The 57,671-nt window shown below is 72.2% G+C and carries 49 protein-coding genes, 1 tRNA gene and 1 pseudogene (1 of these 51 running past the window's edge); 11 read left to right on the top strand and 40 right to left on the bottom strand.

Features of this window, described 5'->3' with window-relative positions; genetic code table 11:
• On the bottom strand, positions 1–98 hold the start of the coding sequence (locus tag DCW30_RS14690) for an FAD-dependent oxidoreductase (protein ID WP_076683066.1). It extends 1,339 nt beyond the left edge of the window; only the first 98 of its 1,437 coding nucleotides appear in the window; it begins with the start codon at positions 96–98; the stop codon falls past the left edge of the window.
• Positions 95–1,558, bottom strand: a complete 1,464-nt coding sequence (locus tag DCW30_RS14685; RefSeq protein ID WP_237283322.1) for an FGGY family carbohydrate kinase — start codon at positions 1,556–1,558, stop codon at positions 95–97. Before DCW30_RS14685 ends, DCW30_RS14690 begins: the two co-directional genes overlap by 4 nt.
• Before the next feature lie 257 nt (positions 1,559–1,815).
• Here DCW30_RS14685 and DCW30_RS14680 point away from each other — a divergent pair, with 257 nt between their 5' ends.
• Positions 1,816–2,808, top strand: coding sequence for a hypothetical protein (locus tag DCW30_RS14680; RefSeq protein ID WP_076683067.1), 993 nt, complete (start codon positions 1,816–1,818; stop codon positions 2,806–2,808).
• Positions 2,809–2,857: 49 nt separating this feature from the next.
• A complete protein-coding gene (locus tag DCW30_RS14675) occupies positions 2,858–4,384 on the top strand; it encodes an amino acid permease (RefSeq protein WP_076683069.1) in 1,527 nt (508 codons plus the stop codon).
• A 12-nt stretch (positions 4,385–4,396) separates the two neighbouring features.
• On the opposite strand, the gene DCW30_RS14670 is transcribed toward DCW30_RS14675, so the two are convergent.
• The 10 genes from DCW30_RS14670 to DCW30_RS14625 all read right to left on the bottom strand — a co-directional run bounded on the left by DCW30_RS14670 (position 4,397) and on the right by DCW30_RS14625 (position 15,280).
• Complete coding sequence (locus DCW30_RS14670) at positions 4,397–4,951, bottom strand: GNAT family N-acetyltransferase (RefSeq protein WP_076683071.1); 555 nt, start codon at positions 4,949–4,951, stop codon at positions 4,397–4,399.
• 31 nt (positions 4,952–4,982) lie between these two features.
• A complete protein-coding gene (locus DCW30_RS14665; protein WP_076688581.1) occupies positions 4,983–5,717 on the bottom strand; it encodes an SDR family NAD(P)-dependent oxidoreductase in 735 nt (244 codons plus the stop codon).
• Between the two features lie 338 nt (positions 5,718–6,055).
• Entirely contained in the window at positions 6,056–7,420 is a 1,365-nt protein-coding gene (locus DCW30_RS14660) for a radical SAM protein (protein ID WP_076683073.1), read from the bottom strand.
• Between the two features lie 172 nt (positions 7,421–7,592).
• Positions 7,593–8,606 carry a Gfo/Idh/MocA family protein gene (locus DCW30_RS14655; RefSeq protein WP_076683075.1) on the bottom strand — a complete coding sequence of 338 codons (1,014 nt, stop codon included), beginning with the start codon at positions 8,604–8,606 and terminating at the stop codon, positions 7,593–7,595.
• The gene (locus DCW30_RS14650) at positions 8,603–9,619 is read right to left on the bottom strand and encodes a Gfo/Idh/MocA family protein (protein ID WP_076683077.1); all 1,017 of its coding nucleotides are present in this window, start codon (positions 9,617–9,619) and stop codon (positions 8,603–8,605) included. The genes DCW30_RS14655 and DCW30_RS14650 overlap by 4 nt, the downstream gene beginning before the upstream one ends.
• A gap of 40 nt (positions 9,620–9,659) precedes the next feature.
• Positions 9,660–10,523 (bottom strand): carbohydrate ABC transporter permease, encoded by an 864-nt coding sequence (locus DCW30_RS14645; protein ID WP_076683078.1) that lies wholly within the window; start codon positions 10,521–10,523, stop codon positions 9,660–9,662.
• Positions 10,516–11,463, bottom strand: coding sequence for a carbohydrate ABC transporter permease (locus DCW30_RS14640; protein WP_076683080.1), 948 nt, complete (start codon positions 11,461–11,463; stop codon positions 10,516–10,518). Before DCW30_RS14640 ends, DCW30_RS14645 begins: the two co-directional genes overlap by 8 nt.
• Entirely contained in the window at positions 11,460–12,716 is a 1,257-nt protein-coding gene (locus DCW30_RS14635) for an ABC transporter substrate-binding protein (protein WP_076683082.1), read from the bottom strand. The genes DCW30_RS14640 and DCW30_RS14635 overlap by 4 nt, the downstream gene beginning before the upstream one ends.
• 81 nt (positions 12,717–12,797) lie before the next feature.
• Entirely contained in the window at positions 12,798–13,931 is a 1,134-nt protein-coding gene (locus DCW30_RS14630) for an ROK family protein (RefSeq protein WP_076683084.1), read from the bottom strand.
• Between the two features lie 194 nt (positions 13,932–14,125).
• Positions 14,126–15,280 carry an amidinotransferase gene (locus DCW30_RS14625; protein ID WP_232626956.1) on the bottom strand — a complete coding sequence of 385 codons (1,155 nt, stop codon included), beginning with the start codon at positions 15,278–15,280 and terminating at the stop codon, positions 14,126–14,128.
• Positions 15,281–15,738: 458 nt separating this feature from the next.
• Between DCW30_RS14625 and DCW30_RS14620 the strand changes: the two genes are divergently transcribed.
• The 6 genes and pseudogenes from DCW30_RS14620 to DCW30_RS14595 all read left to right on the top strand — a co-directional run bounded on the left by DCW30_RS14620 (position 15,739) and on the right by DCW30_RS14595 (position 23,790).
• Positions 15,739–16,830 carry a mechanosensitive ion channel family protein gene (locus DCW30_RS14620; protein ID WP_076683086.1) on the top strand — a complete coding sequence of 364 codons (1,092 nt, stop codon included), beginning with the start codon at positions 15,739–15,741 and terminating at the stop codon, positions 16,828–16,830.
• A gap of 147 nt (positions 16,831–16,977) precedes the next feature.
• A pseudogene (locus DCW30_RS14615) lies at positions 16,978–18,096 on the top strand (pectate lyase family protein); the annotation flags it as partial.
• Between the two features lie 239 nt (positions 18,097–18,335).
• Entirely contained in the window at positions 18,336–20,393 is a 2,058-nt protein-coding gene (locus DCW30_RS14610) for a M6 family metalloprotease domain-containing protein (RefSeq protein WP_076683090.1), read from the top strand.
• Positions 20,394–20,605: 212 nt separating this feature from the next.
• Positions 20,606–21,475, top strand: a complete 870-nt coding sequence (locus DCW30_RS14605) for a class I SAM-dependent methyltransferase (protein ID WP_076683092.1) — start codon at positions 20,606–20,608, stop codon at positions 21,473–21,475.
• Between the two features lie 171 nt (positions 21,476–21,646).
• A complete protein-coding gene (locus tag DCW30_RS14600; protein WP_076683094.1) occupies positions 21,647–22,225 on the top strand; it encodes a phosphoesterase in 579 nt (192 codons plus the stop codon).
• A complete protein-coding gene (locus tag DCW30_RS14595; protein ID WP_076683096.1) occupies positions 22,222–23,790 on the top strand; it encodes an alkaline phosphatase D family protein in 1,569 nt (522 codons plus the stop codon). The genes DCW30_RS14600 and DCW30_RS14595 overlap by 4 nt, the downstream gene beginning before the upstream one ends.
• Positions 23,791–24,013: 223 nt before the next feature.
• On the opposite strand, the gene DCW30_RS14590 is transcribed toward DCW30_RS14595, so the two are convergent.
• The 6 genes from DCW30_RS14590 to DCW30_RS14565 form a co-directional block, all read right to left on the bottom strand.
• On the bottom strand, positions 24,014–24,436 hold the full coding sequence (locus tag DCW30_RS14590; RefSeq protein WP_076683098.1) for an ATP-binding protein: 423 nt from the start codon (positions 24,434–24,436) through the stop codon (positions 24,014–24,016).
• 125 nt (positions 24,437–24,561) lie between these two features.
• Positions 24,562–25,776, bottom strand: coding sequence for a helix-turn-helix domain-containing protein (locus tag DCW30_RS14585; protein WP_076688585.1), 1,215 nt, complete (start codon positions 25,774–25,776; stop codon positions 24,562–24,564).
• Between the two features lie 397 nt (positions 25,777–26,173).
• A tRNA-Pro gene (locus DCW30_RS14580) sits at positions 26,174–26,247 on the bottom strand.
• Between the two features lie 117 nt (positions 26,248–26,364).
• Positions 26,365–27,735 (bottom strand): MFS transporter, encoded by a 1,371-nt coding sequence (locus DCW30_RS14575; protein WP_373568985.1) that lies wholly within the window; start codon positions 27,733–27,735, stop codon positions 26,365–26,367.
• Between the two features lie 128 nt (positions 27,736–27,863).
• The gene (locus DCW30_RS14570; RefSeq protein ID WP_062780911.1) at positions 27,864–28,253 is read right to left on the bottom strand and encodes an MmcQ/YjbR family DNA-binding protein; all 390 of its coding nucleotides are present in this window, start codon (positions 28,251–28,253) and stop codon (positions 27,864–27,866) included.
• 149 nt (positions 28,254–28,402) lie between these two features.
• Positions 28,403–29,395: an alpha/beta fold hydrolase gene (locus DCW30_RS14565; RefSeq protein WP_076683100.1), complete on the bottom strand. Its 993-nt coding sequence runs from the start codon at positions 29,393–29,395 to the stop codon at positions 28,403–28,405.
• 494 nt (positions 29,396–29,889) lie between these two features.
• Between DCW30_RS14565 and DCW30_RS14560 the strand changes: the two genes are divergently transcribed.
• Together DCW30_RS14560 and DCW30_RS14555 are read left to right on the top strand one after the other, a co-directional pair.
• Entirely contained in the window at positions 29,890–33,465 is a 3,576-nt protein-coding gene (locus DCW30_RS14560) for a ThuA domain-containing protein (RefSeq protein WP_079249898.1), read from the top strand.
• Positions 33,465–34,355 (top strand): sugar phosphate isomerase/epimerase family protein, encoded by an 891-nt coding sequence (locus DCW30_RS14555; protein ID WP_076683103.1) that lies wholly within the window; start codon positions 33,465–33,467, stop codon positions 34,353–34,355. Before DCW30_RS14560 ends, DCW30_RS14555 begins: the two co-directional genes overlap by 1 nt.
• Here the strand turns inward: DCW30_RS14555 and DCW30_RS14550 are convergent.
• The 17 genes from DCW30_RS14550 to DCW30_RS14470 form a co-directional block, all read right to left on the bottom strand.
• Complete coding sequence (locus DCW30_RS14550) at positions 34,349–34,912, bottom strand: GNAT family N-acetyltransferase (RefSeq protein ID WP_076688587.1); 564 nt, start codon at positions 34,910–34,912, stop codon at positions 34,349–34,351. The two genes, DCW30_RS14555 and DCW30_RS14550, sit on opposite strands and share 7 nt — an antisense overlap.
• 8 nt (positions 34,913–34,920) lie before the next feature.
• On the bottom strand, positions 34,921–35,499 hold the full coding sequence (locus DCW30_RS14545; RefSeq protein ID WP_062781798.1) for a helix-turn-helix domain-containing protein: 579 nt from the start codon (positions 35,497–35,499) through the stop codon (positions 34,921–34,923).
• 119 nt (positions 35,500–35,618) lie between these two features.
• Positions 35,619–36,458 carry an ABC transporter ATP-binding protein gene (locus DCW30_RS14540; protein ID WP_079249899.1) on the bottom strand — a complete coding sequence of 280 codons (840 nt, stop codon included), beginning with the start codon at positions 36,456–36,458 and terminating at the stop codon, positions 35,619–35,621.
• 2 nt (positions 36,459–36,460) lie between these two features.
• On the bottom strand, positions 36,461–37,486 hold the full coding sequence (locus tag DCW30_RS14535; RefSeq protein WP_076683105.1) for an ABC transporter substrate-binding protein: 1,026 nt from the start codon (positions 37,484–37,486) through the stop codon (positions 36,461–36,463).
• Between the two features lie 48 nt (positions 37,487–37,534).
• On the bottom strand, positions 37,535–38,395 hold the full coding sequence (locus tag DCW30_RS14530) for an ABC transporter permease (RefSeq protein WP_076683107.1): 861 nt from the start codon (positions 38,393–38,395) through the stop codon (positions 37,535–37,537).
• Between the two features lie 174 nt (positions 38,396–38,569).
• Complete coding sequence (locus DCW30_RS14525; RefSeq protein WP_076688591.1) at positions 38,570–39,469, bottom strand: LysR family transcriptional regulator; 900 nt, start codon at positions 39,467–39,469, stop codon at positions 38,570–38,572.
• A gap of 56 nt (positions 39,470–39,525) precedes the next feature.
• The gene (locus DCW30_RS14520; protein WP_076683109.1) at positions 39,526–40,734 is read right to left on the bottom strand and encodes a glycine C-acetyltransferase; all 1,209 of its coding nucleotides are present in this window, start codon (positions 40,732–40,734) and stop codon (positions 39,526–39,528) included.
• A gap of 43 nt (positions 40,735–40,777) precedes the next feature.
• Positions 40,778–41,806 carry an L-threonine 3-dehydrogenase gene (gene tdh / locus DCW30_RS14515; protein WP_076683111.1) on the bottom strand — a complete coding sequence of 343 codons (1,029 nt, stop codon included), beginning with the start codon at positions 41,804–41,806 and terminating at the stop codon, positions 40,778–40,780.
• Between the two features lie 123 nt (positions 41,807–41,929).
• Positions 41,930–43,114 (bottom strand): Gfo/Idh/MocA family protein, encoded by a 1,185-nt coding sequence (locus DCW30_RS14510; RefSeq protein WP_076683113.1) that lies wholly within the window; start codon positions 43,112–43,114, stop codon positions 41,930–41,932.
• Positions 43,115–43,249: 135 nt separating this feature from the next.
• Positions 43,250–43,789, bottom strand: coding sequence for a GAF domain-containing protein (locus DCW30_RS14505; RefSeq protein WP_062781770.1), 540 nt, complete (start codon positions 43,787–43,789; stop codon positions 43,250–43,252).
• Positions 43,786–44,379 (bottom strand): GTP-binding protein, encoded by a 594-nt coding sequence (locus DCW30_RS14500; RefSeq protein ID WP_062781767.1) that lies wholly within the window; start codon positions 44,377–44,379, stop codon positions 43,786–43,788. Before DCW30_RS14500 ends, DCW30_RS14505 begins: the two co-directional genes overlap by 4 nt.
• Entirely contained in the window at positions 44,357–44,728 is a 372-nt protein-coding gene (locus tag DCW30_RS14495; RefSeq protein WP_062781764.1) for a DUF742 domain-containing protein, read from the bottom strand. The genes DCW30_RS14500 and DCW30_RS14495 overlap by 23 nt, the downstream gene beginning before the upstream one ends.
• Positions 44,729–44,730: 2 nt before the next feature.
• Positions 44,731–45,165, bottom strand: a complete 435-nt coding sequence (locus DCW30_RS14490) for a roadblock/LC7 domain-containing protein (protein WP_062781760.1) — start codon at positions 45,163–45,165, stop codon at positions 44,731–44,733.
• A gap of 94 nt (positions 45,166–45,259) precedes the next feature.
• Entirely contained in the window at positions 45,260–47,080 is a 1,821-nt protein-coding gene (locus DCW30_RS14485) for an ATP-binding protein (RefSeq protein WP_076683115.1), read from the bottom strand.
• Between the two features lie 382 nt (positions 47,081–47,462).
• Positions 47,463–48,665 (bottom strand): MBL fold metallo-hydrolase, encoded by a 1,203-nt coding sequence (locus DCW30_RS14480; RefSeq protein ID WP_076683117.1) that lies wholly within the window; start codon positions 48,663–48,665, stop codon positions 47,463–47,465.
• Positions 48,666–48,774: 109 nt separating this feature from the next.
• Positions 48,775–49,581, bottom strand: a complete 807-nt coding sequence (locus DCW30_RS14475) for an SGNH/GDSL hydrolase family protein (RefSeq protein ID WP_232626953.1) — start codon at positions 49,579–49,581, stop codon at positions 48,775–48,777.
• A gap of 78 nt (positions 49,582–49,659) precedes the next feature.
• On the bottom strand, positions 49,660–51,786 hold the full coding sequence (locus DCW30_RS14470; RefSeq protein ID WP_076683119.1) for an alpha-galactosidase: 2,127 nt from the start codon (positions 51,784–51,786) through the stop codon (positions 49,660–49,662).
• A gap of 180 nt (positions 51,787–51,966) precedes the next feature.
• On the opposite strand from DCW30_RS14470, the gene DCW30_RS14465 reads away from it, so the two are divergent.
• Positions 51,967–52,773: a tyrosine-protein phosphatase gene (locus DCW30_RS14465; protein WP_076683121.1), complete on the top strand. Its 807-nt coding sequence runs from the start codon at positions 51,967–51,969 to the stop codon at positions 52,771–52,773.
• Positions 52,774–52,785: 12 nt separating this feature from the next.
• On the opposite strand, the gene DCW30_RS14460 is transcribed toward DCW30_RS14465, so the two are convergent.
• From DCW30_RS14460 to DCW30_RS14440, 5 genes are all read right to left on the bottom strand, one after another.
• Complete coding sequence (locus tag DCW30_RS14460) at positions 52,786–52,902, bottom strand: DUF6126 family protein (protein WP_062781807.1); 117 nt, start codon at positions 52,900–52,902, stop codon at positions 52,786–52,788.
• Positions 52,903–52,952: 50 nt separating this feature from the next.
• The gene (locus DCW30_RS14455; RefSeq protein ID WP_062781749.1) at positions 52,953–53,579 is read right to left on the bottom strand and encodes a helix-turn-helix domain-containing protein; all 627 of its coding nucleotides are present in this window, start codon (positions 53,577–53,579) and stop codon (positions 52,953–52,955) included.
• Positions 53,580–53,682: 103 nt separating this feature from the next.
• The gene (locus DCW30_RS14450; protein WP_076683123.1) at positions 53,683–55,068 is read right to left on the bottom strand and encodes an aspartate aminotransferase family protein; all 1,386 of its coding nucleotides are present in this window, start codon (positions 55,066–55,068) and stop codon (positions 53,683–53,685) included.
• Positions 55,065–57,023 (bottom strand): 1-deoxy-D-xylulose-5-phosphate synthase, encoded by a 1,959-nt coding sequence (gene dxs / locus DCW30_RS14445; RefSeq protein WP_076683125.1) that lies wholly within the window; start codon positions 57,021–57,023, stop codon positions 55,065–55,067. The genes DCW30_RS14450 and dxs overlap by 4 nt, the downstream gene beginning before the upstream one ends.
• A gap of 71 nt (positions 57,024–57,094) precedes the next feature.
• Positions 57,095–57,671 (bottom strand): flavodoxin-dependent (E)-4-hydroxy-3-methylbut-2-enyl-diphosphate synthase (locus DCW30_RS14440; RefSeq protein ID WP_164992602.1); only part of this gene is annotated, 577 nt, incomplete at its 5' end.

Below are 57,671 nucleotides of genomic sequence, written 5' to 3'. Positions count from 1 at the left end.
GAGCCGACGACTCCGGCGCCGACGACGCACACGTCGTAGGTCACGTCCGGCAGCGCGCCCCGCCGCAGCACCCGCCCGGCGGCCCGGTCCCCGGTCATGCGGGCGTACGTTCCATGAGCGCCGCCACGGCCGCGCGGAAGCCGCCGAGGCGTTCGGCCGCCTCCGCCGCGCCGACGCGGGGTTCGTAGACGGCGGAGGGCCGCCAGGCGGGGACCGCCTCGGAGACGGGGAGGGCGGGATGAAGGCCGACGCGGGCGACGGCCGCCGCGCCGAGCGCCGTGACATCGGGCAGCGCCGAGACCTCGACGGGCCGTTGCAGCAGGTCGGCCTGGGTCTGCATGAGCAGGGCCGAGCGGGTCAGGCCGCCGTCGACGCGCAGACTCGTCAGGGGCTCCCCCAGGTCGGAGGCGACCGCGTCGGCGAGCGAGGCGACCTGCGCGGCGATGCCCTCGCACAGGGCGCGCACCAGGTGCCCCGGGGTGGTGTCCAGGCCGAGGCCGGTCAGCGAACCCCGCAGGTCGCCGCGCCACCAGGGTGCGGCGAGCCCGGCCAGGGCGGGGACGAAGGTGACGCCGCCGGTGTCCGGGACCGCGGAGCCCACGGGGTCGAGGTCGGCGGCGCCCCCGATCACACCGAGGTCGGCGAGCCAGCGCACGGCGGAGGCGGCGGTGTAGACCTGCCCGTCGAGGCAGTAGCTGGTCTCACCGGCGAACCGCCAGGCCACGCAGCCGACAAGACCCGACTCGCTGCGGACGGGCCGCCCGCCGGTCTGGGCGAGCAGGAACGCCCCCGTCCCGTAGGTGCACTTGGCGCTGCCGGGCGCGGTGACGTCCTGGGCGAGCAGCGCGGCCTGCTGGTCGACGAGCAGGCCGGTGAGCGGGAGTTCGGGGCCGAACGCGGTGGTCGTGCCGACGGGTCCGGCGGCGTCGACGACGCGGGGCAGCCGCTCGTCGGCGAGGCCGTAGAGCTCCAGGGCGCGCGGCGACCACGTGACGTCGTCGAGGTCGAGGAGCTGGGTGCGGCCGGCCGTCGCGGCGTCGGTGACGAAGGCTCCGGTGAGGCGGTGGACCAGCCAGACGTCGCTGGTCGTCACCACACCCCGCCGGGTGAGGTGGCGGCGTATCCACGCCATCTTCGGCGCGGCGAAGTACGGGTCGAGGGGCAGGCCGGTGATCCGGCGCAGTTCCTCCCCGTGCGGCGCGAGCCCGGCGCACACCGACTCGGCGCGGCGGTCCTGCCAGACCAGGGCGTCGGTGAGCGGTTCACCCGTGGCGGGGTCCCAGGCCAGCACCGTCTCGCCCTGGTTGGCGAGCCCCACGGCGGCGACCGGTTCGCCCGCGTCGGCCAGCGCGCGCCTGCCCGCGTCGACGACGGAGGCGAGCAGGTCGGCGGGGTCGGCCTCCACGAGGCCGCCGGGCAGGAAACGGGGCCGCACCTCGGCGGCTCCGGAGCCGATCACCCCGCGCTCCGGGCAGACGACGAGGGCCTTCGTGCCCGAGGTGCCCTGGTCGACGGCGAGCACGGGCCGCCGCTCCGGGGACCGCTCATAGGTGATCACCGCGGCAGACTGCTACAGGCGCACGGAAGGCGTCAAGAGTCCGGCGATCACCGTCAGGACACGCCAAAAGCCGCGTCGGCGCGCCGCGTTGACAGAAGCCGGTCAGAAAAGATCCAGGAAGTGCCCTGCATCCCGAACGGCCGGATCTACACTGTCGCCCGAACAACACCATCAACTTCCGTCATCTTCCGTCAACTGCCGTCACTTAAACCCCAGTTCTCGCACGCTCTCCGCCCTCTTCCCCCAACAGAGGTCTCATGCCCATGCCGCTGAGCCGCCCGGTGTATCACCCGGCGGGCCACGACGAAGCGCTGCGCGCGGTGCTCCAGGACCTCCGGGCAGGCCGCTGGGTCTCCACACGCAACCTGCTGACCGAGACGCCCGACTGGGGGCTGTGGACACAACGCACGCAGATACTGGCGGCCGCCGTCGCCGGCTCCGACGTGGTGCGCGCCTGGCGCGCCGAGGAACCGCACAGCGCGTCGGCGGCCGTGCTGCACACCCGTGTGCTCGTGGAGCGGGCCCTGCGCGCGCACCGCGCGGGGCACCGTCAGACCAACGACCTGTGGCGGGACGCGGTCGGCGCGTGCAGCACCGCGGCCGCGCTCTCCCCCGAGGACCCGGTCCCCTGGATCTGCCTGCTCTCCCTGGCCCAGCTCGACGAGGGCCAGCGCTGGGACGAGCACCGCGTGGCGCCTCCCGAGCCGATGCTCTTCCCCGGCCCCTGGCAGCTGCTCGCCGAGGCGGACAAGCGCGACCCGGGCAACCGCGAGGCCTACCACCGGATGCTGCAGTTCGTGTACGCGCGCCGGTCCCGGGGCCCGCTCACCGAGGCGTACAACTTCGTGCAGTGGGCCTCGGCCTCCGCCCCCGCGGGCTCACCGCTGCACCTGCTGCCGCTCTACGTACGCGTCGAGCGCTACCGCAGGGAGTCCGGCAACGAGCGCGCGCTCGACCTGCACTGGATCTCCGAGGACGCCACGCGCGGCGCGCTGCGCGCCCTGGAGCTGTGGTTCGACCACACCCGGCCCGGCACGGCCTCGCTCCTCGACCTCAACCACCTGGCGCACGCGCTCTGGGGCGCCCACCAGTTCCACGACGGCCTCCGGGTGTTCAGGGCGCTCGACCCGTTCTTCACGACCGTGCCGTGGACGTACCGCACCCACTCCCCCGGCGACGCGGACGCCGCCGCCGAGGTCTTCGTCCAGGCCCGCGCCCGCTGCCTCGCGGCATCCCGCGGACCGGGGTAGGCCCGGCCCTCACGCACCCCACCACCGCTCATCCCCCGGAGGTACACCCGTGTCGCGCACCACCTGGTCGTCGAGCTCCGCCCCGGCGCCACGCCAGGACGAGGAACAGAGACTCAGAGACCTCGGCTACCAGCCCGTACTCGCCCGCCGCATGGGCGGCTTCGGCAACTTCGCCATCAGTTTCTCCGTCATCTCCATCCTGTCCGGCTGCATGACCCTGTACGGCTTCGGCCTCGGCACCGGCGGCCCCGCCGTCATGCTCTGGGGCTGGGCCGGCGTCGGCCTGATGGTTCTCTTCGTGGGCCTCGCGCTCGCCGAGGTCACCAGCGCCTACCCGACGTCGGGCGCCCTGTACTACATGGCCGACCGGCTCGGCGGACGCCGCTGGGGCTGGTACACGGGCTGGCTGAACCTGCTCGGCCTGCTCGGCGCCATCGCGGGCATCGACTACGGCGCCGCGCTCTTCACGGGGGCGTTCTTGAACCTGCGGTTCGGCTTCACGCCGACACCGGAGAAGACCTTCCTGATATTCCTGTGCATCCTGTTCCTGCACGCCGTGCTCAACCTGTTCAACGTCAAGCTGGTCAGCCTCCTCAACTCGATCAGCGTGTGGTGGCACGTCGCGGGCGTCACCGTCATCGTGGGCGTCCTCGCGATCGTGCCCGACCACCACCAGTCGCCGTCGTTCGTCTTCGGCGAGTTCGTCAACGACACCGGCTGGGACAACCCGCTCTACGTGACGGCGATCGGCCTCCTCCTCGCGCAGTACACGTTCTGCGGGTACGACGCGTCCGCGCACCTCTCCGAGGAGACCTCCAACGCCTCGGTCTCCGCGGCCCGCGGCATCGTGCGCGCCATCTGGGCGTCGTGGATCGCCGGTTTCGTGCTGCTCGCCGGGCTCACCTTCGCCATCCAGGACTACGTGGGCACGCAGGAGACCGCCACCGGGGTGCCGCCCGCGCAGATCATGATCGACGCGATCGGCGAGTCGGGGGCCACGGCCCTGCTGCTCATCGTGATCGTCGCCCAGCTCTTCTGCGGCAACGCCGAGACCGCCGCCGCGAGCCGCATGGTGTTCGCCTTCAGCCGCGACAACGCCCTGCCCGGCTCGGCGATCTGGCGCAAGGTCAGCTCCCGCACCCAGGTGCCGGTGCCCGCGGTGTGGCTCTCGGTGGGCCTGGCCGCGGTGATCGCCCTGCCCTCGCTGTACTCCACGACCGCGTACACGGCCGTGACCGCCATCAACGTCATCGGCATCACGCCCGCCTACGCCATCCCGATCTTCCTGCGGCTGCGCGCGGGCGACCGCTTCGAGCAGGGGCCCTGGAACCTGGGCCGCTGGTCCAAGCCCGTCGGCTGGATCGCGGTCGTCTGGGTCGCCTTCGTGACGGTCCTGTTCTGCCTGCCGCAGGCGTCGCCGGTCACGGTCGACTCGATGAACTACGCGTCGATCGCGCTCGCCGCGGTGCTGATCCTGGCCACCGTGTGGTGGTTCGTGGCACGGCGCTCGTACAGCACGCCGCAGGCGTACGGCTCGGACCGCGAGCAGGCCGAGGTCGCGGAGAACATCGTCTGAGCGGGCGTTCCGCTACGCGGGGCGGTCGTTGAGCGTCAGCTCGAAGAGCCGGTGGTCGCGCCAGGCGCCGTTGATGTACAGGTGCCTGCGCGCGATCCCGTACTCCTCGAAACCGCACTTCAGCAGCACGTGCTGGGACGCGGTGTTGTGCAGCATGGCGCCCGCCTCCACCCGGTGCAGATCGAGTCGGCGGTCCGCCTCGGCGCAGACGTGCCGCGTGGCGGCGGAGGCCAGGCCCCGGCCCTGGTACTCGGCGTCGATCCAGTAGCCGAGGTTCCCCCTGCGGGCCGGGCCGAGCACGATGTTCGACAGGGCGGCGTGCCCGACGACCTCGCCGCCGGAGACCAGCACCCAGTGCGCGGACCGCCCCGCCGCACCCTCCGCGAGCTGCTCCCGCACCCGCTCGGCCTGCCCCTCCTCGGTGTAGAAGGCCTCCGGGCGGTCCGGGTCCCAGGGGGCGAGGTGGGCCCGGTTGCGCCGGTAGGCACGGGCGAGGGCGGGGGCGTCGTCGAGGACGACGGGACGTATCAGCACACCCGTGGCGAGCACGGCCTCTCCGGGAACCATGCGTTCAGCGTACGAGAGCCCCGGCCGGGCGTCAGCGGCCGCCGGAGACCTTGAGGACCGTGCCCGTGGTGTACGAGGCGTCGTCCGACAGCAGCCACGAGACGGCTCCCGCGATCTCCTCGGGGCGGCCCGAGCGGCCCATGGGGATGCCGGACGCGAGCTTCGCGGGGCGCTGGGGGTCGGCGTGGAACTCCGTCCAGATGACGCCGGGCGCCACTGCGTTGACCCGGATGCCGTCGGCGGCGACCTCCTTGGAGAGGCCGACCGTCAGGGTGTCGACGGCGCCCTTGGCCGCGGCGTAGTGGACGTACTCGCCGGGGCTGCCGAGCGTGGCGGCCACCGAGGAGATGTTCACGATGGCGCCGCCGCCGTTCGCCGTCATGTCCCGTACGGCGCGGCGCGCGCAGAGCAGGTACCCGAGGACGTTGACCTCCAGGGCGCGGCGCATCCCCTCGGCGTCGGCCTCGGCGAGGGGGCCGACGGGGCCGCTCACCCCGGCGTTGTTGACGAGGCCGGTGACCGGGCCGAGCCGCTCGGCCGCGGTGTCGAAGAGGCGCTCCACGTCCGCCTCGGCGGCGGTGTCGACCTGGACGGTGACGCACCGCCGCCCGGCGGCGCGGACCGACTCCGCGGTCTTCTCGGCGGCGGCCTCGTCGGAGCGGTAGCCGATGACGACGTCGTGGCCGTCCTCGGCGAGGCGGGCGCTGATGGCGGCGCCGATGCCGCGGCTGCCGCCGGTGACGACGGTGACGGGGGTGTGCTGCACGGGGGCCTCCGGCCTGGTGTTCACTGTGTCGCGCCGCGGAGCATCCTACGGCTCCTGGCCCCTGGGCCCGGGGGGCGCTGGGCCTGGGCCTGGGGTGCCCTGGGTCTGGGCCCCGGTGGGGCCCTGTCCCTGGGCCTGGGGTGTTCCCTGTTCGCCGCTTCGCGGCGGGTCTCCCACCCACCCGCCCGTTACCCGGCGGTCAGGCCCCCCGGTCGGCAGGCGCTCGATCCGGAGTATCAGGCGGGTGGGTGGGAAAGATCGCCGCGAAGCGGCGGGGAGGGGATACTCCCGGCAGCCAGGAACGGGCCCCCCTGGGGGGGGGCAGCCGCCCCGGAGGGCTACCCCCGAGGGGAGGCGATCGCGTCCTCGGGGGCCGCCGCCTCCGCGGGGAGGCTGTCCATGAAGCTGCTCACGGAGAAGACCGCGTTGCCGGGCCCGGCAGGCCCGTACCCGGGAGGCGAGGAGAGCCCGTTGGCCTCCATCGTGGCCCGGTAGGCCTCAAGGAGCCGGACGTGGTACTCCAGCGGCGCACCCTGCGGATTCGCCTTCCCGAGCGGCGTAGTCGGCTCGGGACACCACGTGGTGAACCGCGGCGTGATGCCACGCGACATGAAGTACTGCAGCCCCTCCACCGTGGAGTCGATCGCCTCGTCGACCGTCTTGAAGCCGAACGGCTCCGCCATCTCGACGCCCGCGACGAAGTTCGGGATGACGTTGCGGGGCCCGAAGACCTCCGCGGAGTCCAGGATGCGGCGGTGCCACTCGTCGCGCCCGACGTAGCGCTCCTTGCCGGGGCAGTACCGCTCGAAGAGGTACGGGTCCCACACCTCGTAGTTGGGGTGGTAGATCCGCACGCCGTAGTCGTGGAAGCGCTGCACGTCGGCCTTGGGCAGGGCCTGGGCGACGACCTTGCCGATCCAGCGCCCGGGGAAGCGCTCCTCGATGGCCTTGGCGTACTGCCCGTAGAAGTCGGCCTCGTCCTTGCCCTGGAGCCGCGTGGTGATGGCGCCGCCGGTGAGCGTGTACGCGGTGGAGGACTTGTTCGTGTCGTACTTGTCGATGATGGCGAGGGCTTCGAGGACCTCGTCCATCGGCTTCACGCCCGTGTAGGGGCGACCCGCCGCCTTCTGCTGGCGCCAGTTGTGGTTGATGTCGCAGTACTGGCACTCCTCCTTGGCGCCGAAGTACTGGCAGACGCGGAAGACCGTCAGGTAGATGAGGTAGCCCCACTGGATGGTGGGTGCGACCTCCATCACGGACTTGCCGTTCTCCAGGGTGTGCCGGTAGTAGTCCGGCATCGGCGGCAGGCCCACGTCGGAGATCCGGGCGCCGTCGAGGTAGAGGCCGAGCACGCCGTTGTCGTCGGCGGCGACCCGGTAGGGCGAGGCGGGGTTCACGCGGACGGAGACGACGGTGCGGCGCAGCTCGTAGGGGCCGCCGGTGAGGACGATCTCCTCGGGCGGGCGGCGCAGGGCGGCGGCCCCCAGCTCGGGGAGCGTGCCGTGGTCGAAGGAGAAGATGAAGTACGACTTCGGCTTGACCTCGCCGGAAGCCTCATTGGCGGTATCACTGAGCGCCGACTCGTCGAAGGCCATGCCGCCGCGCAGCAGATCCTCCTTGATCACGGCTTCCCGCGGCACGTGCGGGAACCGCTCCATGAGTGACTCGATGAGCTCGGTACGGCTCTCGCTGCGGGTGGTCATGGACGGGGCACCTCGGATCCGGTCGGTCGGTCTGTCCCGTCCACGCTAATACCCTCGCGATCGCGCCCGGACCCGACTCCGGTCCGAGCCGCGCTCCCCCGCGGGGCTAGGCTGCGGGAGACGTGCCGTGAAACGACCGGCCCCCGCCCCCTGCCCGTCCCCGCCGGCCCCCTCAGCCGACCGCCACCGGCGCCCCGCTCTCCGCCGACGCGTACGCCGCCGCGACCACCCGCAGCGTCCGGAGGCCGCCCTCGCCGTCGGCCACGTCGATGCCGCCCTCCTCGGGCCCGTACAGGAAGGCCCGGAGCATCAGCTCGTCCAGGTCGGCGCCGAAGGGCAGCTCGGTGCCGCGCCCCCGGCGCTCGTCGAAGCCGTGCACCTTCTGGTCGAAGGCGTCCATCTCCAGGGTGGCCCGCTCCCCGACGACGGTGAGTTCCAGGCCGCCCCAGGAGTGGTGCGAGCGGGGGTGGGACCAACTGCAGTCGATCGTGGCGACGGCCCCGTCGGAGTAGGTCACGCTGACGAGCCCGGCCGTCTCGACGGCGACCTCGTCCGCGTGCAGGAGGTTGTTGGTCTGCGCGTACACCTCGACGGGCCGTGCGTCGCCGAAGAGGTCGTCGAGCAGGTCGGCGATGTGCACGGTGTGGTCCATCAGCGCCCCGCCGCCCGACAGCTCGGGTTCGGCGAACCAGCGCCGGGCCCGGTTGGGCATCGAGCCGTTGTTCGCGCCGGACACCGCGAGCACGCGGCCCGCCTCGCCCGAGGCGACGGCCGCCTTCACGGCGGCGTACGCGGGGCTGAAGCGGACCGGGAAGGCGACCGCGAGCCGCACCCCGGCGGCGCGGCAGGCCTCGACCATCGCCTCGCCGTCGGCCACCGAGGCGGCCAGCGGCTTCTCGCAGAGCACGGACACGCCGTGCAGGGCGGCGCGCTCCACGAGCGGGCGGTGGCGGGCGTTCTCGGAGCAGACGATCACCGCGTCGGGGCCCCAGGCGAAGGCCTCCTCGTACGTCGGCGCGTACGCGACCCCCACCTCGTCGGCGAGGGCCCGGCCCCGCACCTCCCCGGGGGCCGCGAGGTCCTGGTCGGGGTCGCTGCCGATGACCTCGACGCCCGGCATGCGGGAGAGCAGCCGCAGATAGCCTGCCGCGTGGACGTGGGCGAACGACAGGACGGCGACCTTCATCGCGCTGCCTCCTCGATCTCGATGACGCGGCCGGTGCGGCTGGACTCCACGGCGGCCTCGGCGATCCGCACCGCTTCGACGCCGTCGCGGGTGCTCACCCGCGGCTCGGGTCCGCCGAGCCGCCAGGAGGCGACGAAGTCGCGCAGTTCGGCGAGGAAGGGGCTCTCCGTCATGGGGCTGGTCGGTATTCCCTCGTTCGCGGCGCGCACCCCTTGCGCGGTGATGCGGAAGCCGGGCACGGCCGTGGAGTCGTGGTGCAGCAGCCCGTCGGCCCCCGCGACCCGGAACGTCGTGCGGAACCGCTGGTCGGGCAGGCCCCAGAGCCCGTTGATGTGGCTGACGGCGCCGGAGGCGTGGGTGAGGACGGCGGTGGCCGTGACGACCTCGGCGGGGGTGCGGGTGGCGTGCTCGACGCCGCGGGTGCGGGCGTGCACCCGTATGACGTCGCCGGCGAGCCAGCGGGCGATGTCGATGTCGTGGATCATCAGGTCCATGATCACTCCGCCGGACTGGGCGGGGTCTCCGAACCAGGGCGCCCACTGCGGGCGCGCCCCGCCGCGCGTGAAGCGCAGCACGGCGAGCTCGCCGAGGTCGCCCCTGGCCACGGCGGTGCGCAGCGCCGCGTAGGCGGGGAAGTAGCGCACCACGTGGGCGGGGTGCAGCCGTACACCCGAGGCGACCGCGGCGGCGGCGATCTCCTCGGCGTCGCGGGCGGTGAGGGCGAGCGGCTTCTCGCAGACGACGTGCCGGCCCGCGGCGACGGCCGCGAGGGCGAGTTCCCTGTGGGTGGGGGTGGGGGTGCAGATGTCGACCGCCGTCACCCCGGCGAGGAGGCCGCCGAGGTCGTCGGCGGCGGTCACGGCGTGGCCGCTCTCCGCGTACTCGGCGGCGAGTTTCCGCGCGGAGCCGTCGACGGTGTACACGCTGACGCGGGCGCCGAGCGCCAGCCAGCCGGGCAGGTGGGCGCGGGCGATGCCGCCCGCGCCGAGCATGCCGATGTGGAGCGGTGGCATAGAGGGTGACTGCCTTTCGTAGGGGGCGTGCGGGCGCGGGTCAGCTCTTGGAGCCGGAGAGGGCGACGCTCTGGACGAAGTGGCGCTGGAGGAAGACGTAGACGAGCAGCATGGGCAGGCTGGCGATGAGCGAACCGGCCATCATCACCGGGTAGTTGGTCTCGTACTGCCCTTCGAGGGAGGTCAGTCCGGCGCTGATCGGCATCTCCCGCGGGTCGGTGTTGACGACGAGGGGCCAGAGCAGGTCGTTCCACGACCACATCGCGGTGATGACGGCGAGGGCGGCGAGGGCGGGCCTGATCAGCGGCAGCATGACGGACCGGAAGATGCGGAAGGACCCGGCGCCGTCGATGCGGGCCGCCTCTTCCAGCTCCTTGGGCAGGGCGAGGAAGAACTGGCGCAGCATGAAGGTGCCGAACGCGCTGAACATGCCCGGCAGGAACAGCGCGGGCGTGGAGTTGAGCAGACCGAGCCGCTGGATGATGTCGTACTGCGGCAGGACGAGCAGGGAGCTGGGGACCATCAGGACGGAGAGGAACAGCGCGAAGAGGACGTCGCGTCCGCGGAACCGCATGCGCGCGAAGGCGTAGGCGGCGAGGGAGCAGAAGACGAGCTGTCCGAGGGTGCGTCCGACGGTGTTGATCGCGCTGTTGGTGAGCATCTCGCGGAACGGCAGCGCGGTGAAGACCTCTTCGAAGCTCGACCAGTTCCAGCGGTCGGGCAGGAAGGTGGGCGGCACCCGTGAGGTCTCCGCGAGGGTCTTGAGCGCGGTCAGCAGTTGCCACAGGAACGGGAAGACCATCACGAGGGCGCCGAGCGAGAGCACCGCGTGGGTGGCGACGGAGCCGGCGTCCACACGCCGGCGCGGCGCGGGCGGCGCCTGTGTCCCGGACGTCTCAGCCATAGTGCACCCACCTCTTCTGGAGCCGGAACTGCAGGAACGTCAGGGCGGCGATGAGCAGCATGAGCAGGAAGGCGAGCGCGGCGGCGGCGCCTTGCGCGTTCTCGATGAAGGCCCATTTGTAGAAGAGGCCGACGATGGACTGGGTGTCGCCGATCGCGGGGTTCTTCTCGGCCATCATGATGTAGATGAGGTCGAAGGTCTGCAGTGAATTGATCATGCAGATGATGGAGGCGAAGAAGAGGGTGGGGCTCAGCAGCGGCAGGGTGATGGTGAAGAACCTGCGCAGCGCCCCGGCCCCGTCGAGTTCGGCCGCCTCGTGGTAGTCCCGCGGTATTCCCTTGATGCCCGCCATAAAGATGATGAGGTAGTAGCCGGTGGTCGACCAGACCATCACGGCGCCGATCGCGTAGACGGCGGTGGAGGGGTCGGAGACCCAGTGGTTCCGGTCGACGCCGAGCCTGCCGAGCACTTCGTTGAGGAGGCCGTAGTCGCCGTTGTAGAGCCAGTTCCACACGAGGCCCACGGCGACGGGCAGCGTCACGAACGGCACGAAGTACAGGGCGCGGTAGAGGGCGACGCCGCGCAGTCCGCGCCGGTTGAGCAGTGACGCGACGACGATCGCGATCGGCAGTGCGGTGAGCCCGATGGCGCTGTATATCAGGGTGTTGCCGAGCGCCTGCCAGACGGTGACGTCCTTGATGACGCGGGCGTAGTTGTCGCCGCCGATGAAGGTGTGGCCGCCGAACGCCCCGAATTCCGTGAAGCTGAAGGCGAACGTCTGCAGGAGCGGCCAGAAGTAGAAGACGGCGAAGCCGATGCCGAGGGGCGCGATGAAGAGGTACGCGGCGCGCTGGTTCTTCCGGGGCCGGGGCCGCGAGCCGGCGGCGGTGGTGCCGCGTCCTTTCGCCTTGGCGGCGGCCGTCGCGGGAAAGACACTCATGAGCCGCTCTCCTCCTTCAGGGCCCGGTCCATCTGTTCGCCCAGGGTGCGGGCGGCGCTCTCGACGCCGCCCTTGCCGCTGAACGCGGCGCCGAGGAGCGGGTATTGCAGGTTCTCCCAGACCGCGGTGTTCTCGGAGCTGGGGTACGGGACGGCGTACTCCTGCATGTCGATGAAGTTCTTCAGGTCGAATTCCGGCATCGACTTCAGCCAGGCGTCCTGCGTCCCCTCGTACGAGGAGATGGTGACGCCCGCCTCCGCCTGGATCCCGGCGGCCCGGCGTCCCGCCATGAAGTGCACGAATTCCCAGGCCGCCTCCTTCTTGCGGCTCTTGGCGGAGATGACGTTGGCGAGGCCGTGGATGATGGTGGCCCGTCGGCGGCCCTTGGGCAGTACGGCGATGCCGCCGTGGTCCTTGAGCGCGGGGACGGCGTACATCTGCCCGGCCATCGCGGAGAGGTCGTAGTTCATGGCGACCTTCTCCGACCAGTAGCGCACGCGTCCGACGGACTCCGTCATCGCGCTCTGCGGCGGTGACCAGCCCCGGTCGACCATGTCGGTCAGGAAGCGCAGCCCCTCGATGGACCGCTCGTCGCCGAAGCCGGAGCGCCCGTCCCGGAGGATGTAGCCGCCGGCCCCGCAGACGGCGGGGTAGATCTTGCCCTGCCGGTCCATCTCGGCGGCGAAGCCGTGCACGCGCTCGCGGGGGTTCGTCAGCTCGGCGGCGGCGTCGCGCACGTCGTCCCAGGTCCAGCTCGCGTCGGGGTAGGCGATGCCCGCCTTGTCGAAGAGCGCCTTGTTGTACCAGAGGCCGACGGTGTCGAAGTCCTTCGGCAGGCCGTACTGCGTGCCCCGGTAGGCGTAGAGCCTCACCAGTGCCTCCGGGTGGCGGTCGACGGGCGTGGCGTCGGCCTTGATGTGCCCGGAGAGCGGTTCGAGGACGCCGCTGGACGCGTACAGCTGGAAGTTGACGGCGTTCATCCAGAAGACGTCCGGTGCGGTGCCGCCGCGCATCGACGTCTTGAGCGTGGTCCAGTAGCTCGCCCAGGGCGTGAGTTCGATCCGCACGGAGATCCGCGGGTGCTCCTTCTCGAACGCGGCGATGATCTTCTCCATGCCCGGCGCCTGCGCCGGGTCCCACATGCCGTACGAGAGCGTGGTCCTGCCCCCGCCTTCCGAACCGCCGCCCCCGCCGGAGCAGGCGGCGAGCAAGGGGGCGGCCAGCGCCCCGCCGAGCAGAGTCCTTCTGCGCATACGCGCCTTCGCCTCCCGATGTGCCGGCCGATGTGTCGTCGGACGCCCCGCGGTCACGCCCGCGTGCGCACGGGCGGGCCGCTACGACGCCGTGTCCGCGAGCAGGTCCTCCTCCACCTGGTCGAGCGCCATGCGTACGGCGCCGATGGCCACGCCCCGCTCGCCGAGCGAGCTCAGTGCGATGCGGGGGACGTGCAGGGTCACGGGACGCAGCCGCTCCTCGATGAGCGGCAGCAGGTGCGGGCCCACGGGGGTGGCGCCGCCGGTCAGGACGATCAGCTCGGGGTCGACGGCCAGGGCGAGCGCGGCGATGCCGGGGGTGAGCCGGTCGGCGAAGCCGGCGACGGCGGCCAGGGCGCGCGGGTCGGCGCCGTCGGCCGCGCGGGCGAGAGCGGCGACCTCGGACTCTCCGGAAAGCCGCTCGCCGTCCCAGGCCAGGGCCCGCTGGGCGGTGCTCAGGCCGAGCAGCGGCAGCATGCCGAGCTCCCCGGCGCCGCCGCGCCTGCCTCGGTGCAGCCGGCCCCCGATGGTGAGGCCGCAGGAGACGCGGTGCCCGGTGAGCACGCAGACGACGTCACGGGCCAGGGTGGCGGCGCCCTGCCAGCGCTCGGCGAGGAGCGCGAGGTTCACGTCGTTCTCGACGAGGACGCGGTCGGGGCCGTCCTCGGCGAGCAGCCGCCCCAGGTCGACGCCCGACCACTCGGGCACCACCACGGTGGTGACGACCCCGTCCCCGCCGACCATGCCGGGCACCCCGACACAGCGGGCGAGCACGGCGGCCCGGCTCGGGGCGTGCTCGTCGACGAAAGCGTCGATGGCGTGGCGCAGCAGGTCGAGCCGGGGGCCGCCTCCGAGGCCGGGGTCGATCTCCGTGCGGTGCGTGGCGAGGAAGGCGCCGCCGAGGTCGGCGAGGAGCAGCACCATCTTGTGCAGGCCGATGTCGACGCCGAGCACGTATCCGGCCTCGGTGCGGAAGCGGAAGCGCCGCGCGGGCCGCCCGGGTGTCCGCTCCCCCGTTTCCTCGGTGGCCTCGCCGACGAGGCTGCGGTCGGTCAGCTCCTCGACGGCGGCTTCGACGGTGGGGCGGGAGAGGCCGGTGGTGACCGCGAGTCCGGCGAGGGTCTGGGGGCTGCGGCGGTGCAGCGCGCGCAGGACGACGGTGGTGTTGAGCCGTCGCAGAGCGACCAGATCGTGCCCGCGTGCCGCATTACGCATCGCTGCTTCACCCCGAATCCGGGCCGCGACAGCCCGTATGACGGGCTCGAACGCGTGTCTGCCCGCTGAATTCGGTAGGACACTTTCATAACCGCCGCGGGCGCGGGAACCCCTCTGCATGGCCGGATCGTGACGAAGCCCGGCCCTGGGGCGGGGCCGGGCTCTCGGGCAGGGCGGATCGGGCGGGGGCGCGGTCAGTCGAAGTACGACTCCAGCGTCCCGCGCCGCCGGACGTCGAGCGTCGCGCAGTGGAAGGAGCCGCCGAACGGAGCGTAGTGCAGCAGGTCACACGGGATCGGCTCGAAACCCCAGGCCTCCAGCGCGCGCAGCATGCCGGTGTGGTGGCGCTCGGCGATCACCCGCTTCTCGTCGACCATCAGCACGTTCATGCTCAGCCACTTGCCGCACATGGACGTCACCTTGAGCAGCCGCTCGTCGATCGGGTCGGGCTCGGGGGCGATCAGCACGTCCCAGGAAGCGAGCACGTCGGGCAGCCGGTCGACGTCGATGTACTCGGGGTTGACCAGGACCTTGCCGGGGGCGAGCAGGACGAACGTCGTGTCGATGTGCATGGGGGTGCGGCAGCGGCTCTCGATCTCGTGGATGCGGTAGCCGGGGCCGAGGTGGCGGCGCAGCCACTCGATGCCCATCAGGTTGGTGACGTTGCTGCGCGTGACGAACAGGTCCCGCCCCGCGCGCACGAAGTCCGCGGCGTCGAAGACCGGTTCGTGCTCGGTGAGGATGTAGCGCATGGGCTCACCGGGGGCGGGGGGCCGGAAGCCCTCCTCGAAGAGCGCGTCGGTGAGCTGCGGCCTCGGCGCCGCCGTCCAGCGCGCGCCGCGCCGGAAGTAGTCCTTGAGCAGTGTGCGGTAGGAGTGGCTATCGAAGTACCGGCTCGGCCAGGCCATGGGGGTCTCGATGATCTCGTCGCCGATGACGAGCATGCCGTCGCGCGGGCAGGCGTTGCAGAATCCGCGCGAGGACCAGTCGGGGGTGGCGAAGCGCTGCTTGTGGTCGACGGCGTCGGGCCGCCGGACGGTGACGTCGAGGGACTCCAGGAGCTCGATGAAGCCGTCCAGTTCCCGCTGCGCGGGCTCGACAAGACCGCTCGGGTACGCGAAGCCGGCGGCGAGGCCTTGCAGGCGTGCCGCCCAGGGCGGGATGTTGCAGGTCACGACGGGGTGGCTGGAGGGGATGGTGGCGCCGTCGAGCCGCCCGACGACGATCTCCTCAAGGGGGTCCCACTCGTTGTGCGAGCTCACCGGTGAGACGAGTGGCCCCGCTGATTCCACGGGGCTGTTTCGGCCGGGTCCGACCGCCGGGCACACGGACTCGTCCACTGTCGCCATGCTGAACCGCTCCCGATCGCAGGAAAACCGTCGACTACGACAATGAACGCATGACAGCAGGCGGCGCGCCCGTCGTCGACCCCCGTGCGCGTGGGACGCGTGGCGAAGAAGCGTCACCCGAACGGCCCCGTACGCCTGTGCGGCACCGGTGTGACCCGGTCCGGGCGCTTTTCCGCAGCTCACCGGGGTGACCGTCACCGCGTCCGCGCTCCATGGCCGCGGTCCGGAGTCATGGCCGATTCGTGGAGATCCGAAGAGGGGTCCGCGCACCCGCCGTCCCCGCATGCGGCAGGATGACGACCGCGCCGGGCCCTCCGCTCCGGCGCCGCGATCGAACTCCAGGAACCGAGCAGGTAACACAAGGTGACGACACATCACATACCCCGGGCACGCGTGCCCTTCGCCGGCACCCCGGCGCTGGACCGAGCACACTCCGCCCATACGCCGGAGGTGAACCGATGACCCGTGCCCTGACACTGCACGACTGGATCATGGCCGGAGTCGCCGTGGCCGCCGGAGTCGCGGCGGGGCTGCTGCTGCGCGCGCTGCTGCGCTGGCTGGGCGAGCGGGCGAGCCGCACCCGCTGGAACGGCGACGACATCATCGTCGACGCCCTGCGCACCCTCGTGCCCTGCGCCGCCATCACGGCGGGTCTCGCCGCGGCGGCGGGCGCGCTGCCCCTCTCCTCGCGCACCGGCCGCAACGTCACCATGACGCTGACCGCGCTGCTCATCCTCGCGGCGACGCTGACCGCGGCGCGGATCGTCACGGGCCTGGTCAGATCGGTGGCGCAGTCGCGCTCCGGGGTGGCGGGGTCGGCGACCATCTTCGTGAACATCACGCGGGTCGTGGTGCTCGCGATGGGCTTCCTCGTCGTCCTGCAGACCCTCGGCATCTCCATCGCGCCGCTGCTCACCGCCCTCGGCGTCGGTGGCCTCGCGGTGGCCCTCGCGCTCCAGGACACCCTGGCCAACCTCTTCGCGGGCGTGCACATCCTCGCCGCGAAGACCGTGCAGCCCGGTGACTACATCCAGCTCAGCAGCGGCGAGGAGGGCTACGTCGTCGACATCAACTGGCGCAACACCGTGGTGCGCGACCTCTCCAACAACCTGGTGATCATCCCCAACGCCAAGCTGGCGAGCACCAACATGACCAACTTCAGCCGCCCCGAGCAGCAGCTGTCGATCACGGTGCAGGTCGGGGTGAGCTACGACAGCGACCTGGAGCAGGTCGAGCGGGTCACCATCGAGGTGGTCGACGAGGTGATGAAGGAGATCACGGGCGCGGTCCCCGACCACGAGGCGGCGATCCGCTTCCACACCTTCGGGGACTCGCGGATCAGCTTCACGGTGATCCTCGGCGTCGGCGAGTTCAGCGACCAGTACCGCGTCAAGCACGAGTTCATCAAGCGCCTCCACCAGCGCTACCGCGTCGAGGGCATCAGGGTCCCGGCCCCCGCCCGCACGGTCACCGTCCAGCAGGGCGAATTGCCGCCCCCGCTCGGCATCCCCCACCAGCGCGACGTCTCGCTGCCGCCTCGGGTGCACTGATCCCTGGTCCCCGGCAGCACAGCAGAAGACCGTGACATGACAAAACCACGGCGGTGAGGCGGCAACCTCGCGCCTCACCGCGACGACTACGGCACACGGGAGAGCCATACCCGGAACGCGACGAGGACGATGAACAGGGAGCCGACCATGAGCCGAGCACGTTCACGCAGAGTGCACGCCACACTGGCCGCGCTGGCCGTCACAGCCGCGACCGGTGCGGCGGTGACGCTGCCGGAAGCAGCCGCGCAGCCGCGGGCCTCGGCCGTGGCCGGCGGCGCCGACGGCTACGCCACGCAGAACGGCGGGACCACCGGCGGCGCGGGCGGGAAGACGGTGCGGGCCACGACCGGCACCGCGATCCACGCGGCCCTGTGCGACCGCGCCGCCGCCGACACCCCGGTCACCATCGAGGTGGAGGGCACGATCAACCACGCCAACACCAAGAAGGTCTCGGGCGAGAGCTGCAACACCGCCGCCGGCGTCATCGAGCTCAAGCAGATCAGCAACGTCACGCTCGTGGGCGTCGGCAGCGGCGCGGTCTTCGACCAGCTGGGCATCCACATACGGGACTCCCACAACATCATCATCCAGAACGTGACCGTCAGGAACGTCAAGAAGTCCGGCTCCCCCACGTCCAACGGCGGCGACGCCATCGGCATGGAGAGCGACGTCCGCAACGTCTGGGTGGACCACACGACCCTGGAGGCGTCGGGCGGGGAGTCGGAGGGCTACGACGGCCTCTTCGACATGAAGGACAACACCCGGTACGTCACCCTGTCGTACAGCGTCCTGCGCGACTCCGGGCGCGGCGGCCTCGTGGGCTCCAGCGAGAGCGACGTCTCGAACGGCTTCATCACGTACCACCACAACAAGTACGAGAACATCGACTCCCGTACGCCGCTGCTCCGCGGCGGCACGTCCCACATCTACAACAACTACTACGTGAGGCTGAACGAGTCCGGCATCAACTCCCGCGCCGGGGCCAAGGCCAAGGTGGACCACAACTACTTCAAGGACTCCAAGGACGTCCTGGGCACGTTCTACACCGACGCGGCCGGCTACTGGCAGGTCAGCGGCAACACCTTCGACAGGGTGACCTGGTCCCCCGCCGACGACGAGTACGACCCGGCGGGCCCGAACCCGACGTCCAACACCACGGTGAGCATCCCCTACCCGTACACCCTCGACAGCGCCGGCTGCGTGCCGGACGTCGTGGGCAGGACGGCGGGAGCGGGCACCGGCCTGAAGGTGTCGGACGGGCGCTGCTGAGGGCCTCACCTACCCCGGCGGGCCCGGTCACGCATCCGGCTGCCCCGGCCCGCCGGTTCCAGCGGCCGCAGGTCCGCGCGACGTCCAAAAAGCGCGGTCGCACGTCCCGCGCACCGTCGGCCGCACGTCCCGCGGACGTCCCGAAAGGCTGTTGACTCCCGGGAGGCACGAGGCGGAGGGTACGGCTGAACTGCATGTCATGTTCTTGTCCACACTCTCCAGGCAAGAGGTGACCCTTGTTCCTCCGACCCCCGTACAGACCGCGCAGAGTCCCCGCCCGCCGCGCCGCTCTCCTCGCGGCACTCCTGGGCCTGACCGCGTCCGTCCTCGCCGCCGGCCCCGCGCAGGCGAGCCCGGGGCCCGACGGCCGCCCGCCCCTCGTCCGGCCGATCGACCCGCAGCGCTGGCAGAACCCCGACGACATGACCTGGGCCGACCACCGGCCCGTGCCCGGCGCCGACTGGGCGGACCCGGATCTCCAGCCCACGCAGCGCACCTTCAAGGGCGCCCTGGTGCTCCTCGACTACCCCGACGAGGAGTTCACCGTCAGCAAACCGGCCGGTTCCAGCCTCTTCGGCAATCCGCAGGCGAGCGCGTCCGGCATCCCGCGTGACCGGCTCCCGTCCTTCTACCGGGACTTCCTGAACAAGCCCGGGAAGCTGAACCGCGGCCACACCATCAACGAGTACTGGATGGAGGACTCCGGCGGCCGCATCGGCGTCGACCTGACCGCCTTCGGCGTCTACCGCATGCCGCACAAGTCCTTCCAGTACGGCATCGAACCCCGGATGAACCCGGGCGCGTGCCCGAGCGGGAGCAGTTGCGGCAAGGACATCCGCGCCGACGGCAAGGCCGCCTGGACCGCGGACGTGGGCAGCGGCAAGACCGGCGAGTACGACTTCGTCTTCTTCCTGACCGCCGGGCAGGACGAGTCGTCGGTGTGGCAGGAGTTCGGGCAGATGAAGTTCGCCTCGCCGGGAGCCGTGCCGCCGGCGTGGGGCCCGCCCGCGCCCATCGCCACCGGGGGCAACGCGGCGGAGACCCGGTACGTGCCGTGGACGTCGTGGGCGGCGGCCGCCCGCATCTGGCCCAACGCGGCGGCCGGCTCCTCCACCCAGGCCGAGAGCTCCGGCATGGGCGTGTACGCACACGAGCTGAGCCACATCCTGGGGATCGCCGACAACTACAACAACCCCTACGACGAGCCGATGCGCCGCGCCTACACCGGCATCTGGAGCATGCTCTCGCGCGGCTCCTTCAACGGCCCGGGCGGACCGCACACCCGCTGGCACATCCCGGCGACCAACGGCGCCGCCATGGGCGCCCAGCACATCCTGCGGGACAAGCTCAAGCTCGGCATCGTCGACGAGAAGAACGTGCTGCGCCTGGACCGTGACGCGCTCAAGGACTCCGGCACGGTCGTGGCCCGCGTCACGGCGCGCTCGGCGCCGCCCGGCTCGAAGGGGCTCAGCGGCGTGAACATCGCCATGGACCGCGACCGGTCCCCCGCCTGCGACCCGGACACGAACCCCCTGTGCGACGGCGGCGGTTACGAGAACTACACCGTCGAGGTCGTCGACCGCATGGGCATGGACTCCTTCACGCCCGACCACGGCGTGCTGCTCGCCAAGACGAAGAACCAGGACAAGGCGCCGTTCGCGTGGGTGGTCGACGCCCACCCCGAGGACATCGGCATGGTGGACTTCGAGCGGCCCGACGGGACCCTCCAGAACATCACCATGGGCGACTACCGGCAGCTCAGCGACGCGCTGCTGCACGCGGGCGCCGACTCGGGCAGCATCTACGAGTACGTCGACGAGGCCAACCGGCTGCACTTCTACGTCCTCGACCTGGAGCGGCGGCGGAACGGCGTCCTGTCGTACACCCTCGCCGTCCGGTCGCTCGACGGCGCGGGGCCGCAGCGCCGGGGCGTGCGGCTCGACCGGGGGCACGCCGAGGGCAACGCCGAGCGCCGCGCCGTGTGCTCCTTCGACCTGGCCAACACCGGGCGCGGGACGCCGCCGGATTCCGGGCACCCCGAGGACGTCGAGCGCTATCTGCGGTCCGACGTCTACCGCCTCTCCGCCGAGGCGTCCGGCGACGGCTGGTCCGCCTGGCTGCCCAACCGGCTCGCCACGGCGCGGTCCGGCGACTCCGTCGAGGTCGACGTCGCGGTGCACGCGCGGCACGACGCCGACCGGCACGGCAGGGTCACGCTGACCGCCCGCTCGGAGAGCGACCCGGGCAAGTCCGCGCGGGCCGTCTGCAAGCCGACGAAACGCGGCCGGCCCTAGGAGCGGCCCGCATCGCCGCCGTACGGACGGGCGGCGGGCGACAGCGGCCTCGGGACCTCTGAGGCGGCTGTCGCCGTACGGGACGCGTGTGCCTCCTGTGCGGCTCGACCACTGTGGCTCGACTACGTCGTCACGGGAGCCCAGTGGGGCAGGTGCAATGGTCTCGTTCGCGCGGGGGAACCGGCCTCCGCGTGCCAGGGAGGAGACGCACCATGGCAGTGGACGCGCACGGCGGCACGGCTCCCACCCCCGAGGAAGTGGGGGCCATGTACGACCGGTACGGCGACCTGCTGGCGATGACGCTCGGTTCGAGTGCCCTGCACATCGGCATGTTCGTGCCGCACGGCACACGTGCCCCCGTGCCCGACCTGGTCGGTCTCGCCGACCTCGCGCAGGACCGGCAGACGGAGTTCCTGATCGACACGCTCGACCCGGCGGCGGGCTCGCGGGTGCTCGACATCGGCTGCGGGACCGGCGGCCCCGCGCTGCGGCTCGCGGAACGCACCGGGTGCCACGTCACCGGCGTCACGGTGAGCCGGAGCCAGCTCGCGCGCTGTCAGGAGCGGCGCGCGGACCACCCCGCCGGGGAGCGGGCCGCGTTCGCGTACGGCGACGCCATGGCCCTCGATCACCCGGACGCGTCGTTCGACGCCGCCTGGTCGATCGACTGCGTCCCGCATCTGTCCGACCGCGCCCAGGGCCTGCGGGAGGCGTGGCGCGTCCTGAAGCCGGGCGGGCACTTCCTGCTGACCGAGTTCACGGTGCGCGGCAGGCCCACGGAGGAGGAGGTGGCCGCGTACACGACGCTGTGGACGTCTCCGCCGCTCAGGCCGCTGGCCGCGCTGTTCGCCGAGGTCGAGGAGGCGGGCTTCCAGGTGCGGCAGGTGCAGGACATGACCGCCAACGCGGTGGTGTGCGGCGAGCTGATGTCCGTCCTGTACGAGGACCGGCGCGAGGAGATGGAGCAGCGATACGGCAAGGAGGCCCTCGCCCACGTCGACCCGCTGATGGGCCCCTACCGCTCCTTCACCCGCGACCACGTGGAGTACCACCTGCTGGTGCTGCGCAAGACCGTGGACTGACGGCGCGGCGGGAGCGCCTGGTCCGGCCGTGGCCGCGAGCGCCCCGGCCACGGCGGCAGGGGGCGCCTCCCGGACACACACGGGGTGGGGAATTCGCCGTACGGCTTCTCCTGGTTCACACGCGGCTGGTGGGCTGACCGCGCTCAACCCGAACGATCACAGGAGGCGTGCGTGAATCTGGTCGTCAACGGCGACGCGGAGAGCGGGGCGGGCGGCACCGCCGAACCCGTCGCGGAGGTCAGCGGCTGGCGGGTCGCCCAGGGAGCCCCGGCGCTCATCGCCTACAGCCTCGGCGGTGGCTACCCGACCGCGTCGGACCCCGGCCCCGCCCGGCGCGGCAGCCGCTTCTTCTCGGGTGGCGACAGCGCCCGTACCGCCCTGGTGCAGGACATCCCGCTGCCCAGGACCGGACGGACCGGGCGCCGGGCCGTCGACGCGGGGCGGGTGCGCTACACCCTGTCCGCCTGGCTCGGGGGCTACGCCGGGCAGGAGGACGGCGCCCGGCTCTCCGTGGAGTTCCGTGACGCCAAGGGCACGCCCGTCGCGCTCAGCGTGCTCGGCCCCGTCGGCGCCGGGGACCGGGAGGGCCGCACGGGCCTGGTGGAACGCACCGCCGAGGCCGCGGTGCCGCCCACCGCCCGCTCGGCGCGGCTCCTCCTCGTCTTCACCCGCAGCGGCGGCGGCACCTCCAACGACGGTTACGCGGACGCCCTCTCCCTCACCCTCAGCGCCGACGGAGGCCACCGATGAGCGTCAACCGCCGTGATCTGCTGAAGGCCGCCGCGGCGGCCGGTGCGCTGAACCTCGCCTGGCCGCTGGCCGCGGGACTCACCCCCGCACAGGCCCGCGAGGCCGCCGAGCGCCTGGGCGCCGAGTACGACCGGGCGCCGTTCACGCTCGGTGTGGCCTCCGGCGATCCGCAGCCGCACTCGGTGCTCCTGTGGACCAGACTCGCGCCCGAACCCCTCGCCGCCGAGCAGAGACTCCCCGAGGTCGTGGAGGTCGACTGGGTGGTCGCCAGGGACTCCCGGCTGCGGCACGTCGTCGCCCGCGGCACCGCGCCGGCGTCCGCGACGCTCGGCCACAGCGTGCACGTGCCGGTCGGCGGTCTCGCGCCCGGCCGCCACTACTGGTACGCGTTCAAGGCGCTCGGCAGGACCAGCCGCGTCGGCCGCACGAAGACCGCGCCGCGCGGCCGGGTCTCCCGGGTCACCTTCGCCGCCGCCAACTGCCAGGCGTTCCACGACGGCTTCTACGCCGCGCACCGCGGCATCGCCCGCGAGAACGTGGACTTCGTCGTCCACCTCGGCGACTACATCTACGAGCACGGCCAGGTCGGCGGCGTGCCGGAGAAGCACGTACGCGACCACGACGGCCCGGAGATCCTCACCCTCGCCGACTACCGCAAGCGGCACGCCCTGTACAAGGGCGACAAGTCGCTGCGCGAGGCGCACGCGGCCCACCCGTGGTTCCTCACCTGGGACGACCACGAGGTGGTCAACGACTACAGCGGCACCGGGGGCGGCGCCCCGTTCATGCGCCGCCGCGCGGCCGCCTACCAGGCGTGGTTCGAGCACATGCCGCACCGCGACTCCTTCGGCGGCATGGCCCTGCCCGACCCCGAGATCCACCGCGTGCGCCGCTGGGGCGATCTGATCGAACTGAGCATCCTCGACCTGCGCTCGTACCGCTCGGCGCAGAACCTGCCCGACGGCACGATCCTCGGCGCCGAGCAGAAGGCGTGGCTCAAGCGCACCGTCGACCGCGCCCCGGACTCCTGGCACGTGTGGGCCAACTCGATCATGCTGAGCCAACTGCGGGGCAGGCCGGGCGGCTCGTACATGTTCACCGACCAGTGGGACGGCTTCCTCGCCGAGCGCAAGGAGGTCCTCGGGCACGTGCACAAGAGCGGCCTGGAGGATCTGGTCGTCATCACCGGCGACTGGCACTCGGCGTTCGTCGACGATGTCCGCACCGACTTCGACCAGCCCGAGTCGCCGCTGGTGGGCACCGAGTTCACCGCCCACTCGGTGACTTCGGGCGCCTACTCGGCCGAGTGGAACACCGCCAACGGCCCCCTCATGGGCAAGGCCAACCCGCACCTGAAGTACTTCGAGGGCAACCGGTACGGCTACGACGTGTACGAGGTGACGCCCCGGCGCTTCACCGCCCACATGCGCGTCATCGGCGACCGCCGCGACCCGCACTCCCCCGTGACCACGCTGACGAAGTTCCACGTGGACCGCGGCAGGGCCGGCTCGTACGAGGACAAGGCGACCAAGGGGTCGCCCGCGCAGTACCGCAGGGACCACTGACCCACCCGGTCCCGCGGGCCGTGCCCGCGGGACCGGGGCAGCTCTGCCGTGACTCCGGCACGGTCAGCCGCTCGGGGTGCTCCGAGGTCCACGACCCCGGTCCTGCCTCCGGCCGCAGCACCCACACCGTGCCGCCGCGCACGTCGGTGACGCCCCCGCGCCGGTCGGCGTCCTCGCCATGGATCGGGACCGCCGACCCACACGCCCTGTCCCCGCTCGCCGCTCATCCCTCTTCCTTCCCCCGCAACTCCGCCCAGACCCGTTTGCCCCACGGCAGCGGATCGGTTCCCCAGGTCTCGGCCAGCCCGTCCACGAGCGCCAGGACGCGCCCGCCCTCGTCCTCGGGGCCCGGCGTCTTGCGGACGGGCCGCGTCTTGGAGAAGTCCACGACGCCGACGCGCACGCGCCCCGCCTCGGTGCGGTCGATGACAACCCGGATGGACTCCCGCCGGGCGTGCTGGACGGCGTTGGCCACCAGCTCGGACACGATCAGCGCCCCATCCTCGGCCCATGCGTCCAGCCCCCAGACGGCACAGGCGGCACGCAGCAGACGCCGTGCGGTGGCTGCGCTCTCCGGCTCTCTCGGCAGGGTCTCGCTGTACCCGGGATGCCCGGTCGGCCGGGCCCGCGTCGGAGGTTGCGGCATGTCGGTCTGCTCTCTCGGAACGGCCAAGTCCCGGGGCCGCTCGCGCGGTCACCGGGACGCTGTCCGTTCATGTAAGCGACATGCCAGGAACGCTGACAGGGGCGCAACGTCCCACTTTCACCCCGCTATTCGGCGACCCCCAGGAACTCCGCCAACGGCCGTAGCCCCGGCGGGTGGTTGGGCAGCGTCCACAAGTCACGCACGATGGCCACGGCCAAGGTGTGGTGCTGCATCCACGTCGGTGCCACCCGGCGCAGGGACTCCAGCGCTTTCACCGCTCCGGCAGCGTCCCCGGTGTCCGTGTGCGCTCGGGCCACATCCAGCAGCAGCCACGTCCGCCAGGACGGCGGAGTGTCTTTGCTCAGTCGCATTCCCTTGGCAAGTGCCAGCGCGTCGTGCGGGCGCCCGTACTGGACCGCGAGCCGGACGCGTTCGATCCGGACCGATGACGGGCTGAAGACGCTGACCATACGGTTGTCACTGCCCGCAGGGAGCTTGGAGACGCGGGCGGCTTCCTTTTCTGCTCCCGCCATCAACTCTGCTGCACGCGCGTAGTCGCCGCTGCGCGCGGCGGACGTGGCGGCACTCATAGTGAGGGCTCCCCACACCTTCAGTCCGTCGGCGGTGTCCGTGTGCCCGCCGCTCTTGATTGCTTCAGCCGAGCGAAGGGCGATACCCAGGGCGTCTTCCAGGCGGCCCTGTCGCTGATAGGTCCAGGCGACCGAATTCACGATCATGGGGACCAGGAGCGGATCCGCGGACTGCTCCGCCGCGCTTATGGCCCGCTCCAGGCTCGTCAAGGCGAGGTCGGTCTTGCCCATGCGCACGGCGACGTGTCCGGCGAGCTGGAGTACTTTACCCAGGGCCGCGAAACCGGCCCTGCGGTCGTCGTCGCTCCCTGACACCGTGGCAGAACGCGCGTCGTTGATCAGGTCGGGCAGGCTCTTCATCACAGGTTCGAACTCGGCTGCGTGGTACTGCGACCACCCGTCCGCGATCTGCTCGCGCAGCCGGTCGATGGAGAAGTCCGGTCCCGTCAGTACCGCTTGTGGCCCCCACAGCGCGGGCATGACGGCGCGGCGCACGGCGACGAAGCGCGGGCCGTCGCTCTCTCCACCTGCCGTGACCGCCGGAGGATCGCCCAGCAGCGTCGTCAGTTCCACGCCCAGGCCGTTGGCGAGAGCGTGGAGCGTGGGGAGGCGTGCCGAATGCTTCCGTCGCTGTTCGAGTTGACGGATCACATCGACGGACACGTCGGAGCGCTCGGCCAGCTCTTCTTGCGTCAGGGAGGCAAGCCGACGCAGACGGCGCAGGGTCTTCCCCAGGTCTTCGTTCGCCACGCTGCCACGGTACGCCGCCGACGCGGCGCCCCGCTGGAGCCCGACGTGAACCTGCCGGCCGAGACGATCACCGGCCACGCCAACACGCGGACGAGCGCCTATCGACCGCGCGCGGAAGGCGCGGCTGTACGACGCGAGGCGTGTCTGTCGGTCGTGGACGGCGCACGATGGGGTGCCGTCCACGGTTGTCTCCGCCTGGGCCGGCCATCCGGACCTCGGATGCACGGAGCAGACCTATTTGCACCCCGACCCGCAGTCGCTCAGGGCGGGTACAGAGAAGCCAGCCGAATTCCTCGATCGAGCTTGATCAACAGCACTTGCGAGAAATTAAGGGACGGCGCCTCTGGAAACGATCGATAGGGGCCCCGAAGGGCCCCTCTGACCTTGTACTTCACCGTCGGGACGACAGGATTTGAACCTGCGACCCCTTGACCCCCAGTCAAGTGCGCTACCAAGCTGCGCCACGTCCCGGTGCCCGTGTGACCTGGGGTTTCCCCCTGGCCGAACGTGCACGGAAACAATACCGCACTCCGGCAGGTGATCGCTCGCCCCTTTCGGGGGCGCGGGACCGGCGCGGGGTCGGTGATCTCAGTCGCGCTTGAGGTCGCTCGTCCGCGTGTGGGCGCGCGGGCGCGCGACGGGACCTCGCTCCGACCCGTGACCGGAGGCCGGCCCGGGGCCCGGGGCCTTTCCCTGGCCGGAGGTCGCCGGTGGACCGGTGTGGGCGTCGGCCCTGACCAGGCCGCGTATCGCCGGCACCGAGAGCAGGGCGAGGACGACCACGACCGTCATCGCGCCGCCCGTGATCAGTACCGCCTCGGCCCCGAAGGCGCTCGCCGCGGGGCCCGCGAGCGCCTGGCCCACCGGGAGCATCGCGAGGGAACCCGCGACGTCGTACGCGTGGATGCGGTTCAGGACGTCCGGGGGCACCTGGGTCTGGACGCTCGTCGCCCACATCACACCCCAGAACGAGGCCCCCGCGCCCGCGACCGCCGCGCCCGCCGCCATCAGCGGGACGTCGAGCCCGGCGCCGACGGATACCGGGAACGCGCAGTTCGCCACGAGGGCGAAGCTGCCGGCCCGGAGCATGCGGCGGGGACGCAGCCGCAGGGCGATCAGGCCCCCGATGACGGTTCCGGCGCCGAGGGCGGAGTTCACCAGGCCGTAGGCGCCCGAGCCGTGGTCCTGTACGACCAGGGTCGCCACCAGCGGCACGGTCGGGCCGATGGTGGTGATCATCAGCACGCTGTAGACGGCGATGACGCCCCACAGCCAGGTGCGGGCCCGGAACTCCCGCCACCCCTGCACCAGGTCGGCGCGGAAGCCCTCGCTGTGCGGCTGCGAGCCCGCGCGCGGGGGCGGGAGGCGGAGCAGGAGGAGACACAGGGCGCTCACTCCGTACGTGGCCGCGTGCGCGGCGAACACCGCGCCGGGTGAGGCGAGGCCGACCAGGACACCGGCCGCGGCCGGTCCCGCCAGGGACGCGGTCGACTCGGCCACGCGGATCGCCCCGTTGGCCTTCTGCACGTCGGCGGCGAGACGCGGGACCGTGCTGGCGACGCCCGGCTGGAACAGGGCCGCCGCCGCGCCGTTGACCGCGCCGATCGCGCAGATCTGCCAGAGGACCACGTGGCCGGTGAAGAAGATCACCGCCGCGAGGGCCTGGGCGCCGAGGCGGACCAGGTCCGCGCCGATCATGAGCAGCCGGGTGCTGAACCGGTCGGCGAAGACCCCGCCGAAGATCACGAGCCCCGCGAAGCAGACCGTGGTCGCGGCCATGGCGAGGCCGACGGCCCCGGCGCCGTGCCCGTGCCGCAGCAGCCCCGCGGCCAGGGCGACGGGCAGCATGGTGTCCCCGAGCTTGGCCACGGCCCGGGCCCCGAAGAAGAGCCCGAAGTCCCGGCTCCAGATACTGGACTCCCCGCCCCGCAGCCCGGCCCCTGACGGCACGCCCGCCACCCCTCCCCTGTAGTCGTGGCGGGATCATGCCATGCGGTGCGGACGGCGCTCACCGCGATTGTTCCGGGAGCTGCTGTCGACGCGCCACCCCCTCGCGGAAACGCGTCCCCTCGCGTGCGGGCTCCCGGCTACTCCGTGTCGGGGACGCCCAGCTCCGGGTGTGCCTCCAGCAGCCGGGGCGGGGCCGCCTGGCGCCAGGAGTCCGCGAGGATGTCCGTCAGCTCCTCCTCGTCCAGCTCCGCCAGCCGCACCCGCACCCAGGCCGAGCCCGCCTCGTGTGCGGCGACCCAGAACTTCGCCGGCTCGGCGAGGACCAGCTCGTCGCGCTCCACCTTCGGGCAGCGCACCGCGATGGACGTCTCGTCGTCGGGAACCGTCACGAACATCTTTCCGGACACGCGGAACGTGGGCATGCTCCACGCGATCTTCTCCACCGTGTCGGGCAGGGCGAGGGCGATGCGGCGCACGTCGTCCGAGGTGACGTGGGCGGCCCGGCCCCGGGATCTGGTCTTCGGCATGGCGAGAACGTTAGCCAACGCCACTGACAGTCCCCTCGCAGCCGCAGACCCGCGGGAGCCGCCGAAGCCGCCAGGCCGACCGCGGCCGCCTCAGCCGACAGCGCCGCCAGGCCCCCGAAGCCGCCAGAGGCCCCGAAACCGGCGCAGCGTCACAGCACCCGCTCGTCCAGCCACGCCGTCAGGTCCGCCTGGACCTCGTCCCGGTTCGTCTCGTTGAGGATCTCGTGGCGGGCGTCCGGATAGCCCTTCCACGTCAGGTCCTCGGCCCCCGCGTACCGGAAGTCCTCAAGGAGTTCGTGCACCAGCGTCATCCCCTGGTTGCACGGGTCCTGCTCCCCCACCGCCACGTGGATCGGCAGATCGGCGGGCACACGCGCGATGTTGCGGGGATCGTTGATCTTGCGCACGGCACGCATCCAGTCCAGGGAGAGCCCCGCCGAGAAGGCGAACCCGCAGCGCTCGTCGGCCACGTACGCGTCGACCTCCGCCTCGTCGCGCGAGAGCCACTCGAAGCCCGTGCGGTGCGGATACGGGTCGTTGAACGAGGCGAACAGATCGGGGACGTACGAGGAGAGCGCGGCGCGCCCGCCCTCGGCGACCTCCCGCTCCAGGCGCTCGATCGCCCCTTGCACATCGGCGCCGGGCAGCGAGCGGAACGTGCCCGAGAGGATCACTCCCGCGAGGCCGTCCGCGTACTCCTGGGTGTAGTCCCGCGCGAGCATCGAGCCGAGGCTGTGCCCGAGGAGGAAGAACGGGAGCCCGGGGTGCAGGGTGCGCACCTGGTCGCCGATGGCCTTGAGGTCGTCGACGATCGCCCGCCAACTGTCGGCGCCGTCCGCGCCCTCGCCCCCGTCACCCTTGGAGGTCACCCCGTAGCCGCCGGTGGCCTGTGCGGTGGCGCCGTGGCCTCGGTGGTCGGAGGCGACCACGCCGTAGCCGCGCGCGGTCAGGTGCCGGGCGAAGCGGTCGTAGCGCAGGGCGTGTTCGGCGGCCCCATGGGCGATCTGCACGTAGGCGCGCGGCCTGCCGTCGGCCGGCAGCCAGGTGTACGTGGCGACGGGCACGCCGTCCGCCGCGTTGAGCAGCCCCGCGGTGTACGTGGCGGGGGTGGTGGTCGTCGCGTCGTCGGTTCGGTCGGGCATCGCAGCGGGCTCCCTGGGTACGGCGGTGTGCGGCTGTCCACGGCTGTACGGCTGTCGCCTGTACGGCTGTGGGCCTCCCGCTCAGCCTCCCCCACACCCGCTCCCTCACACCGCCTCCTCCACACCCGCTCCGCCATGCGGACCACCGCCCGGCCCCCGCCATACGAATCACCCGCCTCGGTCGGCACGACCCACACGACCGGACCCCCTACGGCTCCCCTCCCCGCCCCCCGGACCCCCGCACCCACCCCGCCCCTCCCCACCCATTGACCCCCCGCAGGCGCGGAACCTACCCTGAACCCCGCTCCGTGAAAGCGCTTTCTAGCGGACCGCACGGCGGCCACGGCCCCGCAGGGACCACCCCGCTCAGCCCCGCTCAAGCACGGACGCAACGAGACACCAGCGCGGACGCACCGCACCGCACCGCAGACGCAACTCACCGCACACCCGGCGACCGGCAGCCGTCCATCAGACAAGCCAGCCCAGGGAGCGTCATGAGTTCCACGGCCAGCAGCAGCCCAGCACCAGGCGGCCCACCTCCGACCGGCTCACCGCCGGGCTCCGCACCGCCACGCGGAGGGTCCGTGGCCGCACGGCCGGCGCGGCGGAGAAGCGGGGCGCCGAGACCCGTACTCGTCCTGATCACCCTGCTCGCCCTCGTGGTGGGGCTCGGCCTCGCCGATCCGCCGCGCGCCGAGGCCGCGCCCGCCTTCCGTGTCCTGGTCTTCTCCAAGGTCACGAACTTCGCCCACGACTCGATCCCGGCGGGGATCGAGGCCGTCGAGAAGCTCGGCGCCGAGCACGGCTTCGAGGTCGAGGCGACCGACGACGCCTCGGCGTTCACCGACGCCAACCTCGCCCGTTTCCAGGCGATCGTCTTCAACAACACCAACTCGACGCCGGAGAAGGGCGACCTGCTCGACGCCGGGCAGCGCGCGGCCTTCCAGAAGTACGTGCGGGCGGGCGGCGGCTACGTCGGGCTGCACGCGGCGTCGGCGAGCGAGCGTGACTGGGACTGGTACGAGGGCCTGGTCGGCGCGATCTTCGACAAGCATCCCGAGGTGCAGACGGGCCGGGTCAAGGTGCTCGACCACGCGCACCCCTCCACCAAGGGCCTCCCGGAGCTCTGGGAGCGCACCGAGGAGTGGTACAACTGGCGCGCCAACCCCACCGGCAAGGTGCACACCCTCGCCCAGGTGAAGGTGCGGGACGGGGTCTCGGGGCTGGACGAGGGCGTCGACCAGCCGTGGTCCTGGTGCCAGAACTACGACGGCGGCCGGTCCTGGTACACGGCCGGCGGCCATGCCGAAGCGGCCTTCCAGGAGGAGGGCTTCCTCGCGCACCTGCTCGGCGGCATCCAGTGGGCCGCGGGCGACAAGCCGGGGGACTGCACCGCCACGAAGACCGGCAGCTTCCAGCGGACGCCGCTGGCCACCGCGGATCTGGCGGACCCCTTCGAGCTGGCGGTCGCGCCGGACCGCCGGGTGTTCTTCGTGCAGCGCACCGGCAAGCTGAAGATCATCGACCAGGAGACGCTGAAGGTCTCCACCGCGCTCGACCTCGCGTACACGCCGGAGATGACGAGCCAGTCGGACGGGCTGCTCGGGCTCGCGCTCGACCCGGATTTCGCGGACAACCACTGGCTCTATCTGCTGCACTCCGGCAAGACCGAGAAGCGCATCAACCTCTCCCGGTTCACCGAGGCGGGCGGAAAGGTCGACGCGGCGTCGGAGAAACGGCTGCTGACCATTCCGACGCTGCGCGGTGAGGGCCGCGCGAATTCGCACATGGCGGGCTCGATCGCCTTCGACAAGAAGGGTGATCTGTACATCGCCACGGGTGACAACACCGACCCGTTCGCCTCCGACGGATTCACGCCGATCGACGAGCGCGAGGGCCGCCGCGCCTGGGACGCGCAGGGCACCTCCGGCAACACGAACGACCTGCGCGGAAAGGTGCTGCGGATCACGCCGAAGGACGACGGGACCTATGCGGTGCCCGAGGGGAACCTGTTCCCGCCCGGCACCGGCAAGACACGCCCCGAGGTCTACGCGATGGGGCTGCGCAATCCCTTCCGCATCACCACCGACCCGCTCAGCGGCGCCCTCCTCGTGGCGGATTACGGACCGGACGCGCGGCAGGCGGTCGCCGACCGCGGCCCCGAGGGGACGGTGGAGTTCGACCGGATCACCGAGGCGGGGAACTACGGCTGGCCGTACTGCGTCGGCGACAACACCCCGTTCAACGACTACGACTTCGCGACGAAGACCTCGAAGGCGAAATTCGACTGCGCGAACCTCGTGAACGACTCGCCCAACAACACGGGGCTGCGTGAGCTGCCGCCCGCCAAGCCCGCGAACGTCTGGTACGCCTACTCCGAGTCGAAGGAGTTCCCCGAACTCGGCGCGGGCGGCGGCGGTCCGATGAGCGGCCCGGTCTACGACTACGACGCCGACAACCCGTACAAGACCAAGTTCCCGGCGTACTTCGAGGGGAAGTGGTTCGCCTATGAGCTGACCCGGCAGTGGTTCAAGACGTTCTCGGTCCAGGAGAAGGACCAGGAGTTCACCGACCGGCGGTTCGAGCCCGCCAAGGCCGGTGATCTCCAGTCCATCAACTCCGTCTTCCCCGACATGAAGTGGAACCAGCCCTTCGATGCCGATTTCGGCCCTGACGGGGCGCTGTACGTCATCGACTTCGGCCTCGGCAGCGGCACGGGGCGCGGCGGCAGCAACGAAGGCTCCGGCATCTACCGCATCGACTACGTGGCGGACGGCCGCCTCCCCGACGCCCGTGCGGCGGCCGCTCCCGACAGCGGGCGCGCGCCGCTGACCGTCGAGTTCTCCAGCAAGGGCTCGGGGCTGCCGGACGGCAAGCCGGTCACGTACGCGTGGGACTTCGACGGGAACGGCACGACCGACTCCACGGAGGCGAACCCGACCCACACCTACACCGAGGAGGGGCGGTTCACGGCCCGCCTGAAGGTGACGGGCCCCGGTGACCTCGACGGACTCGCCGTACGGGAGATCACGGTCGGCAACACCCGGCCCACGGTGACGCTCGGCAAGCCGCCGAACGGCGGGACGTTCAGCTTCGGTGACACCATCCCGTTCACCGTGAAGGTCAAGGACCGCGAGGACGGGCGGATCGACTGCGACCGCGTCGTCGTGCAGTCCCAGCTCGGGCACGACGCGCATCTGCACCCGCTGGACAACTACACCGGCTGTGCGGGCGAGATCGTGACGGACGCCGGTGACAGCCACGGCCCCGGCCAGAACCTGTACTACGGCATCACCGCCCAGTACGAGGACAAGGGCGCCGGCGACGTGCCCGCGCTGACCGGCTCCGCCTCGCTGACCCTGCGCACGTCCTTCCGCGAGGCCGAGCACCGCACCGCCACGGGCGGCGCGCACGGCGGCGTGGACACCGGCGCCAGGGCGGACGCCTCGGGCGGCAAGCGGCTCATCGAGATCGAGGACAAGGACTGGGTCTCCTTCGACCCCGTCCATCTCAAGGGCGTCGACTCGGTGACGGTGGGCGCCTCCTCGGGCGGTCTCGGCGGCGACGTCGAGTTCCGGGCCGGCTCGCCCACGGGCACGCTGCTCGGCAAGGTGACGGTGCCGAACACCGGCGGCTGGTCGAACTTCATCTCGCCGACCACGCGGCTCGCCGAGCACGACGGCACGGCGAAGCTGTACGCGGTCTTCACCAACCCGGGGTGGACGGCCGACAAGCCGGACCTGCTCTCGGTGGACTGGCTGCGCTTCAACGGGCCCGGGGTCGAGAAGCGGTCCGGCGCGAAGGTCGCGGTCGCCGCGGCCCCGGCGAGCGGCGCGCCTCCGCTGGCTGTGACGCTCACCGGCAGGGTGAAGCTGCCCGCGGGGCGCACCGCCGCCTCCTACCACTGGGACTTCGGCGACAACCCCGCACCGCCGGGCGGCGCCGAGGGCCCGACCGCGCGGCACACGTACGCGCGCGTGGGCACGTACACCGCGCATCTGACGGTGACCGACGACAAGGGCGACACGACGGCCGGCGCGGTCCGGATCACGGTGAAGGAGGGGCGGTGATGAGCCCGGACAGGTCGGCCGGCGGCACGCGGCGTGCCTTTCTCCATACGTCCTTCGGCACGTCGGCAGGGCTCGCGGCGGCCCTCGGCGGAGCGCTGCCCGCATCGGCCGGTGAGGGCGCGGTGAAGCGCCGGCGCATCCCGCGCGGCGGCATCGGCATGCACCTGTACACGATGCGCGACGCGCTCGCGCGGGACTTCGCGGGCACCCTGGAACGGCTCGCGGAGATCGGGTACGCGACGGTGGGCGTCAGCGGCCGGCACGGGTACGACGCCTCCGCGATCCGGCGGATGCTGGACGCGGTGGGCCTGCGGGCGGTCCTTGAGCACGTCGCGTACCCCACCCTGACCGGCGCCGGTCTGCCACGGGCGCTGGACGATCTGCGCACCCTGGGCGCCAGGTGGCCCGTGGTGCCGAGCCTGCCGGGAGTCATGCACACCCCGGACGGCTTCCGGGAGGCGGCGCGGCAGTTCAACCGCATCGGGCTCGCCTCACGCGAGGCGGGGCTCGGTCCCGTCCTGTTCCACAACCACGGCTCCGACCACGTGGTGGTGGACGGCAGGAGCCTGTACGACATCCTCCTGGCGGAGACCGACCCGCATCTGGTCGCCTTCGAGCTGGACGTGTACTGGGCGGCGAAGGGCGGCGGCACCGGTCCGGGGACGTATTTCCGGTGCCATCCGCGCCGCTTCCCCGCGCTGCACGTGAAGGACATGGCGGCCGACGGCGGGTTCGCCGACGTCGGTTCGGGGACGCTCGACTTCGCCGCGATGTTCGCCCACGCGCGCGTGGGCGGTGTCCGGCAGTGGCTGGTCGAGCACGACGCCCCGGCCGATCCGTTCGCGACGGCACGGAACAGCTACGTCCATCTGGCGGCGCTGCGCTACTGAGAGCACAGGCTCCGCGCCGTCTCCCCGGAGGGTGCGGGGAGCCGTTTGTAGAACAGCGTCGTCGGGCGCAGGACCCCGGCGGGGTCGGTCGCGTAATCGGGGATCGACCCGGCCGGGGTCCAGCCGGCCCCGTGGTAGAGCGCCTCGGCGGGGCTGCCGGTCTCGGTGTCCAGGACGAGCAGGGTCACGCCCGCGTCGGCGGCGGCCGCCTCGGCGGTGGCCAGGAGCGCGCGGGCGAGGCCCTGGCCGCGCGCGGACGGGTGGACCATCAGCTTGGTGACATCGGCCCGGTGGCGGCCGTTGGGCTTGTCGGTGAAGGCGACGCCGACGGTTCCCGTGACCCGCCCGGCGTCGAGCGCCGCCCAGACGGCGAGACCGCCCGCCTCGACCGCACCGGCGAGCCCGCGCCACCAGGCGGCGGCCGTCGCGCTGTCCAGATCCGCGAGGAAGCCGAGCGAGGCGCCGTCCCGCACGGTGGCGACGAGGAGACCGGCGAGACCGTCCGCGTGGCCGAGGAGCCCGGCGGCGTCCAGGCGCGTGATGCCGTCGCCCGCCATGGGAGCCGTCACGGTTTCACCACCACCAGCGCGTACCGCACCTCCTCGTCGCCCAGGCAGCGGAAGCGTGAGGCGCCCCAGAGCCGGTAGCGCAGGCAGTCTCCGGTGCGCAGGGTGTGCGGCTCGCCCTGGACGGTGACCTCAAGGCCGCCTTCGAGCACCCAGATGTGCTGTTCGAGGCCGGGCACGGGCGGCCGGTCGTAGGCGATGTCGGCGCCCGGCTGCAGTCGGCCCTCGACCAGTTCGGCGCGCATCCCGAGGTGCGGCGGCGAGACGGACCAGCGCATGAAGCCGGCGTCGTCGTCCGTCCAGACCGCCTGGTCGACGGCGCGCACGAGCTGCGCGGGCTCCGCCTCCACCTCGCTCAGGAGCTGCGACATGGTGCGTTTGTACACGGCGCAGAGGCGGTTCAGGAGGGCCGCGGTGGGGCTGATCTCCGCGCGCTCGGCGCGGGACAGGGTGGAACGGCTGATGCCGCTCAGCTCGGACAACTCGCCGAGCGACCAGCCGTGTTCGGCCCGCAGCTCGGCCAGCCGTGCGGCGAGGCGCGCGTCGACTCCGTCATGTTCCCGCGAAGGCACGTCCATATCCGGCACGCTATCCCGTATCTGGGACGCCGACAAGCGTGATCCGGCTCTCGGCGGCCCTCGGCGCGCGCACACGGCCTGACCGGCGTGGAGCGCCGCGGCGTCGCTCCGGGCCGCGGTCAGTCGTGGGCCGAGACCGCCCCGAGCAGCTCCCTGATCCGCCCCGTCGCCGCGCGGAACTCGGGCGACGCCAGGGTGGCCGCGTAGGCGCGCTCGGCGGGCAGGCCGACGTCGACGATCTCCGTGACGGCGCCGGGGCGCGGGCTCATCACCACGACGCGGTCCGCGAGGTAGGCGGCCTCGGCGATCGAGTGCGTCACCAGGATCACCGTGGTGCCGGTCTCCCGCCAGATGCGGTTCAGCTCGACGTTCATCTGCTCCCGAGTGAGCGCGTCGAGGGCGCCGAACGGCTCGTCCATCAGCAGCACGGGCGGTTCGTGCAGCAGCGCCCGGCACAGCGCCACGCGCTGCTGCATGCCGCCGGACAGCTCGTGCGGATAGGCGTCCTCGAAGCCGTCGAGTCCGGTCATGCGGATCAATTCGTCGGCACGCGCGCGTGCCCGCTCCCCCGGGATCTTCCGCATCTCCGCCTGGAGGAGGATGTTGCGGCGTGCCGAGCGCCAGTCGAGCAGGGCGGCGCGCTGGAAGACGTAGCCGATGTCGCGCCGGGGGCCACGCACCCGTTCGCCGCCGAGCAGCACGTCACCCGACGAGGGCGCGAGCAGCCCGGCGACCAGCTTGAGCAGCGTGGACTTGCCGCAGCCCGAGGGGCCGACGATCGCCACGAACTCGCCCGCGGCGATGTCGAGCGAGACCTCGCGCAACGCGGTGACGTCCTTCTTCTTCGTGCGGAAGCGGACGGCGACGCCGTCCACCCGCACGGCGGGCACGGCCGCCGGGGCGGGCACGACGTCCCGCCCCGGTGCCGTCCCGTCCTTGAGCGCCGCGTCCTCGGGCATGCTCACCCCTTGATCCCGTTGGCCGAATCCCAGTACTCCCCCACGGAGCGGGGGTTCTTGACCATGCCCGCCTCGGAGAAGACCTCGATGGTCTGCTTCCAGTCCGCCTCGGTGTTGACGCCCGGCGCCTTCCCCTCGGTGGCCTCGGTGTGCAGCAGGGTGAGGGTCGTCCTGAACTGCTCGGCGAGGACGTCCTTCGGCGGCAGCTGCTCCGAGGCGCCCTCCATGGCGGCCACCGCGGGCCCCGGGCTCTTCTCCGCGGCGGCCCACGCCTCGCTGACCGCGGCGGTCATCCGTTTCGCCAAGTCGCCCCTGCCCTGGAGGGTCTTGGCGCCCGCGATGAGGCCGTTGGAGTAGAAGTTCAGGCCGTGCTCGGAGAAGCGCAGGTAGGAGACGTCCTTCTTGGCCTTGTTCCGCATGGTGGGTCCCTGGTCGCTCGCGTAGCCGAGCAGGCCGTCGGTCTTCCCGGAGATCACCGCGGCGATCTTGCCCGCCGGGTCGGTGTTCTGGATCTTGACGTCGGACGCGTCCATGCCGTTCTTCTGGAGGAAGATCGGGAACGTCTTGGTGAGCGCGTCGCCGGCCGTGCCCGCGACCGTCCTGCCCTTCAGGTCGCCGGGCGAGGTGACGTCCTCGGACGTGAAGGACTGCACGGACGCCGGGGTGGTCTGGAGGAACACCCCGAGGCTCTTGACCTTCACCCCCTGGTCGACGCCGGCGAGCACGGCCGGGGTGTCGGCCCAGCCGAAGTCGGTCTGCCCGGCGGCGGTGGCCTGCACGGTCTTCTGCGAGCCCTGGCCCGCCCTGATGTCCAGGTCGATGCCGTGCTTCTCGAAGATCTTCCGTTTCTCGCCGTAGTAGAACGGCGCGTGCTCGCCGTAGGGGTACCAGTTGAGCGTCAGCGTCACCTTGTCCAGCTTCTTGCCGGAGTCGCTGACGCTCGTCTTCTCGTCGCCGCCACAGGCCGTGGCGGCCGTCGCGACGAGCGCCAGGGGGACGAGGCCGGTGAGGAGTCTGCGCGCGTGCATGGGGACGGCCCTTCTCGCGTACGGCGGGACATGGCGGGGCTCGGGGGGTCAGTACGTGGCGGCCGGATCCCTGCGCCCCGCGTGCCAGGGAAGCAGCAGCTTCTCGGCGATCTCGACGAGCACGAAGAGCACCACGCCGATCAGGGACATCACGAGCAGCCCCGCGAAGAGCATGGGGGTGTCGAGGTTGCCGTTGGCCTGGAGGATGACGTAGCCGAGGCCTTCGTCGGCGCCGACGAACTCCCCGACGACCGCGCCGGTGACGGCGAGCGTCACGGCCACCTTGAGGCCGGAGAAGAGGTGCGGGAGCGACGCCGGGAAGCGGATCTTGAGGAAGGTCTGCCACGGCCGTGCGCCCATGGTCGCGGAGAGCTGCAGCATCTCGGGGTCCACGGCCTTGAGCCCGGTCACCATCGAGATCACGACGGGGAAGAAGGCGATCAGGACGGCGATGAGGATCTTCGGCGTCACCCCGAAGCCGAGCCAGACCACGAACAGCGGCGCGATGGCGATCTTCGGCACGACCTGGGCGAAGAGCAGGATGGGGTAGAGGGTCTTCTCGACCGTCGTCGAGGCGACCATGAGGACGGCCGAGACGATGCCGACGGCGACCGCGAGGACGAACCCGATGAGGGTCTCGTACGTGGTGACCCAGCTGTGCTGCCAGAGGTAGCCGGGCTTGTCGAGGATGACGTCGAGGGTCGCGCCCGGCGAGGGGACGAGATAGGACTCGACCGTCTCGGTGGCGGCGATCAGCCACCAGGCGCCGAAGCAGACGAGCAGGAGGGCCAGCGGACGCCAGCTCTTCTCGGCCAGGTCGGCGGTGCGCCTCCCGAGGCCCGGGCGTTGCCGCAGCGCGACTCCGGCCGTTCTCGCGGGAGTTGGCGTGGACAGTGCGCTCTTCACGATGAACTCCCCTGATGTTCCGTGCCATTCGAAGAGAGCGGTGCGGAGTGCCGGGAAATCGTCGCGGTCAGAAAGCGCTTTCTGACGGCTTGTCGGTCACGCTAATGACTGGCCGAGCACAGGGTCAAGAGGCCGGACCTGAGTTTCGTGGGGCGCCGGAGGCCATCGGGGACGGGCTCAGCCCGCCGCCTCCCCCAGCGCCGCGAGGACCGGGCGGATCAGCGGATGCCCCTCCGCGCCGCACCGCACCGCCGCGAACACCCGGCGCGTGGGGGCGGCGCCCTCCACGGGGCGCACCACGGCCCCCGAGACGTCCATGCCGCGCAGCGCCGAACGCGGTACGAGGGCGACGCCCGCGCCGGCCGAGGCGAGCGCCACCACCGCGCGGAAGTCGTCCGACCAGTGTTCGAGCAGCGGCTGGAACCCGGCCTGCTCACAGGCGAGGACCACGACGTCGTGGCAGGGGTTCCCCGCGAACGGGCCGATCCAGGCGTCCTTGGCCAGCTCCGCCAGCGGCACCCGGTCCGCGTCGGCGAGCCGGTGGCCGAGCGGCAGCACCGCGTCGAAGGGCTCGGCGTACAGCGGCACGCGAGTCAGCCGGGGGTCGTCGGCGCCGGGCGCGCCCCGGTACTCCACGGCCACCGCCACGTCGACCTGCCGGTCGAGGACCATCGGCAGGCTCGCGTCCCCCTCGGCGTCCCGCACCCGCAGCCTGATGCCGGGCGCGGAGTCGGCGAGGCGGGCCAGGGCGGGGCCGACGACGAGGCCGATGCCGGTGGCGAAGGAGGCGACGGTCACCGTCCCCGCCTCACCGGAGCTGTACGCGGCGAGCTCGGCCTCGGCGCGCTCCAGCTGGGCCAGGACCGCGTTGGTGTGCGTCAGCAGGATCTCGCCGGCGGGCGTGAGGCGCACCCCGCGTGCCGAGCGGTCGACCAGGCGGTGCCCCGTCTCCTGCTCCAGCGCCGTGAGCTGCTGGGACACCGCGGAGGGGGTGAGGTACAGCGCGGCGGCAGCGGCGGTGACCGTGCGGTGGTCGGCCACCGCACGGAGGATGTGCAGCCGCCGCGCTTCGATCATGCGGCCCATTGTCCCTCACCCCGGGCCCGTGCCCCGGCGGGGGCGGGTCGCGGGGCTCAGGCCCCGGCGTCCCCCAGCTCGGCGCGGGCCGCGACGAACGCGTCGACCGCCCGGTCGACGTCCTCCGTGGAGTGCGCGGCCGACAGCTGCACCCGGATGCGGGCCGCGCCCTGCGGCACCACGGGGTACGAGAAGCCGATCACGTAGACGCCGCGCTCCAGGAGGAGCTCGGCCATGCGGCCCGCGACGGACGCGTCGCCGATCATGACGGGGGCGATGGCGTGGTCGCCGGGGAGGATGTCGAAGCCCTCCTCGGTCATCCGCGAGCGGAACAGCGCGGTGTTCGCGGCGAGCCGTTCGCGCAGGTCGCCCGCCGACTCCAGGAGGTCGAGGACCTTCAGGGAGGCCGCGGCGATCACCGGGGCGAGCGTGTTGGAGAACAGGTACGGGCGCGAGCGCTGACGCAGCAGGGCGACGATCTCGGCGCGGGCCGCGACGTAGCCGCCGGAGGCGCCGCCGAGGGCCTTGCCGAGAGTGCCGGTGATGATGTCGACGCGGTCCATGACGCCGTGCAGCTCGGGGGTGCCGCGGCCGCCGGGTCCGACGAAGCCGACGGCGTGCGAGTCGTCGACCATGACCATGGCGTCGTAGCGGTCGGCGAGGTCGCAGATCTCCCGCAGCGGGGCGACGTAGCCGTCCATGGAGAAGACGCCGTCGGTGACGATCAGCTTCCGGCGGGCGCCGTCCTCGGTGGCCTCCTTGAGCTGCTTCTCCAGGTCGGCGAGGTCGCGGTTGGCGTAGCGGAAGCGGCGGGCCTTGGACAGCCGGATGCCGTCGATGATCGACGCGTGGTTGAGCGCGTCGGAGATCACCGCGTCCTCCGGGCCGAGCAGCGTCTCGAAGACACCGCCGTTGGCGTCGAAGCACGAGGAGTAGAGGATCGTGTCCTCCTGGCCGAGGAAGGCGGAGAGCCGCGCCTCCAGCTCCTTGTGCACCTCCTGCGTGCCGCAGATGAAGCGGACGGAGGCCATGCCGTAGCCCCAGCGGTCCAGGGCCTCGTGGGCGGCGGCGACGACCTCGGGGTGGTCGGCGAGGCCGAGGTAGTTGTTGGCGCAGAAGTTGAGGACCTCGCCGGGGCGGCCCCCGGCGGTGACGGCGACCTTGGCCGACTGCGGGGTGCCGATGACGCGCTCGGGCTTGTGCAGACCGGCGGAGCGGATCTCGTCGAGGGTGGCCTGGAGGTCTTCGCGTACGGAGTCGAACATGCGTGGGTCCTTAAGGGGTGAGCCGTGGAGGGGGCGGGGCGGGTCAGGCGGTCCAGTCGAGGATGACCTTGCCGCCGCGGCCGCTCGCCGCGTCGTCGAAGGCCGCCTCGAAGTCGCGGTGGCCGTACCGTCCGGTGATCACCGGGGCCAGGTCGAGGCCGCCTTCGAGCAGAACGGACATCGCGTACCAGGTCTCGAACATCTCGCGGCCGTAGATGCCCTTGATCGTGATCATCGAGGTGACGATCCTGGCCCAGTCGACGGCGAACTCCTCGGCCGGCAGGCCGAGCATGGCGATCTTGCCGCCGTGGGTCATGTTGGCGACCATGTCGCGCATCGCGCGCGGGTTGCCGGACATCTCCAGGCCGACGTCGAAGCCCTCGCGCAGGCCGAGACCGCGCTGGCCGTCGGCGATCGTCGCGTCCGCCACGTTCAGGGCGAGGCTGACGCCGACCTTGCGGGCCAGTTCCAGGCGCTCCTCGCTGACGTCGGTGATCACGACGTTGCGGGCGCCGGCGTGCCGCGCCACGGCGGCGGCCATGAGGCCGATCGGGCCCGCCCCGGTGATCAGCACGTCCTCGCCGACCAGCGGGAAGGACAGGGCGGTGTGCACGGCGTTGCCGAACGGGTCGAAGATCGCGGCCACGTCGAGGTCCACCGGGGTCCGGTGCACCCACACGTTCGCCGCGGGCAGCGCGACGTACTCGGCGAAGGCGCCGTCGCGCCCGACGCCGAGGCCGACCGTGGCGCGGCACAGATGGCGGCGTCCGGCCAGGCAGTTGCGGCACTTGCCGCAGACCAGGTGCCCCTCGCCGCTGACCCGGTCGCCCGCCTTGATGTCGGCGACGTCGCGGCCGACCTCGACCACCTCGCCGACGAACTCGTGGCCGACCACCAGGGGCGCGCTGATCGCCTGCTGCGCCCAGCCGTCCCAGGCCCGGATGTGCAGATCGGTCCCGCAGATACCGGTGCGGAGCACCTTGATGAGGACGTCCCCGTGGCCGACGGCCGGCTCCGGCACGTCCATCAGCCGGAGACCCGGTTCCGCCTTCTCCTTGACCAGCGCCTTCAACGCAACGGCTCCTGTCGTACGTCGCTTCTTCCTCCGACGACACAGGAATCTTCCCTACGGTGGCGCCCCGGTCCATCGAGACTTTCTTAAGCGCCGCCGCAGCTTTACTTCAGACCATGCCGGTCAGCGCACCTGTCCGCCCTCGAAATAGGCGATGAGGGCGGGGTCCAGCCCGGGCACCTCGCGCGGTGTGCCGCCGTCCCGCAGCGACTGCGTCGCCCGCACTCCGGCCGCCACCGCCATGCGCGCCGCGACGGGCGAGGTGTCGGTGGCCCCTCCCTCGCGGGCGAAGCGGACGAACTCGTCGATCAGCAGCGGGTCGGCGCCGGCGTGCCCGCCGTCGTCCTGGACGTCGGGCACCGGGTACGTGGCGTCGGCGTCGCCCCGGTAGCCGGAGCGGCGGGAGTTCCACACCTTGACCTCGGCGCCGGGGCCGTCGCCGAAGTTCTCCAGGCGGCCCGCGTCACCGATCACGGTGTAGTTGCGCCAGTAGTCGGGGGTGAAGTGGCACTGCTGGTAGGCGGCGAGCACGCCGTTGTCCAGGCGCATGTTGACCAGGGAGACGTCCTCGACGTCGATGACCGCGTTCAGGCCGCGCTGGGTGTGCGGCGGCCAGTGGCCGTCCTCGGTGTACCAGTCGTCGGTCTTCGGCTCGCCCGGCGCGCGGCGGTGCGTGTTGTCCCCGTAGACCATCAGGTCGCCGAGCGCCTGTACCTGCCGGGTGTAGCCGTTCGCGAGCCAGTGCAGCACGTCGATGTCGTGGGCGGCCTTCTGCAGCAGCAGGCCGGTGGTGCAGCGCCGCTCGGCGTGCCAGTCCTTGAAGTACCAGTCACCGCCGTACCCCACGAAGTGCCGCACCCAGACCGTCTTGACCTCGCCGATCTCGCCGCGCTCGATGATGTCCCGCATCAGCCGGACCACGGGCATGTGGCGCATGTTGTGCCCGACGTACAGGCGCGTGCCCGTCTCGTACGCCGTCCGCAGGATCTCGTCGCACGCCTCGATCCCGATCTCCAGGGGCTTCTCGACGAAGACGGGTTTGCCCTCGCGCAACGCCTCGCGGGCCAGTGCCGCATGGGTGTGGTCGGGGGTGAGGACCACGATCGCGTCGACGTCCGGGTCCGCCACCACCTTGCGGTGGTCGCTCGCTATCAGCGCGTCGGGGAAGGCGGCCGCCGCCTCGGCGCGGGCGGTGGCGTCGTGCTCCGCCAGCGCGGTGACGCGTGAGCCCGCGCCCGGCCGGTGGGCGGTGCGGGCGAGTGAGCCGCGCAGTCCGTAGCCGAGGACGCCGAGACGGAGGTCGGTCATGGAACTTCCTTCGCTTGTGCCGGACTTGCTCGTACGGGCGTCACCCCTGCCGCCCGCTCGGGCCGGCGCCGCGGTGAGCTCGGTCCTTGTGTATCCGGCGCCGGCCGCCCGTGTCGAGGAGTCCGGGGGTCCGGGTCAGATCCCGCCGTCCTCCCTCCGGTGGATCTGCCCGACCAGCTCCGCGGCCATCGCCTTGATGGTGTCGAGGCCCGCCCTGCCCCAGCGGCGCGGTTCGACGTCGACGGCGCAGACGGTGCCGAGCGCCATCCCCGTACGGTCGAGGAGGGGCGCGCCCAGGTAGGAGCGGATGCCGATCTCGTCGACGACGGGGTTGCCCGCGAAGCGCGGGAAGTCGCGGACGTCCTCCAGGACGAGGGCCTTGCGGCGCACCACCACGTGCGGGCAGTACCCGTGGTCGCGGGCCAGGTAGCGGCCCACCGAGCCGACCCCCTGCCCGTCGGCGGCGTGCAGGCCCGCGAAGAACTGCCGCTCCTCGTCGAGGAAGTTGACCATCGCGTACGGTGCGCCGGTCAGCTCGGCGACGCGGCCCGCGAAGGCGTCGAGGGCCGGCTCGGGCCGTTCCCCGATGTCCAGCTCCCGCAGTCTGCGCATCCGCGCGGGGGCCTCGTTGTCGACGGGGGTGAGCAGGAGACGACCGGTCGGGTCGTGCATCACGTGTGGGCTCCGTAGCTGGGTGCCGGGGCATGGTCGAGCAGGTGCCTGACGAGTGTCAGGAGGGTCTGGATGCCGGAGCTGGAGATCCGCGCGTCGCAGCGCACCACCGGCACCCGGGGGTCCAGGTCGATCGCGGAGCGCACCTCGTCGGGTTCATAGCGGTGGGCGCCGTCGAATTCGTTGATGGCGACGATGAAGCCCATGCCGCGCTGTTCGAAGAAGTCCACGGCGGCGAAGCAGTCCTCGAGGCGGCGGGTGTCGGCGAGCACCACCGCGCCGAGCGCGCCCGCGGACAGCTCGTCCCACATGAACCAGAACCGTTCCTGTCCCGGGGTGCCGAAGAGGTACAGCACATGTGCGGGGTCGAGCGTGATGCGTCCGAAGTCCATGGCGACGGTCGTCGTGGTCTTGTTCTCGACGCCCGACAGGTCGTCGGTGCCCTCGCTCACCGCGGTGAGCAGTTCCTCCGTGCTCAGCGGCGCGATCTCGCTGACCGCGCCGACGAAGGTCGTCTTGCCGACCCCGAATCCCCCGGCGACCAAGATCTTCAGCGCGGTGGGGAAGGGGTCAGAGCTGTCGTCGTAATCCATCGAGCACTGCCTCCAACAGGGAACGGTCAGTGGGGTTGTGGTAGAAGTCCGGGGCCTTCGTCGTGAGGGCCCCGCAGTCGAGGAGATCGCTGAGGATCACTTTGGTGACGACCGCGGGCAGTTTCAGGTGGGCCGCGATCTCGGCCACGGAGGTGGGTGCCTCGCACTGGCCGAGGGCCGCGGAATGCTCTGGTCCGAGGTAGCCGAGGGGGGTCGCCCCGGTGGCCATGACCTGGGAGAGCAGGTCGAGTTGGGTGGTCGGTCTGGTCCGTCCGTCGCTGACGGTGTAGGGGCGTACGAGCCGCCCCGCCGCGTCGTCGAGCCAGGGCCCGTCATGCGGGGCCGCCATGGTCAGTGCCTCATCGGCGCGGGTTCGCCGACCGGCTGCCGGGGCGCGGTGATCAGGTACGGGCGCACGCTCTTGACCAGCATCGCCATCTCGTAGCCGAGGACCGCCGCGTCGGCGTCTCTGCCCGCGAGCACGGCGAGACAGGTGCCCGAGCCCGCGGTGGAGACGAACAGGAGCGTGGAGTCCAGTTCCACGACGACCTGCCGGACGTCGCCGCCGTCGCCGAAGCGGACGCCCGCGCTGCGCCCGAGCGAGTAGAGGCCCGAGGCGAGTGCGGCCATGTGGTCGGCGCTGTCGGGGTCGAGGCCGTGCACCGACTTCACGAGGCCGTCGGAGGAGAGCAGGACGGCGCTGTGGGTGTGCGGTACACGCTGCACGAGGCCACTCATCAGCCAGTCGAGGTCGGATACATGACCGGTCGGCGCATCGCTCGCCATGGTGGATCGACTCCTTGGGGTACGAACGTACGAAGGTCTGCCGGGGCAGGGACGGTGGGGAGAGGGGGACTGGTCGTCGGGCGTGTGGTGCTGGTCAGCCGCCTTGTCCGTGCCCGTCGGGCGGCAGGTCGCTCCCGTGCTCCCGTGGGACGGGGTCGCGCGCGTCCTGCGCCTGGGCGAGGCCGATGCCGCGCTGGAAGGCGGCCATGAGGCCCGGGTCGTGGCCGACGACGTCGCCCTCGGGGCGCGGCGCCGGGGAGTCCCGCAGCTGCGGGGCGATGTGTTCCTGCGCCTTCCGCTTGGGCAGTTGCGGTCTGCCGACCCGGCCGCGCACCGCTCCGTTCAGCGGGGTGGGGAGCGTGCCCGCGTGCCGGGCCGCCGCCTGCCGGTCCTCCGGGCGGATGCCGGGGACGGCCTCGGCGGGGGTCGGCCGCTCCTGGCGGGCGCCGCGCACGGGCAGGGGGGCGGGCCCGTCGGAGGCCTTTCGGCCCGCGGGTACGGCCGCCGGCGCCTCGGCGCGCGGCTGGAGCGGCACGGACGCCGCGTCGGCGCGGTGCTGCCCGGCCGGGACGGGGGCCGGCGGCTGGGCGGGAGGGACGCCGTTCGCGGCTACCGCGCCCGTCTCCGTCCCCCCGCCGATGACGCCGGTCACTCCGTCGGTGGCCTCCGCCCGGCCGACCGGGCGGCGCTTGGCAGGCGCCGCCTCCGGTTCGTCGCCGAGGAGTTCCTGCGGCACGATCAGCACGGCCTGGACGCCGCCGTAGATGTTGCTCTGGAGCCGGACGGCCACGCCGTGCCTGCGGGCGAGCGCGGCGACCACGTAGAGCCCGATGCGGCCGTCCTGCAGGAGGCTCGCCACGTTCACCTGGTCGGGGTCGGCGAGCAGGCGGTTCATCTTGTTCTGCTCGGTGAGGGGCATGCCGAGCCCCCGGTCCTCGACCTCCACGGCGAGCCCGGCCGTCACGAGGTTGGCGCGCAGCAGGACCTGGGTGTGCGGGGCGGAGAACACCGTGGCGTTCTCGACGAGTTCGGCGAGCAGATGGATGATGTCGGCGACGGCGTGCCCGCGCAGGGTGCCGTCGATGGGCGGCACCAGCTTGACGCGGGAGTACTGCTCGACCTCGGCGATGGCCGAGCGCATCACCTCGGTCGTGGAGACGGGGTGGCTCCACTGGCGGCGCGAGACGGCGCCGCCGAGCACGGCGAGGTTCTCGGCGTGCCTGCGGATGCGGGTGGCGAGGTGGTCGACGTGGAAGAGGCCCTTCAGCAGCTCGGGGTCCTCGACCTCGTTCTCCAGCTCGTCGAGCAGGGAGATCTCGCGGTGCACGAGGGACTGCAGGCGGCGCGCGAGGTTCACGAAGACCTCGACCTTCTGTTCGCTGCCCGCGTGGCTGGAGAGCTGGGAGGCCTGCACCACGGCGCCGACCGCGACGTCCTGCGCGCGGCTCAGCTCGTCGGCGAGCACGTCGAACTCGTCGGCGCCCGGCCGGGTCCTCGGCGGGGTGCCGCGCGCGGGCGGCGGCTCGCCCCTGCGCAGCTTCTCGACGACCTCCCACAGCTCGCTCTGGCCCTTGGCGGTGGTGTGGCGCAGCGCGCCGACCCGGTCCCGTACGGTCTTCGCGGCGCGGTCGGCGGCCACGGCGGCGACCACGACGCCGGTGAGACCGACGAGCGCGGCGGCGCCGAGGACGGCGAGCAGGGCGGGGCCGGGGGTGATCCCGGCCGAGCGCAGCGTGAACAGCACGGCCGCGCAGGCGCTGAGGCCCACGGCGACGGCGGGCAGCACCGCGATCCGCAGGAGCTGGGGCCGTATGTGGGCCTCGGGGAGTGCGGTGGCGGTACGGCTGCCGGGTTTGCCGTGCCGCCCGCCCTCACGGCGGTCTGCGCGGGTGGCCGGTGCGCGTAGGTGCGACATCTGCGTCCTCGGTACGTTGCGACGGGGGTTCGGCGGGCGGCCCGACTCCTCATGTGCGGCATGTTCGCGGCAGCGCCGTGCCGGCCGGCAGGTCCGCGAGGCCATCGCCGCCCCGTGATCCCTGCGTCGCCCGACGGCCACACACGGTAGTCGGCCGGGTGCCGGGTGCGGTGGGCGCTTGGGAAAGTCGGCGGGGCAGTGTCCCGCTCTGGTATGACGCCTCGCACGGGGGTCCGAATCGGGTCGCACGTGAGTCCGCATCCGGGCCCGGCGGCTCATCGGACGCCACGGAAAACAGCGAAGCGCTGCCCGCTCACGAGGAACGGGCAGCGCTGTACGGGTGGCCGGCGGGGCCGCGGGCGCCCCGCCGTGGATCAGCGGATCAGCCGACCGGCGCGGCCTCCGTGTCGCCGCTGTCGGCCGCCGTGGGCCGCGGTCGCACCGCCGCCGCGGGCGCCTCGGGCCAGCCGCCGGGCGGTACGGCCGCGACGCCGCGCCACCAGGGCGCGTCCGGCATGGCCCGCGAGCCCGGCTCGAAGGGCTGACCGGGGCAGGGCAGGGCGATGGCCGCGCCCGCGCGGCGCGCCGCCGCGAGGGTGCCCTCACCCGGCTCCGCCCACGGGTGCGGCGCGAGGTTGAACGTCGCCCAGTGGATCGGCAGCAGCACGCCGTGCGGCCGTCCGCCCTGGAGGTCGAGGTGGGCCCGCAGCCCCTCCTCGGGGGTCATGTGGATGTCGGGCCAGAACTCCGAGTACGCGCCGATCTGGATCATCGTGACGTCGAACGGGCCGTGCTGGGCCCCGATGTCGCGGAAGCCGGCGAAGTACCCCGTGTCGCCGCTGTGGAACACGCGGTGGTCGGAGCCCTCGACCACCCAGGACGCCCAGAGCGTGTGCTGCTGGTTGCGCAGGCCGCGCCCGCAGAAGTGGCGTGCGGGCGTGGCCGTCAGTGTCAGGCCCGCCACCTCCGCCGACTCGTGCCAGTCCAGCTCGCGCAGCCGGTCGGCGGGCACGCCCCAGCGCTCCAGGTGGGCGCCGACGCCGAGCGGCACGGCGAAGACGGCGCCGGTGCCGACCAGGGCCTTGATCGTGGGCAGGTCCAGGTGGTCGTAGTGGTCGTGCGAGATGACCACCGCGTCGACCGGGCCGAGCGCTTCGAGGGGCACGGGCACGGGGTGCAGGCGCTTGGGCCCCGCGAAGGAGAACGGCGAGCACCGCTCGCCCCACACGGGGTCGAACAGGACGCGGCGTCCGTCGATCTCGGCGAGCACGCTCGAATGCCCCATCCAGGTGATCCGCAGGCCGTCGGCGGGCGGCTCGGCGAGGTCGGCGAGCGTGGTGGAGTGCACGGGGACGGTGCCCGCGGGGCCGCGGCGGGCCCGCTCCTCCTTGCGGAAGTAGATCTTCGCGAACTCCAGGGTGGAGCCGGACGGCCTGGTCCGCGCCCCCACGGGGTTCTGGAAGGACCCCTCGGCCACCGAGAAGTTCGGCGACCGGCGGATCCGCGCCAGTCGCGCGCCCGCCGGGTCCGCACCGAAAGCGAGGGACCGCAGCGAGCGGAGCCCGGGAATCAGGGACCGTGACACGGGACCTCCTGAAGGGGATGGATGGGCCTTTCCATTATGTCCACCGGCCGCGCCGGCACGTCGCCGAGCCCCCCGCACGCGGGACCCCGGCGGCGTGGCGAGCGCCTCGCTACAGGGGCAGCAGGTCGGGGCGCTTGGCGGCCACGTGGTCGCCCGAGCTCTCGCCGCGGATGCGCCGCCCGATCCACGGCACCAGGTACTCGCGCGCCCAGTGGATGTCGTCGCGCCGCAGGTCGAGCGCGCCGCGCCGCGGCAGCGGCGGCCACACCTGGTCGGGGTCGGCGGGCACTTCGAGGCCGAGCACCTGGCCGGCCCGCAGCGCCACGCGCGTGTGCCCCTCCGCCGAGAGGTGCAGCCGGTCGCCGTCCCAGGCGCGCCGGTCCTGGACGGTCTTGAGGGACCACAGGTCGAGCACGGGGCAGCCGTAGCGGTCGGCGATGGCGCGGACGTGCATGTTGTACGTGGCGATCTTGCCGCGCAGATGCTTGAGGACCGCTACGCCGCGGGTGTCGAAGCCGGTGGTCACCATGACCGTGCCGACGGCCGAGGTGAGGTCGGCGACGGCCCGCTCGAAGCGCTCGGCGACCTCGTCGGGGTCGGTGCCGGGACGGATGATGTCGTTGCCGCCCGCGCAGAAGGTCACCAGGTCGGGTGAGAGCTCCTTGGCGCGTGGCACCTGGTCCTCGACGATCTGGTCGAGGAGCTTCCCGCGCACGGCGAGGTTGGCGTACCGGAAGGTGTGCTCGGGCACCCGGTCGGCGAGCAGGACCGCGAGGCGGTCGGCCCACCCGACGAACGTGCCGTCGGGGCCGGGGTCGCCCACTCCTTCGGTGAAGCTGTCGCCGACGGCCGCGTAGGAGGTGAAGACGGTGGGGTTGAGGGGGCGGGGGATGAAGGTTGTCGACTCTGCGCTCACGGGGTCACATACTTCACCTTGCTAAGTGACCTACGCCACCGTAGGGAGGGGTTGACGGGGCGTGAGATAACCCACCGGTCAAGATTCATCCAAGGACGGAATAAATGCCGTCCCGTGGCGCCTCCGCAGCCGGAACACCGCCGCGTCCAGATCGCCCTTGAGCCCGGTCCGCAACCCCCGGTGCAGCAGCACCGCTCCCCGGTGGGTCTCGCCGGTGTCCAGGCAGACGTACGACGCCCGCGGGTCGAGTCCGCGCAGCCGCACCGGTGCCGGTTCCTCCCCGTAGGCCTGGGCGGGGAGCCAGGCGAGGACCACGGTGTCGTCGCCGCGCACGTACTGTACGGCGCTGAGTCCGGCCTCCGGCGGGCGCAGCCGGTAGAGGTCGCCGAGCTGCACGACGGGCCGGATCTCCTTGTAGAGGCCGACCCAGTCGCGGGCCTCGGCGAGTTCGTCCTCGCTCCACCGGGTGAGGTCGCCGCTGATGCCGAGCACCCCGGCCATCGCGCTGACGAACCGGAAGCGCTGCGAGCTGACGCGGCCGTTCATCTGGGTGTTGGGGCTGTCGGTGACCCAGGCCGCCATGACGCGCGCCGGGTGGACCTGGCTGAAGCCGTGCTGGATGGCGAGCCGGTCGAGCGGGTCGGTGTTGTCCGAGGTCCACACCTGGTCGGTGCGGGAGAGGATGCCGAGGTCGACCCGGCCGCCGCCGCCCGAGCAGGACTCGAAGGCCACGGCGGGATGCGCGGCCCGCAGCCGGTCGATGAGGTCGTACAGCGCGTGGGTGTGGGCCCACGACGGGTCGGTCCGCCCGGGGCCGCCGGGTGGTCCCGCGTCGGTGAAGCTGCGGTTGAAGTCCCACTTCACGTAGTCGATGGGGGCGCTGTCGAGCAGGTGGTCCAGCCGGCGGTACAGGTGGGCGCGGACGTCGTCGCGCGAGAGGTCGAGGACGAGCTGGTTGCGGAACTCCGTGCGCCTGCGGCCCGGCTGGCGCCGCACCCAGTCGGGGTGGGCGCGGTAGAGGTCGCTGTCGGGGTTGACCATCTCGGGCTCCACCCAGATGCCGAAGCGCATGCCGAGGCCGTGCACCTCGTCGGCGAGCGGTTCGAGCCCTTCGGGGAAGCGGTCGGGGTTGGGTGTCCAGTCGCCGAGGCCCGTCCGGTCGTCGACCCGGCCGCCGAACCACGCGTCGTCGACGACGAACAGCTCGACACCGAGCCCCGCCGCCCGGCGCGCCAGGGCCCGCTGCTGTTCCTCGGAGATGTCGAAACCGGTGGCCTCCCAGGAGTTGTACAGGACCGGGCGCACCGTCCCCCCGTCGGGGATGACGTGTTCGCGCTGGTAGGCGTGCCAGGCCCGGCCGGCGCCGCCGAAGCCGCCGCCGCTCCATAGCCCCGCGCACACGGGTGTGACGACGGCGCTGCCGGGTTCCAGGACGGTGACCCCGCCGTCGTCGTGGCCCACCCCGCCGGTGATCTGCACGGCCCCGTCGGGCAGCCGGTGCACGGCGATGCGCCAGGACCCCGACCAGGCGAGCGCGCAGCTGTACACCTCGCCGTGCTCCTCGCCCGCCCCCTCGGCGTCGAGCGCCACCCAGGGCAGGTGCTGGTGCCCGGTGTGCCCGCGCCTGCTGCCGATGACCTGCTCGCCGTACGCGAGGCTGGAGCGCGCCGACCTCGACTCCGCGCCCCAGCGGCCATGGAGCTGGGTCAGGCGCCAGTCGTCGCGGGCCGGCAGGGTCCAGGTCGCGGAGTCCATGCGGAGGATGTCGAGCGGCGGCGCGTGGTGGTCGCCCTCGTGGACGAGGACGGTGTGCCGCTCGACGACGTCGCCGCGCAGCCGGTAGCCGAGGGTGACCGCGAGCTGGTGCAGGGGGTCGCGGAAGTGCACCTGGAGCTCGTCCTCGCCGACCGCCGCGCTCGTGTACCGCCACTCGGTCCCGCGCACCGTGCCGTCGCGGACGGACAGCGCGGGCCGCACGAAGCGGGGCCCGCCCTCCACGGGGTACTCCTCGCGCCCGTCGAGCGGCGACTCGAAGCCGCGCTCGGGGGGCGGCGGCTCGGCGGCGAGCGCCTCGGCGTCGGGGAGGGCGATGCGCGGGCCCCAGTAGAGGTGGAGCAGTTCGTCGCGGTCCGTGAGCCGCAGTGCGTAGCTGCTGGTGGGCCCGGTGAGGAGCCAGGTCCGTCCGTCCTCGCCGACCTCGACCATCAGACCCCCGCCGAACCCTGCCGCGAACCGAACAGGAAGACGCCCATGCGCCTATCGTCGGGGGCCGGGCATGCCGCGGGCAACCGCTGCGCGGGGGTGATTGCCGGGAGTACGCGTGTCGTATCGTCGAAGGCGCATTCACCGGCGAGCGACGCCGGCCGCCGAGCCCGAGGAGAGCCCGTGACGCAGCAGTTCCCGCCGGCAGAGCTGTCAGAGCCCGAGCTCGCCGGAGTGCGCAACTTCCGTGACGTGGGCGGGCTGCCGACCGTGGACGGCCGCCGGGTCCGCGCGGGCCGGCTGTTCCGCAGCGGGCACCTCGCGCACGCCACCGAGGCGGACGCCGCCTTCCTGTCCTCGCTGGGACTGCACACGGTCTTCGACTTCCGCAACGCCGCCGACCAGCGCCTCGAAGGCCCTGACGTGACGCTGCCCGGCGTGCGGAACGTGAACCTGCCGCTGAGCGATCCGGCCGACGGCGCCGAGTTCTGGAAGATGGTCCGCGACGGCGACCTCGACCAGCTCCGCTCGATCCTCGCCGACGGCAAGGGCGCCGAGCGGATGTCGGCCTCGTACCGGACGATCATCAAGGAGCGCACCGCCGAGCACAGCCGGGTGCTGCACGCGCTGGCCGACGACAGCGTGCCCGCGCTGATGCACTGCGCGGCGGGCAAGGACCGCGCCGGTCTCTCCATAGCCGTGACGCTCCTGGCCGTCGGGGTGGACCGGGACGCCATCGAGGCGGACTACCTGGAGTCGAACGCGGCGCACAGGCGCTACCGGGTGCGGCGTTCGAGCGACTCCCCGAACGCGATGTCCCCCGAGGTCATGGAGCTGCTCAACCCCCTCTTCGACGCCCGCGCCGAGTATCTGGCCGCCGCTTTCGAGACGATCGAGCAGACCTGGGGCGGCACGGACGCCTACCTCACCGAGGGCCTGAAGCTCTCCCCCGCGACCCGCGAGCGGCTGCGCGAGCGCCTGCTCGACTAGGCCCCGCGGGAGCTACTGGTTCTGCGCCCCCAGTTCGAACAGCAGGTAGATGAAGGCCGCGAAGATGTGGCCGACGGCGACGTAGATGATCAGGCGGATCCACAGGGCGCGGGGGAACTTCTCCTCCATGTCCTTGGCCCGCCGTTCGGGCTGTGCGGAACCCTGCGGTTCGAGGTCACTCATGCCGGCTCTCCCGGGGTGGGGCCGCCCAGGCACACCGCGGTGGCGGGGCTCTGCAGCAGCGTGTGGACGAAGAGGAGATCGGCGCCGTCCTGGTCGGCGGCGGCGATGCGGTGCGGGGTCAGCGAGTCGAAGTGCGCGCCGTCCCCCGGCGCGAGGAGGTGCGTGGTGTCGCCCAGGCGCAGCTTCAGCCGCCCCTTCAGGACGTGCAGCCACTCCTCGCCGGGGTGGACGCGGACGATGTCGCCCTGGGCGCCGTGCGGCACGTGGACGCGCAGAGCCTGCATGGAGCGGCTGCGGGCGCCCGCCTGCCAGTAGGTCCAGCCGCCGGCCCGGGTGGGTTCCATGTCCGCAGCGCGGATCACGGAGTCGTGGTCGGCCACGGTCTCGCCGAGGAGTTCCGAGACCGTCGTACCGTAGACGCGTGCGAGGGCGAGCAGCATCGGCAGCGACGGCTGGCGCTGCCCGGTCTCCAGGCGGGAGAGATGGGCGGGCGAGAGCCCGGCGGTGCGGGCGGCGGCCTCCAGGGTGAGCTGGGCGCGACGCCGCAGCTCACGCAGTTGTGGCGCGACGGCGGGCAGCGCCTCGGCCGCATCCGGCGGCTCGACGGGCTCGGGAGTGCTCATGAACCGATTGAGCCAGACCTTTGCCTCTCGGGCAACTTTCTTGCCTGAGAGGCAAAAAGCCGGTGAGGCGCGCTCGCGGATCCGCGGAGAGCGCGCGCGGCGGCTAGCGGTTCGCGACCGCCTGCTTCACCAGTGTCCTGCCGAAGTCCCACATCAGCCCGCCCCCGCTGTGCGCCTCGTCCATCACGGCGGTGAACGCCTCGACGAAGCGGTCCGCCTCCTTCTCCCCCACGGTCAGCGGCGGGATGAGCTTGATGACCTCCAGGTGGTCGCCGGAGACCTGGGTGAGGATGCGGTGCTTCTGGAGCAGCGGCACGACCACCATCTGCGCGAAGAGGCCCTTGCGCGCGGCCTGCAGCATCGTCCAGCGCCCGCGCAGCTTCAGCGACCTGGGGCGCCCGAACTCGATGCCGATCATCAGGCCCCGCCCCCGCACCTCGTGCAGCAGTTCGTAGCGGTCGACGAGCGCGGCGAGGCGGGATTTCAGGAGCTCTCCCGTCACGCGGGCGTTCTCCACGATCCCCTCGTCCTCCATGACGGCGAGGACGGCGAGCCCGGCGGCCATGGCCTGCGCGTTGGAGCCGAAGCTCGCCGAGTGCACGAGCACCCGGTCCATGGAGGAGTAGACCTTCTTGAAGATCCAGTCCTTGCCGAGCGTGGCGCCGATCGGCACATATCCGCCCGACAGCGCCTTGGCGACGCAGACCAGGTCCGGTTCGACGCCCTCCTCGTGCTGGTGGGCGTAGAACCGGCCCGTCCTGCCGAGGCCGGTCTGCACCTCGTCTGCGATCAGGAGCGCCTTGTGGCGGTGCAGCAGATCCTGGGCGGCGCGCAGATAGCCGGGTGGGGGCTCAAGGACGCCCTTGCCCTGGACGGGCTCGACGATGAGCCCGGCCACGTCGCCCTTCTTCAGCTCCCGCGCCAGGGCGTCGAGGTCGCCGAGCGGGACGGCCGTGTCGGGCAGCAGCGGCGCGAAGCCGTCCCGGAAGCCGCTCTCGCCGTTGACGGAGAGCGAACCGGTGGTCAGCCCGTGGAAGGCGTGGGAGCAGTACAGGACCCTCGGTCTCCCCGTCGCGTAGCGGGCGAACTTCAGGGCCGTCTCGACGGCTTCCGTGCCGCTGTTGCCGAAGAACACCCGGTCCAGGTGCGGGCTGTGGGTGAGGAGCCGCTCGGCGAGCAGTCCGGGCAGCGGCTGGCAGTCGAAGCGGGTGAGGTCGGCGAGCGAGGCGTCCAGCACGTCGTGGAGCGCCTTGCGGACCACGGGGTGGTGCCTGCCGAGGCCCATCACGCCGAAGCCGGCCAGCATGTCGAGGTAGTCGTTGCCCTCGGCGTCCCAGAAGTACGCGCCCTCGGCCCGTTCGTAGACCTTGTCGAAGCCGATGGTGTGCAGCATGCGCGGCAGCTGGTGGTTGAGGTGCCTCGCGTGCAGGTCGTACCGCTCGGCGCCCCGCTCGGCGAGGAGCCTGCCGAGGTCGAACTCCTTGGTCATGCGCTGTCCTCCTTGCCGCCGTGCTGCTCGCCGGCGTGCTCCTTGCCCGACCCTTGCCCCGCGGCCCCCGTCGCGTCCTTGCGGGCCAGCGTGGCGCTGATCCGGCCCGCGATCTCGACCGGCGTGAGGCCGAGGTCCGCCAGGACCTCGCCGCGCTTGGCGTGCGCGAGGAACTGCTCGGGGATGCCGAACCGCCGCACGGATACGTCGACCTCGGCCTCGCCGAGCGCGAGCGCGACCGCGGCGCCGACGCCCGAGGCGCGGCTGTTGTCCTCGACCACGGCCACGACGCGGTGGCGGGCGGCGAGAGCGGGCAGCTCCGGGTCGACCGGCTTGACCCAGCGGGGGTCGACGACCGTGCAGCGCAGGCCGCGCTCCCGCAGCAGCCCGGCGGCCTGGAGGCAGACCGGCGCCATCACGCCGACGGCGACGAACAGCACGTCGGCGTCGGCGCCGGGGCCGGCGTCCCTGAGCAGCACGTCGAGGCCGCCGAGCCGGTCGACCGCCGGGATCGCGGGGCCCACGGACTCCTTGGGGAAGCGGATGAGGGTGGGCGCGTCGTCCACCGCGACGGCCTCCCTGAGCTGGGCGCGGAGCTGGTCGGCGTCGCGCGGCGCGGCGATCCGCAGGCCGGGCACGACCTGGAGGATCGACAGGTCCCACATGCCGTTGTGCGAGGCCCCGTCCACCCCGGTGACCCCGGCGCGGTCGAGCACGAACGTGACGCCGCACCGGTGCAGCGCGACGTCCATCAGGAGCTGGTCGAAGGCGCGGTTGAGGAAGGTCGCGTAGACCGCGACGACCGGGTGGAGGCCGCCCGTGGCGAGACCGGCCGCCGACACCGCGGCGTGTTGCTCGGCGATGCCCACGTCCCAGATCCGGTCGGGGTAGGCCTCGGCGAAGCCGGAGAGGCCGACCGGGCCGAGCATGGCGGCGGTGATGGCGACGACGTCCTCGCGCTCGGCGCCGATGCGGACGATCTCGTCGCCGAACACCGAGGTCCAGGACGGGCCGCCCGCGGGGGCGAGCGGCTCGCAGGTGAGCGGGTCCATGACGCCGACGGTGTGGAAGCGGTCGGCCTCGTCGGCGAGCGCGGGTTCATAGCCGCGGCCCTTCTCGGTGAGGCAGTGCACGATGACCGGGCCGTGGAAGCGTTTCGCGCGGCGCAGCGCCGACTCGACGGCGCCCATGTCGTGGCCGTCGATCGGGCCCACGTACTTCAGCCCCAGGTCCTCGAACATGCCCTGCGGCGCGAAGGCGTCCTTGAACCCCTTCTTGGCGCCGTGCAGGGACTCGTACAGGGTCTGCCCCACGAGGGGGGTGCGCTGGAGGACGTCCTTGCCCCAGGCCAGGACCTGTTCGTAGCTGTCGGTGGTGCGCAGCGTGGCGAGGTGGTCGGCGAGGCCGCCGATGGTGGGGGCGTAGGAGCGTTCGTTGTCGTTGACGACGATGATCAGCGGCCGGTTCTTCGCCGCCGCGATGTTGTTCAGCGCCTCCCACGCCATGCCTCCGGTGAGCGCACCGTCCCCGATGACGGCGACGACGTGGCCCCGCTCGCCGAGGACCTGGCGTGCCTTGGCGAGGCCGTCGGCCCAGCCGAGCGCGGTCGACGCGTGGCTGTTCTCGACGATGTCGTGCTCGGACTCCTCGCGCGAGGGGTAGCCCGAGAGGCCGCCCTTGCCGCGCAGCTTGGAGAAGTCCTGCCGGCCGGTCAGGAGCTTGTGGACGTAGCTCTGGTGGCCGGTGTCCCACACGAGGCGGTCCACGGGCGACTCGAAGACCCGGTGCAGGGCGATCGAGAGCTCCACCACCCCCAGGTTGGGCCCGAGGTGGCCGCCGGTCCTCGCGACGGCGTGCACCAGGAACTCGCGGACCTCCTCCGCCAGTGTGTCGAGCTCGGTCTCGGTCAGCGCCTTGAGATCGCGCGGCCCCCGGATGGTGTCGAGAAGCGTCATGCTCGGGCCCCCTCTCTGCCAGTTCTCAGCTCTGCTCGGCTCGGCTCCGCCGCTCAGCGGCTCCGCTCGGCTCAGCTCACGGTGACGTCGGGCGCCCCCGAGGAGACCCCCTCCTTCTCCATCCGCTCGGCGATCCTCATCGCCTCGTCGATCAGCGTCTCCACGATCTTCGACTCCGGGACGGTCTTGATGACCTCGCCCTTCACGAAGATCTGCCCCTTGCCGTTGCCCGACGCCACACCGAGGTCGGCCTCGCGGGCCTCGCCGGGGCCGTTCACCACACAGCCCATGACCGCGACCCGCAGCGGGACCTCCATGCCCTCAAGACCCGCCGTGACCTCCTCGGCCAGCTTGTAGACGTCCACCTGGGCCCGCCCGCACGAGGGGCAGGAGACGATCTCCAGGCGGCGCTGGCGCAGGTTCAGCGACTCCAGGATCTGGATGCCGACCTTGATCTCCTCCGCCGGCGGCGCGGAGAGCGAGACGCGGATCGTGTCGCCGATGCCCTCGCTCAGCAGCGCGCCGAAGGCGACCGCCGACTTGATCGTGCCCTGGAAGGCGGGGCCCGCCTCCGTCACGCCCAGGTGGAGGGGGTAGTCGCAGGCCGCCGCCAGCTGGCGGTAGGCGTTCACCATGACGACCGGGTCG

The sequence above is a fragment of the Streptomyces alfalfae genome, assembly GCF_004127445.1.
GTDB lineage: Bacteria > Actinomycetota > Actinomycetes > Streptomycetales > Streptomycetaceae > Streptomyces > Streptomyces alfalfae.
Note: the sequence above shows the minus strand (reverse complement) of the source record. Positions and strands in the feature narration are given on the sequence as shown.

Excerpts from the sequence above, each read along its gene's own strand:
- DCW30_RS14680 (WP_076683067.1), top strand. The coding sequence starts at position 1,816 with ATGCCCATGCCGCTGAGCCGCCCGGTGTATCACCCGGCGGGCCACGAC.
- DCW30_RS14670 (WP_076683071.1), bottom strand. The coding sequence starts at position 4,951 with ATGGTTCCCGGAGAGGCCGTGCTCGCCACGGGTGTGCTGATACGTCCC.
- DCW30_RS14660 (WP_076683073.1), bottom strand. The coding sequence starts at position 7,420 with ATGACCACCCGCAGCGAGAGCCGTACCGAGCTCATCGAGTCACTCATG.
- DCW30_RS14655 (WP_076683075.1), bottom strand. The coding sequence starts at position 8,606 with ATGAAGGTCGCCGTCCTGTCGTTCGCCCACGTCCACGCGGCAGGCTAT.
- DCW30_RS14650 (WP_076683077.1), bottom strand. The coding sequence starts at position 9,619 with ATGCCACCGCTCCACATCGGCATGCTCGGCGCGGGCGGCATCGCCCGC.
- DCW30_RS14645 (WP_076683078.1), bottom strand. The coding sequence starts at position 10,523 with ATGGCTGAGACGTCCGGGACACAGGCGCCGCCCGCGCCGCGCCGGCGT.
- DCW30_RS14640 (WP_076683080.1), bottom strand. The coding sequence starts at position 11,463 with ATGAGTGTCTTTCCCGCGACGGCCGCCGCCAAGGCGAAAGGACGCGGC.
- DCW30_RS14635 (WP_076683082.1), bottom strand. The coding sequence starts at position 12,716 with ATGCGCAGAAGGACTCTGCTCGGCGGGGCGCTGGCCGCCCCCTTGCTC.
- DCW30_RS14630 (WP_076683084.1), bottom strand. The coding sequence starts at position 13,931 with ATGCGTAATGCGGCACGCGGGCACGATCTGGTCGCTCTGCGACGGCTC.
- DCW30_RS14625 (WP_232626956.1), bottom strand. The coding sequence starts at position 15,280 with ATGGCGACAGTGGACGAGTCCGTGTGCCCGGCGGTCGGACCCGGCCGA.
- DCW30_RS14620 (WP_076683086.1), top strand. The coding sequence starts at position 15,739 with ATGACCCGTGCCCTGACACTGCACGACTGGATCATGGCCGGAGTCGCC.
- DCW30_RS14605 (WP_076683092.1), top strand. The coding sequence starts at position 20,606 with ATGGCAGTGGACGCGCACGGCGGCACGGCTCCCACCCCCGAGGAAGTG.
- DCW30_RS14595 (WP_076683096.1), top strand. The coding sequence starts at position 22,222 with ATGAGCGTCAACCGCCGTGATCTGCTGAAGGCCGCCGCGGCGGCCGGT.
- DCW30_RS14590 (WP_076683098.1), bottom strand. The coding sequence starts at position 24,436 with ATGCCGCAACCTCCGACGCGGGCCCGGCCGACCGGGCATCCCGGGTAC.
- DCW30_RS14570 (WP_062780911.1), bottom strand. The coding sequence starts at position 28,253 with ATGCCGAAGACCAGATCCCGGGGCCGGGCCGCCCACGTCACCTCGGAC.
- DCW30_RS14565 (WP_076683100.1), bottom strand. The coding sequence starts at position 29,395 with ATGCCCGACCGAACCGACGACGCGACGACCACCACCCCCGCCACGTAC.
- DCW30_RS14560 (WP_079249898.1), top strand. The coding sequence starts at position 29,890 with ATGAGTTCCACGGCCAGCAGCAGCCCAGCACCAGGCGGCCCACCTCCG.
- DCW30_RS14555 (WP_076683103.1), top strand. The coding sequence starts at position 33,465 with ATGAGCCCGGACAGGTCGGCCGGCGGCACGCGGCGTGCCTTTCTCCAT.
- DCW30_RS14550 (WP_076688587.1), bottom strand. The coding sequence starts at position 34,912 with ATGGCGGGCGACGGCATCACGCGCCTGGACGCCGCCGGGCTCCTCGGC.
- DCW30_RS14545 (WP_062781798.1), bottom strand. The coding sequence starts at position 35,499 with ATGGACGTGCCTTCGCGGGAACATGACGGAGTCGACGCGCGCCTCGCC.
- DCW30_RS14540 (WP_079249899.1), bottom strand. The coding sequence starts at position 36,458 with ATGCCCGAGGACGCGGCGCTCAAGGACGGGACGGCACCGGGGCGGGAC.
- DCW30_RS14535 (WP_076683105.1), bottom strand. The coding sequence starts at position 37,486 with ATGCACGCGCGCAGACTCCTCACCGGCCTCGTCCCCCTGGCGCTCGTC.
- DCW30_RS14525 (WP_076688591.1), bottom strand. The coding sequence starts at position 39,469 with ATGATCGAAGCGCGGCGGCTGCACATCCTCCGTGCGGTGGCCGACCAC.
- DCW30_RS14520 (WP_076683109.1), bottom strand. The coding sequence starts at position 40,734 with ATGTTCGACTCCGTACGCGAAGACCTCCAGGCCACCCTCGACGAGATC.
- DCW30_RS14510 (WP_076683113.1), bottom strand. The coding sequence starts at position 43,114 with ATGACCGACCTCCGTCTCGGCGTCCTCGGCTACGGACTGCGCGGCTCA.
- DCW30_RS14500 (WP_062781767.1), bottom strand. The coding sequence starts at position 44,379 with ATGGATTACGACGACAGCTCTGACCCCTTCCCCACCGCGCTGAAGATC.
- DCW30_RS14495 (WP_062781764.1), bottom strand. The coding sequence starts at position 44,728 with ATGGCGGCCCCGCATGACGGGCCCTGGCTCGACGACGCGGCGGGGCGG.
- DCW30_RS14490 (WP_062781760.1), bottom strand. The coding sequence starts at position 45,165 with ATGGCGAGCGATGCGCCGACCGGTCATGTATCCGACCTCGACTGGCTG.
- DCW30_RS14485 (WP_076683115.1), bottom strand. The coding sequence starts at position 47,080 with ATGTCGCACCTACGCGCACCGGCCACCCGCGCAGACCGCCGTGAGGGC.
- DCW30_RS14470 (WP_076683119.1), bottom strand. The coding sequence starts at position 51,786 with ATGGTCGAGGTCGGCGAGGACGGACGGACCTGGCTCCTCACCGGGCCC.
- DCW30_RS14460 (WP_062781807.1), bottom strand. The coding sequence starts at position 52,902 with ATGGAGGAGAAGTTCCCCCGCGCCCTGTGGATCCGCCTGATCATCTAC.
- DCW30_RS14455 (WP_062781749.1), bottom strand. The coding sequence starts at position 53,579 with ATGAGCACTCCCGAGCCCGTCGAGCCGCCGGATGCGGCCGAGGCGCTG.
- DCW30_RS14450 (WP_076683123.1), bottom strand. The coding sequence starts at position 55,068 with ATGACCAAGGAGTTCGACCTCGGCAGGCTCCTCGCCGAGCGGGGCGCC.
- dxs (WP_076683125.1), bottom strand. The coding sequence starts at position 57,023 with ATGACGCTTCTCGACACCATCCGGGGGCCGCGCGATCTCAAGGCGCTG.